47 protein-coding genes and 2 tRNA genes (2 of these 49 running past the window's edge) are annotated in these 57,671 nt (G+C 44.5%); 43 read left to right on the top strand and 6 right to left on the bottom strand.

Translation table 11 applies throughout. The annotated features are described in order from the left end of the window. From tig to BUB52_RS04505, 12 genes are all read left to right on the top strand, one after another. Positions 1-1,188, top strand: the 3' portion of a protein-coding gene (gene tig, locus BUB52_RS04560) for a trigger factor (RefSeq protein WP_009122817.1). The gene continues 168 nt to the left of window position 1, outside the view; 1,188 of the gene's 1,356 nt are visible here — the last part of the coding sequence; its start codon lies off the left edge, out of view; it ends in the stop codon at positions 1,186-1,188. A 133-nt stretch (positions 1,189-1,321) separates the two neighbouring features. Then, positions 1,322-1,984: an ATP-dependent Clp endopeptidase proteolytic subunit ClpP gene (gene clpP, locus BUB52_RS04555; RefSeq protein WP_009122816.1), complete on the top strand. Its 663-nt coding sequence runs from the start codon at positions 1,322-1,324 to the stop codon at positions 1,982-1,984. 2 nt (positions 1,985-1,986) lie between these two features. After that, complete coding sequence (gene clpX / locus BUB52_RS04550; RefSeq protein ID WP_009122815.1) at positions 1,987-3,231, top strand: ATP-dependent Clp protease ATP-binding subunit ClpX; 1,245 nt, start codon at positions 1,987-1,989, stop codon at positions 3,229-3,231. A 174-nt stretch (positions 3,232-3,405) separates the two neighbouring features. Next, a complete protein-coding gene (recQ, locus tag BUB52_RS04545; protein ID WP_009122814.1) occupies positions 3,406-5,589 on the top strand; it encodes a DNA helicase RecQ in 2,184 nt (727 codons plus the stop codon). Positions 5,590-5,695: 106 nt separating this feature from the next. Further along, entirely contained in the window at positions 5,696-7,171 is a 1,476-nt protein-coding gene (gene guaB / locus BUB52_RS04540) for an IMP dehydrogenase (RefSeq protein WP_009122813.1), read from the top strand. Between the two features lie 120 nt (positions 7,172-7,291). Further along, the gene (locus tag BUB52_RS04535; RefSeq protein ID WP_039950984.1) at positions 7,292-8,848 is read left to right on the top strand and encodes a peptidylprolyl isomerase; all 1,557 of its coding nucleotides are present in this window, start codon (positions 7,292-7,294) and stop codon (positions 8,846-8,848) included. 57 nt (positions 8,849-8,905) lie between these two features. Beyond that, positions 8,906-9,748 carry a peptidylprolyl isomerase gene (locus tag BUB52_RS04530; protein WP_039950983.1) on the top strand — a complete coding sequence of 281 codons (843 nt, stop codon included), beginning with the start codon at positions 8,906-8,908 and terminating at the stop codon, positions 9,746-9,748. Positions 9,749-9,763: 15 nt separating this feature from the next. Beyond that, the gene (locus BUB52_RS04525) at positions 9,764-11,131 is read left to right on the top strand and encodes a peptidylprolyl isomerase (protein ID WP_009122809.1); all 1,368 of its coding nucleotides are present in this window, start codon (positions 9,764-9,766) and stop codon (positions 11,129-11,131) included. After that, positions 11,116-12,741 (top strand): OstA-like protein, encoded by a 1,626-nt coding sequence (locus BUB52_RS04520; protein ID WP_009122808.1) that lies wholly within the window; start codon positions 11,116-11,118, stop codon positions 12,739-12,741. The genes BUB52_RS04525 and BUB52_RS04520 overlap by 16 nt, the downstream gene beginning before the upstream one ends. Positions 12,742-12,745: 4 nt before the next feature. Then, entirely contained in the window at positions 12,746-13,036 is a 291-nt protein-coding gene (locus BUB52_RS04515; RefSeq protein WP_009122807.1) for a hypothetical protein, read from the top strand. Between the two features lie 46 nt (positions 13,037-13,082). After that, positions 13,083-14,978 (top strand): DNA mismatch repair endonuclease MutL, encoded by a 1,896-nt coding sequence (gene mutL / locus BUB52_RS04510; protein WP_009122806.1) that lies wholly within the window; start codon positions 13,083-13,085, stop codon positions 14,976-14,978. A gap of 250 nt (positions 14,979-15,228) precedes the next feature. Beyond that, entirely contained in the window at positions 15,229-16,419 is a 1,191-nt protein-coding gene (locus tag BUB52_RS04505; RefSeq protein ID WP_039950982.1) for an OmpA family protein, read from the top strand. A gap of 67 nt (positions 16,420-16,486) precedes the next feature. Here the strand turns inward: BUB52_RS04505 and trpS are convergent, their stop codons facing one another. Together trpS and BUB52_RS04495 are read right to left on the bottom strand one after the other, a co-directional pair. Further along, positions 16,487-17,581 (bottom strand): tryptophan--tRNA ligase, encoded by a 1,095-nt coding sequence (trpS, locus tag BUB52_RS04500; protein ID WP_009122804.1) that lies wholly within the window; start codon positions 17,579-17,581, stop codon positions 16,487-16,489. Between the two features lie 203 nt (positions 17,582-17,784). After that, positions 17,785-18,411 carry an HU family DNA-binding protein gene (locus tag BUB52_RS04495; protein ID WP_009122803.1) on the bottom strand — a complete coding sequence of 209 codons (627 nt, stop codon included), beginning with the start codon at positions 18,409-18,411 and terminating at the stop codon, positions 17,785-17,787. A 427-nt stretch (positions 18,412-18,838) separates the two neighbouring features. Between BUB52_RS04495 and carB the strand changes: the two genes are divergently transcribed. The 13 genes from carB (at position 18,839) to tsf (ending at position 32,268) form a co-directional block, all read left to right on the top strand. Continuing rightward, positions 18,839-22,066, top strand: a complete 3,228-nt coding sequence (gene carB, locus BUB52_RS04490; RefSeq protein WP_039951031.1) for a carbamoyl-phosphate synthase (glutamine-hydrolyzing) large subunit — start codon at positions 18,839-18,841, stop codon at positions 22,064-22,066. A gap of 144 nt (positions 22,067-22,210) precedes the next feature. Beyond that, a complete protein-coding gene (locus BUB52_RS04485) occupies positions 22,211-22,843 on the top strand; it encodes an HAD family hydrolase (protein ID WP_009122801.1) in 633 nt (210 codons plus the stop codon). Positions 22,844-22,877: 34 nt separating this feature from the next. Next, positions 22,878-23,438 carry a sugar O-acetyltransferase gene (locus BUB52_RS04480; RefSeq protein WP_009122800.1) on the top strand — a complete coding sequence of 187 codons (561 nt, stop codon included), beginning with the start codon at positions 22,878-22,880 and terminating at the stop codon, positions 23,436-23,438. A 130-nt stretch (positions 23,439-23,568) separates the two neighbouring features. Beyond that, a tRNA-Val gene (locus BUB52_RS04475) sits at positions 23,569-23,643 on the top strand. A gap of 32 nt (positions 23,644-23,675) precedes the next feature. Then, positions 23,676-23,750, top strand: a tRNA-Val gene (locus BUB52_RS04470). A 155-nt stretch (positions 23,751-23,905) separates the two neighbouring features. Beyond that, positions 23,906-25,252: an adenylosuccinate lyase gene (gene purB, locus BUB52_RS04465; protein ID WP_009122799.1), complete on the top strand. Its 1,347-nt coding sequence runs from the start codon at positions 23,906-23,908 to the stop codon at positions 25,250-25,252. A gap of 141 nt (positions 25,253-25,393) precedes the next feature. After that, positions 25,394-26,860, top strand: a complete 1,467-nt coding sequence (locus BUB52_RS04460; protein ID WP_039950981.1) for a pseudouridine synthase — start codon at positions 25,394-25,396, stop codon at positions 26,858-26,860. 29 nt (positions 26,861-26,889) lie between these two features. Further along, on the top strand, positions 26,890-28,293 hold the full coding sequence (asnS, locus tag BUB52_RS04455; RefSeq protein WP_009122796.1) for an asparagine--tRNA ligase: 1,404 nt from the start codon (positions 26,890-26,892) through the stop codon (positions 28,291-28,293). Positions 28,294-28,449: 156 nt separating this feature from the next. Next, the gene (locus tag BUB52_RS04450) at positions 28,450-28,941 is read left to right on the top strand and encodes a DUF4488 domain-containing protein (protein WP_009122795.1); all 492 of its coding nucleotides are present in this window, start codon (positions 28,450-28,452) and stop codon (positions 28,939-28,941) included. Positions 28,942-29,278: 337 nt separating this feature from the next. Then, a complete protein-coding gene (gene rplM, locus BUB52_RS04440; RefSeq protein WP_004288303.1) occupies positions 29,279-29,740 on the top strand; it encodes a 50S ribosomal protein L13 in 462 nt (153 codons plus the stop codon). A gap of 6 nt (positions 29,741-29,746) precedes the next feature. After that, positions 29,747-30,133, top strand: a complete 387-nt coding sequence (gene rpsI / locus BUB52_RS04435; protein WP_004288304.1) for a 30S ribosomal protein S9 — start codon at positions 29,747-29,749, stop codon at positions 30,131-30,133. Between the two features lie 177 nt (positions 30,134-30,310). Then, positions 30,311-31,147 (top strand): 30S ribosomal protein S2, encoded by an 837-nt coding sequence (gene rpsB, locus BUB52_RS04430; RefSeq protein ID WP_005658322.1) that lies wholly within the window; start codon positions 30,311-30,313, stop codon positions 31,145-31,147. A gap of 128 nt (positions 31,148-31,275) precedes the next feature. Then, a complete protein-coding gene (gene tsf, locus BUB52_RS04425; RefSeq protein ID WP_009122792.1) occupies positions 31,276-32,268 on the top strand; it encodes a translation elongation factor Ts in 993 nt (330 codons plus the stop codon). 90 nt (positions 32,269-32,358) lie between these two features. On the opposite strand, the gene BUB52_RS04420 is transcribed toward tsf, so the two are convergent. Next, positions 32,359-32,718 (bottom strand): translation initiation factor, encoded by a 360-nt coding sequence (locus BUB52_RS04420; protein WP_009122791.1) that lies wholly within the window; start codon positions 32,716-32,718, stop codon positions 32,359-32,361. 169 nt (positions 32,719-32,887) lie between these two features. Here BUB52_RS04420 and BUB52_RS04415 point away from each other — a divergent pair, with 169 nt between their 5' ends. From BUB52_RS04415 to ispF, 3 genes are read left to right on the top strand one after another with little or no spacing between them, the layout of a single operon-like run. Then, positions 32,888-33,544, top strand: coding sequence for a redox-sensing transcriptional repressor Rex (locus BUB52_RS04415; protein WP_009122790.1), 657 nt, complete (start codon positions 32,888-32,890; stop codon positions 33,542-33,544). Next, on the top strand, positions 33,544-34,161 hold the full coding sequence (locus BUB52_RS04410) for a fumarylacetoacetate hydrolase family protein (RefSeq protein WP_009122789.1): 618 nt from the start codon (positions 33,544-33,546) through the stop codon (positions 34,159-34,161). The genes BUB52_RS04415 and BUB52_RS04410 overlap by 1 nt, the downstream gene beginning before the upstream one ends. 42 nt (positions 34,162-34,203) lie before the next feature. After that, positions 34,204-34,683, top strand: a complete 480-nt coding sequence (gene ispF / locus BUB52_RS04405) for a 2-C-methyl-D-erythritol 2,4-cyclodiphosphate synthase (protein WP_039950980.1) — start codon at positions 34,204-34,206, stop codon at positions 34,681-34,683. 10 nt (positions 34,684-34,693) lie between these two features. On the opposite strand, the gene BUB52_RS04400 is transcribed toward ispF, so the two are convergent. The 3 genes from BUB52_RS04400 to BUB52_RS04390 form a co-directional block, all read right to left on the bottom strand. Further along, entirely contained in the window at positions 34,694-36,052 is a 1,359-nt protein-coding gene (locus tag BUB52_RS04400) for a glycoside hydrolase family 28 protein (RefSeq protein WP_009122787.1), read from the bottom strand. A 103-nt stretch (positions 36,053-36,155) separates the two neighbouring features. Further along, complete coding sequence (locus tag BUB52_RS04395) at positions 36,156-37,007, bottom strand: exodeoxyribonuclease X C-terminal domain-containing protein (protein WP_009122786.1); 852 nt, start codon at positions 37,005-37,007, stop codon at positions 36,156-36,158. 37 nt (positions 37,008-37,044) lie between these two features. Beyond that, complete coding sequence (locus BUB52_RS04390; protein WP_009122785.1) at positions 37,045-38,100, bottom strand: porin; 1,056 nt, start codon at positions 38,098-38,100, stop codon at positions 37,045-37,047. Between the two features lie 191 nt (positions 38,101-38,291). Between BUB52_RS04390 and mnmA the strand changes: the two genes are divergently transcribed. The 15 genes from mnmA to BUB52_RS04315 form a co-directional block, all read left to right on the top strand. Further along, positions 38,292-39,374 (top strand): tRNA 2-thiouridine(34) synthase MnmA, encoded by a 1,083-nt coding sequence (mnmA, locus tag BUB52_RS04385; RefSeq protein ID WP_174263181.1) that lies wholly within the window; start codon positions 38,292-38,294, stop codon positions 39,372-39,374. A 38-nt stretch (positions 39,375-39,412) separates the two neighbouring features. Beyond that, positions 39,413-40,783, top strand: coding sequence for a S8 family peptidase (locus tag BUB52_RS04380; protein WP_009122783.1), 1,371 nt, complete (start codon positions 39,413-39,415; stop codon positions 40,781-40,783). A 41-nt stretch (positions 40,784-40,824) separates the two neighbouring features. Next, a complete protein-coding gene (gene xseA, locus BUB52_RS04375) occupies positions 40,825-42,075 on the top strand; it encodes an exodeoxyribonuclease VII large subunit (protein WP_009122782.1) in 1,251 nt (416 codons plus the stop codon). 4 nt (positions 42,076-42,079) lie between these two features. Beyond that, complete coding sequence (gene xseB, locus BUB52_RS04370; RefSeq protein ID WP_009122781.1) at positions 42,080-42,289, top strand: exodeoxyribonuclease VII small subunit; 210 nt, start codon at positions 42,080-42,082, stop codon at positions 42,287-42,289. Between the two features lie 156 nt (positions 42,290-42,445). After that, entirely contained in the window at positions 42,446-42,934 is a 489-nt protein-coding gene (locus BUB52_RS04365; protein WP_009122780.1) for an RNA polymerase sigma-70 factor, read from the top strand. Positions 42,935-43,013: 79 nt separating this feature from the next. Beyond that, on the top strand, positions 43,014-44,159 hold the full coding sequence (locus tag BUB52_RS04360; protein ID WP_009122779.1) for a FecR family protein: 1,146 nt from the start codon (positions 43,014-43,016) through the stop codon (positions 44,157-44,159). 161 nt (positions 44,160-44,320) lie between these two features. Continuing rightward, positions 44,321-47,908, top strand: coding sequence for a SusC/RagA family TonB-linked outer membrane protein (locus BUB52_RS04355; protein WP_039950977.1), 3,588 nt, complete (start codon positions 44,321-44,323; stop codon positions 47,906-47,908). Positions 47,909-47,929: 21 nt separating this feature from the next. Further along, on the top strand, positions 47,930-49,507 hold the full coding sequence (locus BUB52_RS04350) for a RagB/SusD family nutrient uptake outer membrane protein (RefSeq protein ID WP_009122777.1): 1,578 nt from the start codon (positions 47,930-47,932) through the stop codon (positions 49,505-49,507). Between the two features lie 16 nt (positions 49,508-49,523). After that, positions 49,524-50,456: a zinc-binding metallopeptidase gene (locus tag BUB52_RS04345; protein ID WP_022219265.1), complete on the top strand. Its 933-nt coding sequence runs from the start codon at positions 49,524-49,526 to the stop codon at positions 50,454-50,456. A 12-nt stretch (positions 50,457-50,468) separates the two neighbouring features. After that, positions 50,469-51,845 carry a DUF4302 domain-containing protein gene (locus BUB52_RS04340; protein WP_009122775.1) on the top strand — a complete coding sequence of 459 codons (1,377 nt, stop codon included), beginning with the start codon at positions 50,469-50,471 and terminating at the stop codon, positions 51,843-51,845. 19 nt (positions 51,846-51,864) lie between these two features. Beyond that, entirely contained in the window at positions 51,865-52,914 is a 1,050-nt protein-coding gene (locus BUB52_RS04335) for a BACON domain-containing protein (protein ID WP_009122774.1), read from the top strand. 28 nt (positions 52,915-52,942) lie between these two features. After that, complete coding sequence (locus BUB52_RS04330) at positions 52,943-54,559, top strand: FISUMP domain-containing protein (RefSeq protein ID WP_039950976.1); 1,617 nt, start codon at positions 52,943-52,945, stop codon at positions 54,557-54,559. A gap of 60 nt (positions 54,560-54,619) precedes the next feature. Next, positions 54,620-55,714, top strand: coding sequence for a fibrobacter succinogenes major paralogous domain-containing protein (locus BUB52_RS04325; protein ID WP_009122772.1), 1,095 nt, complete (start codon positions 54,620-54,622; stop codon positions 55,712-55,714). A 37-nt stretch (positions 55,715-55,751) separates the two neighbouring features. After that, complete coding sequence (locus tag BUB52_RS04320; RefSeq protein WP_009122771.1) at positions 55,752-57,245, top strand: FISUMP domain-containing protein; 1,494 nt, start codon at positions 55,752-55,754, stop codon at positions 57,243-57,245. A gap of 419 nt (positions 57,246-57,664) precedes the next feature. Beyond that, positions 57,665-57,671: the start of a branched-chain amino acid aminotransferase gene (locus tag BUB52_RS04315; protein WP_009122770.1), read on the top strand. Its footprint extends 1,013 nt past the window's final position; 7 of the gene's 1,020 nt are visible here — the first part of the coding sequence; the start codon lies at positions 57,665-57,667; its stop codon lies beyond the right edge, outside the window.

Raw genomic sequence — 57,671 nt, 5'->3', positions numbered from 1 at the left:
ATGTATGGTAAGTCGGTATTGGCTGAAGAGGTTAATAAGCTTCTTTCTGATTCCGTATATAAGTATATTCAAGATAATAAGGTGAATATGTTGGGCGAGCCTCTGCCTAATGAAGACAAGCAGAAAGCTATCGACTTCGACACAATGGAAGAATTTGAATTCCTGTTCGACATAGCTTTGTCTCCGGAATTCAAAGCTGAGGTTGCTGCCGCCGATAAAGTGGATTACTATACGATTGATGTAACCGAAGAAATGGTTGACAACCAGGTAAAGGCTTATACGCAGCGTAATGGTAAATACGAAAAGATGGACGCTTATGCCGATAACGATATGTTGAAAGGTTTGCTTGCCGAACTGGACGCAGAAGGCAATACCAAAGAAGGCGGTATTCAGGTGGAAGGTGCCGTGATGATGCCGGCTTATATGAAGAACGACGACCAGAAAGCTATCTTTGCCAACGCAAAGGTGAACGACGTACTCGTGTTCAATCCTTATGCCGCATGGGACGGTAATGCAGCCGAACTTTCTTCTCTGTTGAAGATTGACAAAGAAGCTGTCGCCGAAATGAAATCCGATTTCAGTTTCCAGGTAGAAGAAATTACTCGCTTCGTGGCAGGTGAGCTGAACCAGGAGATTTTCGACCAGGTATTTGGCGAAGGTGTTGTCAAGACCGAAGAAGAATTCCGTGCCAAGGTAAAAGAAGTTATTGCTAACCAGTTTGCTGCTGACAGCGATTATAAGTTCTTGTTGGATGTTCGTAAAATGTTGATGGAAAAAGTCGGTAAACTGGAATTCCCGGATGCGTTGCTGAAACGTATCATGCGTCTGAATAACCAGGACAAAGACGAAAAGTTCGTAGAAGACAATTACGACAAGAGTATCGAAGAACTGACTTGGCATCTGATTAAAGAACAGCTAGTGAAAGCCAACGATATTAAAGTTGAACAGGATGACATCCTTAATATGGCAAAAGAAGCTACCCGTGCACAGTTTGCACAGTACGGTATGCTGAGCGTGCCCGAAGAAATCCTCGACAACTATGCAAAAGAAATGTTGAAGAAGAAAGAAAGCATCGAGGGCTTGGTGAACCGTGTCGTTGAAACGAAACTGGCTTCGGCCCTGAAGACTCAGGTAACGCTGGAAAACAAGAACATTTCAGCCGAAGAGTTCAATAAAATGCTTGCATAATACTTTGGCGGGAAACCGCTGGTTTTTATAAAGAAACACAGAGTTTGACAAACTATAACTCTGTGTTTTTTTGTGTCTCTGTGTTCTTTTTCGTTTCTTTGCATTCACATTAAAAATTAAAAACAGAAAGACAATGGATGATTTTAGAAAATACGCTACCAAGCATTTGGGAATGAGCAGCTTGGTGTTGGATGATGTGATTAAGTCACAAGCCGGGTATTTAAATCCCTATATTCTGGAAGAGCGTCAGCTGAATGTAACCCAGTTGGACGTGTTCTCCCGCCTGATGATGGACCGCATTATTTTCCTCGGTACGCAGATAGACGACTATACAGCCAATACCTTGCAGGCTCAGTTGTTGTACCTGGATTCCGTAGACCCGGGTAAAGATATCTCTATCTATATCAACTCTCCGGGCGGTTCGGTATATGCCGGACTGGGCATTTATGATACCATGCAGTTTATCAGCAGCGATGTGGCTACCATCTGTACCGGTATGGCGGCCAGTATGGCGGCGGTGTTGCTGGTTGCCGGAGCGGAAGGCAAGCGTTCTGCGCTGACGCACTCGCGTGTGATGATTCACCAGCCGATGGGCGGTGCGCAAGGACAAGCTTCGGACATTGAAATCACGGCGCGTGAAATCCAAAAATTGAAGAAAGAACTTTATACTATCATAGCCGACCACTCGCATACGTCTTTCGACAAGGTATGGGCCGATTCCGACCGTGACTATTGGATGACGGCGCAAGAGGCTAAAGAGTATGGTATGATAGACCAAGTTTATACGAAGAAATAAATATGGCAGACTCTAAACGAAACAAAAACAGATGCAGCTTCTGCGGGCGTTCGGAAGATGAGGTCGGCTTCCTCATAACGGGAATGAACGGTTACATCTGTGACAGTTGCGCTACCCAGGCCTACGAGATTACTCAAGAGGCTTTGGGTGCCAAGAAAGGCGATGGCGCTACGAAACTGAATCTGAAAGAACTTCCTAAACCGGTAGAGATTAAGAATTTTCTCGATCAGTATGTTATCGGACAGGATGATGCGAAACGTTTCCTGTCGGTATCTGTGTACAATCATTATAAGCGTCTGTTGCAGAAGGCGGGAGATGATGATGTGGAGATTGAAAAGTCCAATATCATCATGGTGGGCAGTACCGGAACCGGTAAGACTTTACTTGCCCGTACCATTGCCAAACTGCTGCATGTGCCTTTCACTATCGTGGATGCAACCGTACTGACGGAAGCCGGTTATGTAGGCGAGGATATCGAAAGCATCCTTACCCGTCTGTTACAGGTGGCGGACTATAATGTGGCGCAAGCGGAGCAAGGTATCGTGTTCATAGATGAAATAGACAAGATTGCCCGTAAAAGCGACAATCCTTCCATTACCCGTGATGTAAGCGGCGAAGGTGTACAGCAGGGATTGCTGAAGCTGTTGGAAGGTTCTGTCGTGAACGTTCCCCCTCAGGGCGGACGCAAGCATCCCGACCAGAAGATGATTCCGGTGAACACCAAGAATATATTGTTTATTTGCGGCGGCGCGTTCGACGGCATCGAGAAGAAAATAGCGCAACGCCTCAATACCAATGTAGTAGGTTATGGTGCGGTGCGTAATACGGCGTCCATTGACAAGAATAACATGATGCAGTATATTGCTCCGCAGGATTTGAAGTCGTTCGGCCTGATTCCCGAAATCATCGGTCGTCTGCCGGTATTAACCTATTTGAATCCCTTGGACCGTACGGCGTTGCGTTCCATTCTGACGGAGCCGAAGAATTCCATTATCAAGCAATACGTCAAGCTGTTTGAAATGGACGGTGTAAAGCTGACTTTTGAAGATGCGGTGTTTGAGTACATTGTAGACAAAGCTGTTGAATACAAGTTGGGAGCCCGCGGTTTACGTTCCATAGTAGAAACTATTATGATGGATGTGATGTTTGAAATCCCTTCCGAACACAAAGATAGTTTTGTCGTAACCTTGGACTATGCCCGCCGCCAGTTGGAAAAAGCGAATATAGCGAGACTTCAAAGTGCTTAAAATCAAAAGGTAATACAAATAAGGCTGACTTTTTTGTGTTTTATTGAAAAATATTCGGCGGATTATGCTTGAAATTTAAGAAGTTGTTTATAACTTTGTTAGAGTTCTTGAAAATAAGAAACGTCATGTAGCGGCGTTATTAATTGCTTAACTCAATAAACAACCTAATGAATCATGGCAGGGAAGAAGATTAATTTGACAGACCAGCTGAAGAACTACTTTGGGTTCGACACTTTTAAAGGAAATCAGGAAGCAATCATACAGAATCTGCTGGCAGGTAACGATACTTTCGTGTTGATGCCTACCGGTGGCGGAAAGTCTTTGTGCTATCAGTTACCTTCTTTGTTGATGGACGGCACGGCTATTGTGATTTCCCCCTTGATTGCCCTGATGAAGAACCAGGTCGACGCGATGCGTAACTTCAGCGAGGAAGACGGGATAGCCCATTTCATTAATTCTTCCCTGAACAAGAGCGCGATAGACCAAGTGAAGTCCGATATCCTTGCAGGACGGACAAAGCTGCTGTATGTAGCTCCGGAATCTTTGACAAAAGAAGAAAACGTGGAGTTCCTGAAAACAGTGAAGATTTCTTTCTATGCCGTAGATGAGGCTCACTGTATTTCGGAATGGGGACATGACTTCCGGCCGGAATATCGCCGTATTCGTCCTATTATCAATGAAATCGGAAAAGCTCCGCTCATTGCGTTGACTGCGACGGCTACACCGAAAGTGCAGCACGATATCCAAAAGAATCTGGGTATGGTGGAAGCGCAAGTGTTTAAGTCATCGTTCAATCGCCCGAACCTTTATTATGAGGTACGTCCCAAGACTGCAAACGTAGATAAGGATATTATCAAGTTCATCAAGAATAATCCGGAAAAGTCGGGCATCATCTATTGCCTGAGCCGGAAGAAAGTAGAGGAACTTGCTGAAATACTTCAGGCGAACGGGATTAATGCCCGTGCCTATCATGCCGGAATGGATTCGGCCACACGAACACAGAACCAAGACGATTTCCTTATGGAAAAAATCGATGTGATTGTGGCTACTATTGCTTTCGGCATGGGTATTGACAAACCTGATGTGCGTTATGTGATTCATTATGATATTCCGAAAAGTCTGGAGGGATATTACCAGGAAACCGGACGTGCCGGAAGAGACGGAGGCGAAGGACAGTGTATTACTTTTTATACGAATAAAGACCTGCAGAAACTGGAAAAGTTTATGCAAGGCAAGCCTGTTGCAGAGCAGGAAATTGGCAAGCAGCTTCTGCTGGAAACCGCTGCGTATGCCGAATCATCCGTTTGCCGCCGAAAGACGTTGCTACACTATTTCGGTGAGGAGTATACGGAAGAAAATTGTGGAAATTGTGACAACTGTTTAAATCCGAAAAAACAAGTGGAAGCTCAAGAATTATTGTGCACCGTGATAGAAGCTATTCTTGCGGTAAAAGAAAATTTTAAAGCAGACTATATTATAGACATTATACAAGGAAAAGAAACTTCGGAAGTGCAGGCGCATCTGCACGAGGACTTGGAAGTTTTCGGTTCCGGTATGGGAGAAGAAGACAAAACTTGGAATGCTGTTATCCGCCAGGCATTGATTGCCGGTTATTTGACTAAGGAAGTAGAAAACTATGGCTTGTTGAAGGTGACAGAAGAAGGAAAGAAATTCTTGAAGCATCCTAAGTCCTTTAAGATTACGGAAGATAATGATTTCGAGGAAGTGGAAGAAGAAGCGCCGGCACGCGGTGGAGGCGCTTGTGCGGTAGACCCTGCACTCTACTCCATGTTGAAAGACTTGCGTAAGAAGCTCTCCAAGAAGCTGGAAGTGCCGCCTTATGTTATATTCCAAGACCCTTCTTTGGAAGCGATGGCTACTATTTATCCGGTAACCTTGGATGAATTGCAGAATATTCCGGGTGTGGGAGCCGGTAAGGCGAAACGCTATGGCGAGGAGTTTTGCAAACTGATTAAACGCCATTGCGAGGAAAACGAAATAGAACGTCCTGAAGATTTGCGTGTACGCACCGTAGCCAATAAATCCAAGATGAAGGTGGCTATTATTCAGGCTATTGACCGTAAGGTGGCGTTGGATGATATCGCTATGTCGAAAGGAATCGAGTTTGAGGAGCTGCTGGATGAAATAGAAGCTATTGTTTATTCCGGCACGAAGCTGAACATCGACTACTTCCTGGAAGATATCATGGACGAAGACCATCTGTTGGATATATACGATTACTTTAAAGAATCTACTACGGACGATATCGATGACGCCTTGGATGAACTGGGAGATGATTTCACAGAAGAAGAGGTGCGCTTGGTACGTATTAAATTCATCTCCGAAATGGCGAATTGACCTTCGGGCTGTGATTTAAAAAAAAGAAAAAAATATTGCGTGTAAATATACGAAATGGAATAAAAACCGTATATTTGCACGCAATAAATTTTAAACGCATAGCCCTATGTCATTTATTGCTGATAAGATTGTAATGGACGGATTGACTTACGACGACGTTTTGTTAATCCCTGCTTACTCTGAGGTACTTCCTAAAACAGTCGAACTCTCGACTAAGTTTTCACGCAACATTGAGTTAAAAATCCCGTTTGTAACAGCCGCTATGGATACTGTTACCGAAGCGAAAATGGCTATTGCCATTGCTCGTGAAGGCGGTATTGGTGTGATTCATAAGAATATGTCTATTGAAGAGCAGGCTCGTCAGGTCGCTATCGTAAAACGTGCCGAAAACGGTATGATTTATGATCCGGTGACTATCAAGAGAGGCTCTTCGGTTGCGGATGCTCTGGATTTGATGTCCGAGTATAAAATCGGTGGTATTCCGGTAGTGGATGATGAAGGATATTTGGTAGGAATTGTTACCAATCGCGACCTTCGTTTCGAGAAAGACCGTAGCAAGCGTATCGATGAGGTAATGACGAAAAAGAATATCGTTACCACCAATCAGACGACAGACTTGGAAGCTGCCGCTCAAATTTTGCAGGAATATAAGATAGAAAAACTGCCGGTAGTCGATAAAGACAATAAACTGGTAGGCTTGATTACTTATAAAGACATCACCAAGGCTAAAGATAAACCGATGGCTTGCAAGGATAGCAAGGGTCGCCTTCGCGTAGCTGCGGGTGTAGGTGTGACAGCCGATACCTTGGAACGTATGCAGGCATTGGTTGATGCCGGAGCGGACGCTATCGTAATCGATACGGCTCATGGACATTCCAAAGGGGTTATTGAAAAATTGAAAGAAGCTAAGGCGCATTTTCCTCATATCGATATTGTTGTCGGTAATATTGCTACCGGTGAAGCTGCCAAGGCATTGGTTGAGGCCGGTGCTGACGGAGTGAAAGTAGGTATAGGTCCGGGCTCCATTTGTACCACTCGTGTCGTTGCAGGTGTGGGTGTTCCCCAGTTGTCTGCCGTTTATGATGTGGCAAAGGCACTGAAGGGCACAGGTGTTCCTCTGATTGCCGATGGCGGTTTGCGCTATTCGGGTGATGTGGTGAAGGCTTTGGCGGCCGGCGGTTACTCTGTGATGATCGGTTCACTGGTTGCCGGAACGGAAGAATCTCCGGGCGATACGATTATTTTCAACGGTCGTAAATTTAAATCCTATCGGGGTATGGGCTCTTTGGAAGCTATGGAAAATGGTTCTAAAGACCGTTATTTCCAGAGCGGGACGAACGATGTGAAGAAACTCGTACCGGAAGGTATCGCAGCCCGTGTTCCTTATAAGGGAACTTTGTATGAGGTGATTTATCAGCTGACCGGCGGTTTGCGTGCAGGTATGGGATATTGCGGCGCTGCCAATATCGAAAAGCTGCATGATGCTAAATTCACTCGCATTACTAATGCCGGTGTGTTGGAAAGCCATCCGCATGATGTCGCGATTACCAGCGAGGCTCCGAATTATAGCCGTCCTGAATAAAGAATATTCATCCATGAAGATATATGCCCGGAGAGTAATTTATACTTTTCGGGCATTATTTGTTTATGAAATTGTATCTTTGTGATATTACCTGTTGTTTGGTTTTGCTTATTTAGATAGATGATTATGATAAGAAGTTGTTTGATGATGGTTTTTCTCGGGTTGAGTTGGAGTGTTTTCTCTCAACAAGACCCGGTGTTGATGCGCATCGGCGGGAAAGATGTATTGCGTTCTGAATTCGAGTATAACTATAACAGGGATAAAGCGTCACTTGCTCCTAAGGATGCCGCACCGGAGAAGTATGCAGAGCGGTTTGTGAACTTTAAGCTGAAAGTCGCTGCCGCCGAGGCGGCCGGGTTGGATACGGCTCTTGCTTTCCGTGAAAGAGTGGAAGGTTACCGCAGCCGGTTGATAAAATCGTACCTGACCGATACGGTTGTAACCGAAAAAGCTGCCCGCAGGTTGTACGACAAAATGAAATCCGGTCATCGTGCAGGGCAAGTACGTGTAAGCCATATTTTTAAATACCTTCCTCAGAACGTATCCGGTGCCGCATTGCGTGATGCGGTTGCCCGGATGGACTCCATTTATGAGTATCTTCAAAGAAATCCGGATAGCGAGGCTTTTGATTCCTGTGTAGAGCGTTTCTCCGATGAGAAACAGGCATTCCGGGTGAGTTGGCTGCAGATGCCGGTAGAGTTTGAAGATGTGGTCTTCGGCCTGTCGGCGGGAGAAATGTCTCAGCCCTTTTTTACTCCGCAAGGTATTCATATTGTAAAAGTTCTTGAACGATTGGAGATGCCTTCTTTTGAGAGTGTGAAAGAGGAGCTGATGGCTCGCCGGGCACATCGTCACGGAGTGGATTCGGGTGCAGAGGCGCAGGTGGAGAAATTAAAGAAAGAATATCGGTATACCCCCGACAAAACAGGTGTGGACGAGCTGATAAATACAGGGAGAACAAACCGTACTTTGTTTACACTGGCGGGAAAAAACTATACGGGACACGATTTTGCCCGTTTTGCGGCGGCGTATCCGGCCGGTGTGCACAGGCAGTTGGATGCTTTCATAATGAAAACCGTGCTCGATTATGAAAATACGCGTTTAGAGCAGAAACATCCGGATTTACGTTGTTTAGTACGGGACTACGGGAATCGGTTGCTGGCGGATAAGATTACGGAACAAGAAATCCGTAAACGGGCTGCGACGGATGAAGCCGGACTGCAAGCTTACTTCGAAAAGCACCGTTCCGATTATCAGTGGAAAGAGCCGCGATACAAAGGCATTGTACTGCATGGAGTGAGCAAACGTATTGCCAAACAGGCCCGTAAGTTTTTGAAGAGCCTGCCGGAGGCGGAATGGAAGGATGCGATTCGTCTGACGTTTAATGCCGGTGCGCAGCCTCAGATTTTTGCGGAACAGGGATTGTTCGCTCCCGGTGACAATGCGTATGTCGATGATTTAGTGTTCAAAGGTAAGGATGCCGCTTCGATGGTGTCATTCCCTTTTACTGCTGTGTTAGGTGAAAAGGTAAAAGGCCCGGACGACTATCGGGAGGTAAGAGACCGGTTGGTCGCGGATTATCAGAACTATTTGGATAATCAGTGGACAGCCCGTTTACGAGCCTCGGCTAAGGTTGAAATTAACCAAGAGGTTTTAAAAACCGTTAATAATCACTGATGCAACCGATTAAAGCCGTATCTTCGTACCTTAAAATATAGTAAATATCAGTTGATAATGCGAACAACCTGTCTGGGGCTTTTAATTCTTCTTTTCTGCGGATCATGCAAGGAGCGGCACGATCACGGAGGACGAACGCCGCTGGTGGAATTAGATGGCAACTTCCTTTACCATGAGGACTTGCAATCGGTGCTTCCCGCGGATTTGTCGAAGGATGACAGTCTGTTGTTTGCCGAACATTATATCCGTAACTGGGCGGAAGATGTATTGTTGTACGAGAAAGCTCAAAGCAATATTCCCAACAGCGATGAAATAGACAAGTTGGTGGAGAATTATCGGAAAGCGCTGATTATGCACACTTATCAGCAGGAATTGATAAATCAAACTCTTTCCGAAGAAATCTCGGAAGCGGAACTGACCAGTTACTATGAGAAACATCAGGAACTTTTTAAGGTGGATCGTCCTTTGATGAAAGGATTGTTCATAAAAGTCCCTCTTACGGCTCCTCAGTTGGGCAGTGTCCGCCGTTGGTACAAGACGGAAACCCGCGAAGCTGTGGAACATCTGGAAAAATACAGTTTGCAGAATGCGGTGAAGTACGAGTATTTTTACGACAAGTGGGTGCCGATAACCGAGGTGATGGATTTGATGCCGCTGAAAGTGCCCGATGCCGGAGAATATCTGAATAAGAACCGTCACGTGGAATTGAAAGACACGGCCTTTCATTATTTCCTGAATGTGAGTGATTATCGTGCCGTGGGAGAACAGGAACCGTATGAGTTCGCCCGTACCCAAGTAAAAGATATGATGCTCAATATGAAGCAGGTGGAGTTTATGAAGCAAGTGAAAGAAGACTTGTATCGACGTGCGGAGAAAAGAGACAAAATTAAATATTATTAGTATAAGACACCAAGAATGAAGAAGTGTATGAACTTTAAGTTTGTAGTTTTATTTGCCTTGACGCTGTTAGCCGGTTCTACCGTTTATGGACAAGACAATGTGATTGACGAGGTTGTGTGGGTAGTAGGCGACGAGGCTATATTAAAGTCCGAAGTGGAAGAGGCGCGTATGAGCGCTTTGTACGAAGGGCGTAAGTTCGACCGAGACCCTTACTGTGTGATACCGGAAGAAATTGCCGTACAAAAGTTGTTTCTGCATCAGGCCGCACTCGACAGTATTGAAGTTTCCGAAGCTGAAGTTATCCAGCGTGTGGACTATATGACGAATATGTATATCACCAACATCGGTTCCCGCGAAAAAATGGAGGAGTATTTCAATAAGACCTCTAGCCAGATTCGTGAAACCTTGCGTGACAATGCGCGTGAGGGTTTGAAAGTACAGAAAATGCAGCAGAAACTGGTCGGTGAAATCAAGATAACGCCTGCCGAGGTGCGCCGTTACTTCAAAGACCTTCCGCAAGACAGTATTCCTTATATTCCGACCCAGGTAGAGGTACAGATAATCACTCAGCAGCCGAAAGTTCCTTTGGAAGAAATAGAGAACGTAAAGAAACGTTTGCGCGACTTTACCGATCGTATTACGAAGGGCGAAACCAGCTTTTCCACGTTGGCGCGTATGTATTCGGAAGACCGCGGAACGGCTATCAACGGCGGCGAAATGCCGTTTACGGGACGCGGATATCTGGACCCTGCTTTCGCAAACGTGGCGTTCAATCTGCAAGACCCCAATAAAGTATCTAAGATTGTAGAGTCTGAGTTCGGTTTCCATATTATCCAGTTGATGGAGAAGCGGGGCGACCGTATTAAAGTGCGTCATATTTTGCTGAAGCCGCATATACCCGAAGAAGCGTTAGTTTCAGGTATGGCGCGTCTGGATTCCATCGCCGATGATATCCGTAATGGAAAATTCTCTTTTGAGGAAGCGGCATCGGTACTTTCGCAAGACAAGGATACGCGCAACAATCATGGTTTGCTGCCTAATCCCAATACCAACACTTCCAAATTCGAGATGCAGGAGTTGCCGCCCGAAATCGCCAAAGTGGTAGACAAAATGAAAGTAGGGGAAATCTCTGAAGCCTTCACCATGATTCCGCAGAAAACAGGTAAGGAGGAATGTGTTATCGTGAAACTGAAAAGCCGTACAAACGGTCATAAGGCAACCGTTGCCGACGATTATCAGAACTTGAAGGAAATCGTATTGGAGAAACGTCGTGATGAAATGCTGGACAAGTGGATTCGTGAAAAACAGAAACACACTTACGTTCGCATCAACGAAAATTGGAGAAACTGTACATTCAAGTATCCGGGATGGATAAAAGACTGATAATTGGTTTGATATGCCTGTTCGGCGTTTGTTTGCTGAGCGCCCAGGACAGGAAAAGTGAGCCTGACAAGAAAAAGAAACGTGTGGATTTGCTTTATGCCGATGAGGCGCAGGCGGATAAACAGTTGCGCCCCGATGTGCAGGTGTTGATTGGTTCTGTCCGGATGAAGCATGACAGTATGTACATGTTTTGCGACAGCGCTCTGATTTACGAAAAAATCAATTCCGTAGAAGCGTTCGGCAATGTCCGCATGGAGCAGGGAGACACCTTATTTATATACGGTGACTACCTGTATTATGACGGGATGTCGCAGCTTGCCATGTTGCGTGAGAATGTCCGCATGATTAATCGTAATACGGAACTGACGACGGATAGCCTGAATTACGACCGTCTTTACAATTTAGGATATTACTTTGACGGCGGTACGCTGACCGATGAGGAAAATGTCCTTACTTCCGAATGGGGAGAGTACAGTCCGGCAACCAAACTGGCGGTGTTCAACCATGAGGTGAAACTGGTAAATCCCAAATTTGTCCTTACTTCCGACACGTTGAAATACAGTACGGAGTCCAAAATAGCCACTATTCTGGGGCCTTCCGATATTGTCAGCGATAAGAATCATATCTATTCGGAGCGCGGAGAGTATAACACCGTTTCCGAGCAAGCGGAATTATTAGACCGTTCCGTATTGACTAATGAAGGCAAGAAACTTACCGGCGACAGTCTTTTTTACGATCGCAAATTGGGATATGGCGAAGCCTTCGATAATGTACAGATGAATGATACGGTAAACAAGAATATGCTTACCGGTAATTACTGTTTCTACAATGAACTGACCGGCAATGCCATTGCCACCCGGCGTGCGGTTGCCATAGACTATTCCCAGGGCGACAGCCTTTTCATGCATGGCGACACCTTGCGATTGGTAACTTACCATATGAATACCGATTCCGCTTATCGTGAAATGCGTGTTTATCATAAAGTACGTGCCTATCGGACGGATGTGCAGGCGGTGTGCGACTCTTTGGTCTACAACTCCAAAGATTCCTGCATGACAATGTACACAGACCCCATCCTGTGGCATGGTGCGCAGCAATTGCTCGGTGAGGAGATAAAGGTCTACATGAATGACAGCACCATCGATTGGGCGCATATCATCAACCAGGCATTGGCTGTCGAACAAAAAGATTCTGTCCATTATAACCAGGTGACGGGTAAGGAGATGAAAGCCTTTTTCCAAAATGGAGATATGCGCCGTGTGGATGTGAACGGTAATGTTCTGATTATCTTCTATCCGGAGGAGAAAGACAGTACGATGATCGGAATGAATTATGCCGAAGGCAGTTTCCTTCGTATTTATCTCAAAGACCGCAAAATGGAAGAAGCCGCTTTAATAGGCAAGTCCAATGGTATATTGTATCCCATGGACCAGATACCGGCGGACAAGATGAAACTGCCGTCCTTCGTGTGGTTTGATTACATCCGTCCGTTGGATAAGTATGACATCTTTGAGTGGCGAGGTAAAAAAGCGGGTGAAACATTGCAAAAAAGTGACCGGAAACCTTTAACTTCGCCAAGAGATATGCATATAAAACGAACTAAAAAATAACGCTATGGGAATGTTTACAATGCGTAAGCCGCGAGGTTTTCACCATTCATATATCTATGTGGATGAACGGAAAGAGAAGCTGGCTAAAATGGAAGAAGATGCCAAGCGCGAATTAGGCATGTTGCCGGAAAAAGAGTTTTCACCCGAAGATATCCGGGGAAAGTTCATTGAGGGTACCACCCATCTGAAGCGTCGCAAGGAAAGCGGGCGTAAACCCGTTCATCTGGGAGTACTGCTGCTTATCATAGCTTTGCTGATATACCTGTGGTACGCTATAACCAACGGTATTATCTGAATTTTTCCGTACCTTTATATTTCATACTTTATACTTACTACTTATCATGAGCGATATCATTCATTTGCTGCCCGATTCGGTTGCGAACCAGATTGCTGCCGGAGAGGTGATTCAGCGTCCGGCATCTGTCATCAAAGAATTGGTAGAAAATGCGATTGATGCGGAAGCCGGAGAAATACATGTTTTGATAACGGATGCCGGAAAAACCTGCATTCAGGTTATCGACGATGGAAAGGGAATGTCCGAAACGGATGCCCGTCTGTCCTTTGAACGCCATGCCACCTCTAAGATACGTGAAGCGTCCGATTTGTTCGCTTTGCGTACGATGGGTTTCCGCGGCGAGGCATTGGCTTCTATTGCCGCGGTGGCAGAGGTGGAACTGAAAACCCGTCCGGCTGATGAAGAGCTCGGTACGCGGCTTGTGATTGCCGGTTCCAAGGTCGAAAGCCAGGAAGCCGTATCTTGTCCTAAGGGCAGTAACTTTTCCGTAAAAAACCTGTTCTTCAATATTCCCGCCCGCCGTAAATTCCTGAAAGCGAATTCAACGGAGCTGAGTAATATCCTGACCGAGTTTGAGCGTATCGCTTTGGTGCATCCCGATGTCGCTTTCTATCTGTACAGCAATGATACAGAGCTGTTCAATCTGCCCGTCATGCCGTTGCGCCAACGTATTCTTGCCGTATTCGGTAAGAAACTGAACCAGCAACTGCTCTCGGTGGATGTAGATACAACGATGATAAAGGTTTCCGGTTTTGTGGCGAAGCCGGAGACGTCCCGCAAGAAAGGCGCGCATCAGTACTTTTTCGTGAACGGACGCTACATGCGCCATCCGTATTTCCATAAAGCGGTTATGGATGCTTATGAGCAACTGATTCCCGCTGGGGAGCAAATATCCTATTTCATCTATTTCGAAGTCGACCCTGCCAACATAGATGTGAATATACATCCTACGAAGACGGAAATCAAGTTCGAGAATGAACAGGCTATTTGGCAGATACTTTCGGCCGCCGTTAAAGAATCGCTTGGCAAGTTCAACGCCGTACCGTCCATCGACTTTGACACCGAGGGTATGCCCGATATTCCGGCATTTGAGCAAAGCCGCCCTATTGAACCGCCTAAAGTGCATTATAATGCGGACTTCAATCCTTTCAAAACTTCATCTGCCTCTTCCTACGGTGGCGGAGGTAATTATTCCCGTCAGAGCGTGGAATGGGAGGGTTTGTACTCCGGCTTGGAGAAAGCGAGCAAGATGAACGAGCCTGTTATGGCGGAAGAGCCTTTTGATTTCGGGGAAACGGCTTCTGCCGTGGCAGAACCGGTTGCGGCATCTTCCCAATCGTCTTTGTTGTACTCCGGTGAGCCTTCTTCGATGGAGAAGGGAGCGCAGCATTTGCAATTCAAGGGACGCTTTATTCTTACCTCCGTAAAGTCCGGTTTGATGCTGATAGACCAGCATCGTGCGCATATACGTGTGTTGTTCGACCGGTATATGAATCAGATTCGCCAGAAACAAGGGGTATCTCAGGGAGTACTGTTTCCGGAAATGATTCAGTTGCCGGCTTCCGAGGCGGCGGTACTGGAAAGCCTGTCGGATGATTTGGCGGCAGTGGGCTTCGACCTCAGTCCTTTGGGCGGAGGCAGTTACGCCATCAACGGTATTCCTTCCGGTATCGAAGGATTGAATCCCGTGGAGCTGGTGCGCAATATGGTACATACCGCTATGGAGAAAGGTAATGACGTTAAGGAAGAAGTCCGGACTATCCTTGCGCTGACACTGGCGCGTGCGGCAGCCATTGTCTACGGACAAGTGCTGAGCAATGATGAGATGTCCAATCTGGTGGACAGCCTGTTTGCTTGTTCCACTCCCAACTATACGCCTGACGGGCGTACGGTTCTTGCCACTATCAAGGAAGAGGACATTGAAAAGCTGTTCCTGAAATGACGATTTGCGTACTTTTCCCTTTATAAAGCATAGAGGGCCGGTATAAATTCCGGGCACGGATTATATGGAACTTCACAGGTGACGATAAATAAATCCCTGATTTTCCGTATAATCCGTGCCTGCTTTTTATATTATTTGTCCACAACTATTAAAAAAAATCTTTTTTTCAGAACCTTTTAGTCTTGCCGGCGTTAATTAATCAGTTTGAATGATAAAGAATTTAATTAACCAACTTAACTATTTAAGGTATATGAAAAAGATTCTAATGTTGCTGGCTTTGGCCGGCGTATCTTCTGCCGCTATGGCGCAGCAAAAACCTGTTGTTGTAGAACAGGTAGACATTATTCAGGTACAGGATAAGTACCAAGTAATCACAAATCCGTTCTGGAGCAACTGGTTCTTCTCTATCGGTGGTGGTGCATCGGTAATGTATGGAGACAACGATCAGGAGTTGGGCGACTTCGGTAAGCGTATCAGCCCTACGATGAATATCTCTGTCGGTAAATGGTTTACTCCGGGGCTCGGATTGCGTTTGCAGTATAGCGGCCTTCAGGCAAAAGGTTTCACGGCAGACCCGTTAGCCGATTATGTAAAGGGTACCCAACGTGAAAACGGTTCGTACAAGCAACGCTTTGACTATATGAACTTCCACGGTGACGTAATGTTCAACCTGAATGCCCTGTTTGGCGGATACAACCAGGACCGTGTATACGAAATCATCCCTTACCTGGGAGCCGGTATTACTCATAACTATACAAAGCCTCACCGTCAGGCGCTGTCGGTAAACGCAGGTATTATCAACCGCTTCCGTATCTCGAATGCGATAGACATTAATCTGGAGCTCAGTGCGATGGGTGTTGAGGATAAGTTCGACGGAACAGTTGCCGGCAAAGGTTATGACGGCGTATTCAGTGCTACGCTCGGCTTGACTTACCACTTCCCGAAACGTGGTTTCAACCGTCCGATGCCACAGTTGATTTCCGCTCTCGAATTGTCTGCCATGCAGCAACAGATGGCTGAAATGGCTGCCGCCAACCAACAGTTGGAGTCAGCTCTGACCGCAGCGCAGAACAGACCGGTAGAAGTTACCGAAACCGAAGTTGTCGTTACCGATCCGAACATCGCGCCGCGTACCGTATTCTTCAAGATAGGTTCTGCCGAATTGTCTCCGCGTGAGGTTATGAACATCTCTTACCTGGCAAAACAGATGCAAGAGTTCCCGAATGCAACTTATACGGTAAACGGTTACGCCGACTCTGCAACAGGTACTCCTGAGTTCAACAAAGAGTTGAGTTTGAAACGTGCGCAGGCCGTGGTAGATGTTTTGGTAAAGGATTACGGTATTCCTGCCAACCGCTTGAAAGTTTCCGCCGACGGTGGCGTCGACAAGTTCGGACAACCGATTCTGAACCGTGTGGTATTAGTAAAATCTGCCAACTAACAGATAAATGGAAAAGAACAAGGGCTGTATCCGGTGACGGGTACAGCCCTTTCTTGTATGCTTTTCTTTATTCCGCGCTGAATTTCTTTACCTGTTCCGCGATAAGTTCCGCATCATCGAAGTAGTTAATCTTCATGGCTCGACGCACGTCGTCCAATGTCGCTGCGGCTGTTTCGCGTGCCGCTTCACAGCCTTTCTTCAGCATATCGTAGATGGCCGGAATATCTTTCTCGAATTCCTTGCGGCGATTACGAATCGGTTCCAACGTTTCCTGCATGATATTGTTGAGGAAACCTTTCACTTTCATATCACCCAAACCGCCACGTTGATAGTGCGCTTTCAGCTCTTCCAAGGAAGGATAGTCGGGCAGGTAACGCTCGAAGTGTTCGGGACGGCAGAAGGCATCCAGGTAAGTAAATACGGTATTGCCCTCAATCTTACCCGGGTCTTGTACGCGCAGATGGTCGGGGTCGGTGTACATGCTCTTCACTTTTTTCTGAACCTCGTCGGCGGTATCGGAAAGGTAGATACAGTTGCCCAAAGACTTGCTCATCTTGGCTTTTCCGTCCGTACCCGGCAGGCGCAGACAGGCTGCATTGTCCGGCAGAAGGATTTCCGGCTCCACCAGCGTGTCGCCGTAGATGAAGTTGAAGCGGCGTACGATTTCACGGGCCTGTTCAATCATCGGTTCCTGGTCTTCGCCGACGGGAACGGTGGTGGCGCGGAACGCTGTAATGTCCGCGGCCTGGCTGATGGGGTAGGTGAAGAACCCTACCGGAATACTCGTTTCAAAGTTGCGCATCTGGATTTCCGTCTTTACCGTCGGGTTGCGTTGCAGGCGCGATACGGTGACAAGGTCCATATAATAGAAAGTCAGTTCGCACAGTTCCGGTATCTGCGACTGGATGAAGATGGTACTCTTCGCCGGGTCCAGTCCGCAAGCCAGATAGTCGAGGGCTACCTCGATAACGTTCTGACGTACTTTTTCAGGATTCTCCATGTTGTCTGTCAATGCTTGCGCATCGGCGATGAACACGAATGTCTTGTCATACAGTCCGGAGTTCTGCAACTCCACTCTGCGTCTCAACGAGCCTACATAATGTCCGATGTGCAGGCGTCCTGTGGGGCGGTCGCCCGTGAGGATGATTTTTTCTTTTGCCATATCTGTATTTATTATTTTTTTCTTATAAGTAAATACGTATGATTTCGTTTATACCGTCTGAATGACAGATACTCTTGGTATAAACCGAATTTCAACATATACTTAACATCTTGTCTGTTATAACGGAATGCAAAGATACCATTATTTTCGTCGAATACAGTGCATCGCTTTAAAAATTAAACGGTGAAAGCTCCGCCCTGTCCTTATTCCTTTATATATATGCGGTGGCTGCCATAGCCGCTGATGCCGATTCCGCTTTCGGGCGTATGCGCCCATTTACGCAATTCCGTGGTAGCGGAACTTTTCAGTAATCCGGTCAGCCGGCAATAGATGCGTACGGTGAGGTACGGATTCTCTTCCAGGTATTTCCGGGCTATGTCCAAACGTTGTTCCGGAACGTATTTTTGCGAAGAACGGCGCGGACGCCAATGAGCACGCTCCAAACGACATTTCCGGCGGGTTTCTCCGACCAGTCTTTTATCGGCCCGGAAGTTGATGTTGCCCACAACGATGCTTTGGGCGTTGCGGTGTACCGCATTTTCATCGGTCTTTTCGCGTTCTTTGTCCTCACGCAGGGCAAGTGCGGGTGAGAATACGCCTATCCCTTCTATCTTAACCGAGCGTCCCATGGCCATTTCATGCGCCAATGCTTCTCCAAGCTCCAGTATCACCCCTTCGGTGACCCCTTTGGCAAAAGCGCACTTCGCGGATATGTATTCCGCCAGTTCACGAGTTCCCGTTTGCCCCGTCATAACCATTTGCGGATAGGTGATTTCCTCGCCCGTTCCATGAATATCGGGCATTTTCTTCATTATATACTGTGCAGACATGATTTCCTTGTATTATAAAGTGGGTATTGTTGCAACGCAATCTCAGAATTAAACTTCTGTTCTTAAGAATTAAATCTTAGTTTTTATAAACGATACTTTAGTTCCTATAAATCAAAGTTTAATTCTAAGATTGCGTTGCAACAAAAGTAACTATTCTTTTCGGATAAGAAATTTATTCTTTTGATTAATTTGCTCAAATCGTAAATAAGTCGTTACTTTGCAAAAATTTTAGAGATAACTATGCAACCGCAGGAAAAGAGAAGTACATACAACCTACGTTCGAATGAATTTCATTCGCTGGCTGTCGGTTTCTCTTTTTTCGAAAACGATATTTTTAGTTCTTTGGTAATGCGTTAATCCTTATTCGGGTAACGCATTTTTTTTGTGCCGGAACGTGAAGAATGAACTTAATAGACAACAAGAGAATATGGAAAAGAATTTGAAGAAAGTGCTTGTCTTGGGCTCAGGTGCGCTCAAGATCGGTCAGGCCGGGGAGTTTGACTATTCCGGCTCGCAGGCTTTGAAGGCTTTGCGCGAAGAAGGTGTGGGTTCGGTATTGGTTAACCCGAATATTGCTACAATCCAGACGTCGGAAGGTATTGCCGATAAAGTTTACTTCTTGCCGGTAACTCCTTATTTCGTAGAAGAAATCATTAAGAAAGAGCAGCCGGACGGTATCCTGTTGGCTTTCGGCGGACAGACTGCGCTGAACTGCGGTACGGAACTTTACCTGAACGGTACTTTGCAAAAATACGGCGTACGTGTATTGGGTACTTCGGTAGAGGCTATCATGTATACGGAAGACCGCGACCTCTTTGTGAAGAAGCTGGATGAGATTCCTATGAAAACTCCGAAGAGCCACGCCGTGGAAAGCATGGAAGACGCCCTGAAGGCTGCCCGCGAAATCGGCTATCCGGTAATGGTGCGTTCGGCATACGCTTTGGGCGGCTTGGGCAGTGGTATCTGTCCGGACGAGGAAGCGTTTGTCAAGCTGGCTGAAAGTTCTTTCACGTTCTCCAAGCAAATTCTGGTGGAAGAATCCCTGAAAGGCTGGAAGGAAATCGAATTCGAGGTAATCCGCGACGCCAACGACCACTGCTTCACCGTGGCAAGCATGGAAAACTTCGACCCGCTGGGCATTCATACCGGTGAGTCTATCGTGGTTGCTCCAACCTGCTCTCTTACCGACGAACAGGTGAAGATGTTGCAGGAACTTTCTACCAAATGTATCCGTCACCTCGGCATCGTGGGCGAATGTAACATCCAGTATGCGTTCAACGCCGAGACCAACGACTATCGCGTAATCGAGGTGAACGCCCGTCTGTCCCGTTCCTCCGCATTGGCGTCCAAAGCCACCGGTTATCCGCTCGCTTTCGTTGCCGCCAAGATTGCATTGGGCTATACGCTCGACCAAATCGGCGAAATGGGTACTCCTAATTCCGCTTACGAGGCTCCGCAGTTGGATTACCTGATTTGTAAAATTCCCCGTTGGGACTTGACTAAGTTTGCGGGTGTGTCTCGCGAAATCGGTTCGAGCATGAAGTCGGTGGGCGAAATCATGTCTATCGGCCGCTCTTTCGAGGAAATTATCCAGAAAGGTCTGCGTATGATAGGCCAGGGCATGCATGGCTTTGTAGGCAATGACGATGTGGAATTCGATGATTTGGATCACGAATTGTCTCATCCCACCGACCTGCGTGTGTTCGCTATCGCCCAGGCTTTGGAAAAAGGCTATACAATCGACCGTATCTTCGAACTGACGAAAATTGATCCCTGGTTCCTCGGCAAGCTGAAGAACATTGTGGACTATAAGAATAAACTCTCGCAATATGATAAAGTGGAAGACATTCCGGCCGACGTGCTGCGCGAAGCGAAAGTGCTCGGTTTCTCCGACTTCCAGATTGCACGCTTCGTGCTGAGTCCGGAAGGCAATATGGAGAAGGAAAACCTCATGGTGCGCGCCCGTCGTAAGGAGCTGGGTATTCTTCCGGCTGTGAAACGCATCAATACCATCGCTTCCGAACATCCTGAGCTGACGAACTACCTCTATATGACGTATGCCGTACAGGGGTATGATGTGAACTATTATAAGAATGAGAAATCGGTGGTTGTATTGGGTTCGGGCGCTTACCGCATCGGTTCTTCCGTAGAGTTCGACTGGTGTTCGGTGAACGCCATCCAGACTGCGCGCAAGCTGGGTTACAAATCCATCATGATTAACTATAACCCCGAAACAGTGTCTACCGACTATGATATGTGCGACCGCCTGTACTTCGATGAGCTGTCTTTCGAACGTGTGCTCGATGTTATCGACCTCGAACAACCGCGCGGCGTAATCGTGTCCGTGGGCGGACAGATTCCCAACAATCTGGCTATGAAGCTTCATCGCCAGTCTGTTCCTGTGCTGGGTACTTCTCCTATCTCTATCGACCGTGCGGAGAACCGTAACAAGTTCTCAGCCATGCTCGACCAGCTCGGTATCGACCAGCCGGCTTGGCAGGAACTTACCAGTCTGGAAGACGTGAAGGGCTTCGTTGAGAAAGTGGGTTATCCGGTATTGGTGCGTCCGTCGTATGTGCTTTCCGGCGCTGCGATGAACGTATGCTACGATGAAGAAGAATTGGAGAACTTCCTGAAAATGGCTGCCGAGGTTTCCAAGGAATATCCGGTAGTGGTTTCCCAGTTCCTGCAGAATACGAAAGAAATTGAGTTTGACGCTGTTGCTCAAAACGGCGAGGTGGTGGAATATGCCATCTCCGAGCATGTTGAGTTTGCCGGTGTACACTCCGGTGACGCTACACTGGTATTCCCGGCGCAGAAGATTTACTTCGCTACGGCGCGCCGTATCAAGAAAATCAGCCGCCAGATTGCAAAAGAGCTCAATATTTCCGGTCCTTTCAACATCCAGTTCCTGGCACGCAACAACGAGGTGAAAGTTATCGAATGTAACCTGCGCGCTTCACGTAGTTTCCCGTTTGTGTCTAAAGTGCTGAAACGCAACTTTATCGAAACCGCCACGAAGATTATGCTGGATGCTCCTTATTCCCGTCCGGACAAGTCGGCGTTCGACATCGACTGGATCGGCGTGAAGGCTTCCCAGTTCTCATTCTCCCGCCTGCACAACGCAGACCCTGTATTGGGTGTGGATATGTCCTCTACGGGTGAGGTGGGCTGTATCGGTGACGACTTCTCTGAAGCGTTGCTGAACTCCATGATTGCTACCGGCTTCAAGATTCCGCGTCCTGAAAAGGGTGTGATGTTCTCTTCCGGCGCGATGAAATCGAAAGTGGATTTGCTGGATGCCAGCCGCATGCTTTTTGCGAAGGGATATAAGATTTACGCTACGGCAGGTACCGCCGCATTCCTCAATGCGCATGGCGTAAGCACCGAAGCCGTGTTCTGGCCGGATGAACGTGCCGATGCGGAAAATAATGTAATGACAATGATTGCCGAGCATAAGTTCGACCTGATTGTAAATATTCCGAAGAATCATTCCAAACGCGAGCTGACTAACGGTTACAAGATTCGCCGCGGCGCTATCGACCACAATATTCCGTTGATTACGAATGCCCGTCTGGCAGGCGCTTTCATTGAAGCTTTCTGTGAGATGAAAATGGAAGATATCCAAATCAAGAGCTGGCAGGAATATAAATAAGCCGGTTGGTATGTTATTGTAATAAAGAGGTTGTACCAAACTCGAATCCCACTATCATTCTGTCGTGCAGAGCGTAGCTGATGACAGAATGATATGTTTATCAGAGTTTTGTACAGCCTCTTTTCCTTAAATAGGCATTGGCGTATGATAAAGAATCTATTATTTGATATGGGCGGTGTGATATTCCGCCAGAATTCGGAAGAGGCTTATCGCCGTTTTCGGGCGATGGGAGTGAATACGGATGATTACATGGGTGAATATGGCCAGAAAGGTTTTTTCCTGGATGTGGAAACGGGAAAAATCGACGCCGGCGAGTTTTGCCGGAGAATGGCTGAGGCTGCCGGACGTGAGTCTGTCAGTTGGGATGAAGCGCAGCATTGCTGGTTGGGCTTTATACGTGATGTTCCGGTGGACAGGCTTCATAATTTGTTGAAGCTGAGGGGTGAATACCATGTCTGCCTGCTTAGTAATACCAACCCGTTTATTATGGCTTTTACCCGTAGCGATAAGTTCAGTGACGAACACAGACCGATAAGCGATTACTTCGATACACTGTTTTGCAGTTATGAAATGCGGGCTTACAAGCCTGAACCTGATATTTTTCTTAAAGCGTTGGCCGCTGACGGTATGAAAGCCGAAGAAACGATATTCGTAGATGACAGCTTAAAGAATATCAAGGCTGCGGAAGCGCTTGGCATACGCGGGTTGCATGTAGCTCCCGATGAAGATTGGATGGAAAAGCTGACAGCGTTGTTGCATACATGTAATGGTTTGTAGTATATTTGCAATGAAAAGCAATTAGGATAAGAGTATGAGTGAAGTAGATAAAATGAGAAGCTCGCAATTGGCGAATACTGCTTCTCCGGAAATTCAGGAGCGTTTTAAACGTGCGAAGAAACTGTTGCTGAGACTGAATGCCACGAGCGGTTATGATGAAGAATGCCGGAGCGTATTGGAAGAATTGATACCCGGTATTCCCGCTTCCGCCACTATTTGGCCGCCTTTCTGTTGCGACCATGGTGACGGTATCCGTCTTGGGGAACATGTCTTTATCAATTCCAATTGTACTTTCCTGGACGGTGGTTACATCACTGTCGGAGCGTATACGCTGATAGGACCTTGTGTGCAGATTTACACCCCTCAGCATCCGTTTGATTATCTGGAACGGCGTGTGGAGCAGGAACACGCCTATCCGGTGACGATAGGTGAAGATTGCTGGATTGGCGGCGGCACTGTTATTTGTCCCGGGGTAACCATTGGCGACCGTTGTATTATAGGTGCGGGGAGTGTAGTGACAAAAGATATTCCGTCCGATTGTGTAGCCGTTGGGAATCCGGCAAGGGTAATCCGAAAAAATGAAGTAAAAAAGTGATGAGGCTAATTGCTTGAATTTCAATAACAGTCGGTATTGTGTGAAAAAAAACTTGCAAAATAGATGGCGAAAGTTTTGGTAGTTTCAAAATAAGCTGTACCTTTGCATCGCTTTTGAAACGGAAGTGTACGGGCGTTTAGCTCAGCTGGTTCAGAGCATCTGCCTTACAAGCAGAGGGTCGGCGGTTCGAATCCGTCAACGCCCACACAAAAATCCAAACACTTCCGTTCGTCAAAAGGGCGTTTAGCTCAGCTGGTTCAGAGCATCTGCCTTACAAGCAGAGGGTCGGCGGTTCGAATCCGTCAACGCCCACAGTGTAGTTTTTATTGAAAATAGCTTTGCATATATCATGCAAGGCTATTTTTTTGTCCTGCGACTTCATTTTTGTAATTTATTTCTTCTTTATACCTTATTACTCGGAAAAAAGCCGTAATTTTGCAGCCCGATAATTATCATAAATACGACGTATGGAACTTGATTTACTTACCGCAATCTCTCCGATTGACGGTCGATACAGGGGCAAGACGGATGCTTTGGCCGCCTATTTCTCAGAATTCGCACTGATAAAATACCGTGTACAGGTTGAAGTGGAATATTTTATAACCTTGTGTGAACTGCCTTTACCCCAGTTGAAAGGGGTGGATAAGGGTGTGTTCGAAACATTGAGAAACATTTACCGCAATTTTTCAGAAGCCGATGCCGGACGTATCAAGGATATTGAAAGCGTGACTAACCATGACGTGAAGGCTGTTGAATATTTTTTGAAAGAAGAATTTGATAAGCTGGGCGGAATGGACGACTATAAAGAGTTTATCCACTTCGGACTGACTTCACAGGATATCAACAATACTTCTATTCCTTTGTCTGTCAAAGAGGCATTGGAGCAGGTGTATTACCCTCAGATAGAGGAACTGATAGCGCAACTCCGTGCTTATGCGGAAGAGTGGGCGAACATTCCTATGCTTGCCAAGACACACGGACAGCCGGCTTCTCCTACTCGTTTGGGAAAAGAGGTAATGGTGTTTGTATACCGTTTGGAACGCCAGCTGGCTGCACTGAAGGCTTGCCCGGTTACCGCCAAGTTTGGCGGTGCTACGGGAAATTACAATGCGCATCATGTGGCTTATCCGGAATATGACTGGAAGGCTTTCGGTAATAAGTTTGTTGCGGAGAAGCTGGGACTGGAGCGTGAGGAGTATACGACCCAGATTTCCAATTATGATAATCTGTCCGCTGTCTTCGATGCGATGAAGCGCATTAATACGGTGATGATTGATATGAACCGTGACTTCTGGCAGTATATCTCCATGGAATACTTCAAGCAGAAGATTAAGGCGGGTGAGGTCGGTTCGAGCGCAATGCCGCATAAGGTAAATCCGATTGACTTTGAGAATGCCGAAGGTAATCTGGGGATAGCGAACGCTATTCTGGAGCATCTGGCCGTGAAGTTGCCGGTGTCACGTCTGCAGCGCGACCTGACGGACTCTACCGTATTGCGTAACGTGGGTGTTCCGTTCGGGCATATCGTAATTGCCATTCAGAGTTCATTGAAAGGATTGCGGAAGCTGCTGTTGAACGAAACGGCTATTTACCGCGATTTGGATAACTGCTGGAGTGTCGTGGCCGAGGCCATCCAGACAATCCTGCGCCGTGAGGCCTATCCGCATCCTTACGAGGCGCTGAAAGCGTTGACGCGTACCAATCAGGCTATCACTGAGAATTCTATTAAAGAATTCATCGAAGAATTGAATGTAAGCGAAGAGATAAAGAAAGAATTACGTGCAATTACTCCCCATACATATACGGGGCTTTAAGAAGCGACAAGAGAGTCCGGAACATTCAACTTTTTAATCCGGATTTTGTTTATAAGCTAAAATAAAAGAAAAGGTAATCAGAGATAAAGAAAGAATGGCCGTGAGGCCAGTAGGTTTAATTTTATTCGAATAAAAAAAACAATGAGTACAGAAAATGAAACTTGGCGTGATGCTTCTTCCTCAGAGGAGAACTCAGGCGCCGGCCGTGATGGTAACCAATTTAACAGAGAGGGAAGCTATAGCCGCCCGTCTTATAACCGTGAAAATGGGGACCGCCCTTATCGTCCGAAATTTAATGGTGAAAACGGCGATCGTCCGCAACGCTCTTACGGCAGTGACCGCCCTTACCGTCCGCGTTTTAATCCGAATGCGGAGAATGGCGACCGCCCTCAGCGTTCTTATAATACCGACCGTCCTTACCGTCCCCGCTATAACAGTGAAGGCGGCGACCGCCCCCAACGCTCTTACGGTAATAATGCCGGCGGTGACCGTCCTTACCGTCCCCGCTATAACAGTGAAGGCGGCGACCGTCCCCAACGTCCTTACGGCAATAATGCCGGTGGTGACCGTCCTTACCGTCCCCGCTATAACAGCGAAGGTAGTGACCGTCCTCAGCGTCCTTACGGCAACAATGCCGGTGGTGACCGTCCTTACCGTCCCCGTTATAACAGCGAAGGCGGCGACCGTCCTCAGCGTCCTTACGGTAACAATGCCGGTGGCGACCGTCCTTTCCGTCCGCGCTATAACTCGAATGGCGACCGTCCTCAACGCCCTTATGGCAACAGGGATAGTTACAGCCGTCCGATTCGCCGTACGGGGGATTACGATCCCAATGCCAAGTACAGCAAGAAGAAACAGATAGAGTATAAGGAACAGTTTGTCGACCCGAACGAACCGATTCGTCTGAATAAGTTCCTGGCTAATGCCGGTGTGTGCTCGCGTCGTGAAGCGGATGAGTTTATTACAGCCGGTGTAGTGTCTGTAAACGGAGAGGTGGTTACGGAATTGGGTACTAAGATTAAGCGTGGCGATGAAGTGAAGTTCCACGATCAGACGGTCAGCATCGAACGTAAGATATATGTTCTGTTGAACAAACCGAAAGATACGGTGACAACTTCCGATGATCCGCAGGCGCGTCGTACTGTAATGGATTTGGTGAAAGGCGCTTGCGACGAACGTATCTATCCGGTAGGTCGTCTGGACCGTAATACTACGGGAGTATTGTTGCTGACGAACGACGGTGACCTGGCTTCCAAGCTGACTCATCCCAAGTATCTGAAAAAGAAAATATATCATGTGCACTTGGATAAGAATCTGACTAAAGCCGATATGGAGCAGATTGCGGCCGGTATTCAGTTGGATGACGGTGAAATCCAGGCGGATGCTATCAGTTACACTGATGAATTCAAAAAAGATGAGGTGGGCATAGAAATCCACTCCGGTAAGAACCGTATCGTGCGTCGTATTTTCGAATCGCTGGGATATAAGGTTGTGAAACTGGACCGTGTATTCTTTGCCGGCTTAACCAAGAAAGGCTTGCGTCGCGGCGAGTGGCGTTACCTCACTGAACCGGAGGTAAACTTCCTGCGTATGGGCTCTTTCGAATAATATATATAATAAGGTATAATAACTGTTTTATGGAAAAAATTAGTAGAACAAAGATTGTTGACCTGTTGAAGCGCGAGGATTTTGGCGCTATGGTCAACGTGAAAGGCTGGGTTCGTACCCGCAGAGGTAGTAAGCAAGTTAATTTTATCGCGCTGAACGACGGTTCTACAATAAATAATGTGCAGATTGTGGTGGATTTGGCGAACTTCGATGAGGAGATGCTGAAAGATATTACCACAGGCGCTTGTTTGAGCGTGAACGGTGTGCTGACGGAATCGGTAGGCTCCGGTCAGAAAGCCGAAATCCAGGCTCGTGAAATCGAAGTGTTGGGAACTTGCGACAATACATATCCTTTGCAGAAAAAGGGACATTCTATGGAGTTCCTTCGTGAGATAGCCCATCTGCGTCCGCGTACGAATACGTTCGGCGCTGTGTTCCGCATTCGTCACAATATGGCTATCGCCATTCATGAGTTCTTCCATAAGAAAGGGTTCTTCTATTTCCATACGCCTATCATTACGGGTTCTGACTGTGAAGGCGCCGGACAGATGTTCCAGGTTACTACGATGAACCTGTATGATTTGAAGAAAGATGAAAACGGTTCCATTATCTACGATGACGATTTCTTCGGCAAACAGGCCAGCCTGACGGTTTCCGGCCAGTTGGAAGGTGAGCTCGCCGCTACGGCATTGGGCGCTATCTATACGTTCGGACCTACGTTCCGCGCCGAAAACTCCAATACTCCCCGTCACTTGGCGGAGTTCTGGATGGTTGAGCCGGAAGTCGCGTTCAACGACATTGCCGATAACATGGACTTGGCGGAAGAATTCATCAAGTTCTGCGTACAGTGGGCTTTGGATAACTGCGCCGATGACGTGAAGTTCTTGAACGATATGTTTGACAAGGGCTTGGTAGAACGTCTGCAGGGTGTTCTGAAAGAAAGCTTCGTTCGTCTGCCTTATACGGAAGGTATCAAGATTCTGGAAGAAGCCGTAGCGAAGGGACATAAGTTCGAGTTCCCCGTATACTGGGGCGTCGACCTGGCTTCCGAACACGAGCGTTATTTGGTGGAAGAGCACTTCAAGCGTCCGGTTATCCTGACGGATTATCCGAAAGAAATCAAGGCGTTCTATATGAAACAGAACGACGACGGTAAAACGGTACGTGCCATGGATGTACTCTTCCCGAAGATTGGCGAGATTATCGGAGGTTCCGAGCGTGAGTCCGACTACGCTAAACTGATGAACCGTATCGAGGAGCTTCATATCCCGATGAAAGATATGTGGTGGTATCTTGATACCCGTAAGTTCGGTACGTGTCCGCACTCAGGTTTCGGATTAGGCTTTGAGCGTCTGTTGCTGTTCGTAACCGGTATGACTAATATTCGTGACGTGATACCGTTCCCGCGTACTCCGCGCAATGCGGAGTTCTAATCGATGGAGAACGGAATAGAATATCTTTAACGGATAAGCCCGCATAAACTTTGGTTTATGCGGGCTTTTTTATGCGATAAACTGTTATTTTCTCAAAATAAATCTTTATATTTGTGTCAACAGGAATGACATAGCGTTAACCAATATCATACGAATATGAAAAAGAGTTATTTCTTTACCATGCTGGCGGCGGTGCTGCTTGCGGTAACAGGAGTCCGGGCGCAGGATAAGGCTGTTTTCGAGCCGGCGCATCTGGAAGGTATTTGGCAGTTGTGTCATTATGTGTCCGAAAATCCGGATATTCCCGGAATATTGAAGCCGAGCAATACATTTAAGGTGCTGAGCGATGACGGCCGTATTGTTAACTTCACGATACGACCCGGTGCGGACGCCATTATTACGGGGTATGGCACCTATCGGCAAATATCGGGTACGGCCTATAAGGAAAGCATCGAGAAGAACATCCATCTGCCTATGTTGGATAATAAGGATAATATCCTTGAATTTGAAATGGGCGAGGGCGGTGTGATGTATCTGAAATATTTTATCGCAAAAGATTTAAACGGAAATGAACTGAATACATGGTTTCATGAAACCTGGAAACGGGTAAATATGCCATCCGCATTTCCGGAGGATATTGTCCGGTAACAGAAAACAAATGCCATTTCATACCCCTTGCGCAAATCCGGGAATGTCCTGTTTACAGGTGTTTGCATGCGCGGGCGGGAACTTTTGAAATTATCTTCCGGGGATATTTTTATTTCTTCGGAAGATAATTTCTTTTTGTTGTATATCAGCCAAGTGCAATTTAAAAAAAAGAAGAAAACGTTTGCCAGTTATAAGAAAATCCGTACCTTTGCAAGCCGATTATTATCTCATAAGGATAAGCATTTAATTCATAGCGAGTTAATCTCCCTTTGTCCGAGGCGGTTAATTCGTGGTGAAGCAAAACATTTAGTAGTAACATTTAAAAAAACAATTAAGAGTGGATACTTTAAGTTACAAGACCATTTCTGCAAACAAAGCTACAGTGACTAAAGAATGGGTCATTGTTGACGCTACGGATCAAGTATTGGGTCGTCTGGGCGCGAAAGTTGCGAAACTGTTGAGAGGAAAGTATAAACCAAACTTTACTCCTCACGTAGATTGTGGCGATAATGTAATCATTATCAACGCCGACAAAGTAAAATTAACCGGTAACAAATGGAATGACAAGGTATATCTGTCATATACAGGCTATCCCGGCGGTCAGAGAGAAATCACTCCTGCTCGTTTGCAGGCAAAACCGAACGGTGATGACAAGTTGCTGAGAAAAGTAGTAAAGGGTATGTTGCCTAAGAATAAACTGGGTGCTCAATTGCTGGGCAATATGTACGTTTATGCAGGCAGCGAGCACAAACATGAAGCTCAGAGCCCGAAAATGATTGATATTAACGCACTTAAATAAGAGATAATGGAAGTAGTAAATGCATTAGGCAGACGTAAAAGTGCAATTGCACGTATTTTCGTAAGCGAAGGTACTGGAAAGATTACTATTAACAAGAGAGACCTCGCAGAGTACTTTCCATCAAGCATTCTTCAGTATGTAGTGAAACAACCGTTGAACAAACTGGGTGTTGCTGAAAAGTACGACATCAAAGTAAACCTCTGCGGTGGCGGTTTTACCGGTCAGTCTCAGGCATTGCGTCTTGCAATCGCTCGCGCGCTGGTGAAAATCAATGCTGAAGACAAGGCTGCTCTCCGCGCTGAAGGCTTCATGACCCGCGATCCCCGTTCTGTTGAACGTAAGAAACCGGGACAGCCGAAAGCTCGTCGTAGATTCCAGTTCAGTAAACGTTAAGAGTTGGAGAACGGTTGGGGCGGACAAGTTGCTTAATTCTCGACTTTCACCTCTCAACTCTCAACTGAAAAAGCGTTTAGTATCTAAACTACCGGGACTCTTCATCTGGATAGGCTACCCGGCGGTTGGTTTAGAAAAAACAAAAAAGAAAGTAAACGATTTAAAGATTAAAACAAAATGTCAAGAACAAATTTTGATACATTATTGGAAGCCGGTTGTCACTTCGGTCACTTGAAAAGAAAGTGGAACCCTGCAATGGCTCCTTATATCTTCATGGAGCGCAATGGTATTCATATCATTGACCTCAACAAGACGGTTGCTAAAATTGACGAAGCTGCTGAAGCTTTGAAGCAAATCGCTAAATCAGGAAAGAAAGTCCTGTTTGTTGCTACTAAAAAACAAGCTAAGCAGGTGGTTGCCGACAAGGCTGCATCTGTAAATATGCCTTATGTAATCGAGCGCTGGCCGGGTGGTATGTTGACTAACTTCCCGACAATCCGTAAGGCTGTGAAGAAGATGGCTACTATCGATAAGTTGACTAACGATGGTACTTATTCTAACCTCTCTAAGAGAGAAATTCTGCAAATCTCCCGTCAACGCGCTAAGTTGGACAAGACTTTGGGCTCTATCGCCGACCTGACTCGTCTGCCGTCCGCTTTGTTCGTTATCGACGTAATGAAAGAGAATATTGCAGTTCGCGAAGCTAACCGTTTGGGTATTCCGGTATTCGGTATCGTTGATACCAACTCCGATCCTACAAACATCGACTTCGTTATTCCGGCAAATGATGACGCTACCAAGTCGGTAGAAGTTATCTTGGATGCTTGCTGCGCCGCTATGCAGGAAGGTTTGGAAGAACGTAAGGCTGAAAAGGTGGATATGGAAGCCGCCGGCGAAGCTCCTGCCAACAAAGGCAAGAAGAAAGCTACAAAAGCAAGACTCGACAAGTCTGACGAGGAAGCAATCAACGCAGCCAAAGCTGCCGCTTTTATCAAGGAAGACGAAGAGGCTTAAATCATAGAACCGAGAGTTGAGAATTGAAAGTTGAGAGTTACTTTACGGCAATTCTCAATTCTCTATTCTCAGCTCTTTTTCGCTTTTTAGAACGATATTTATTAACTAAAATATAAAGGAAAGATATTATGGCTGTAAGTATGGCTGATATAACCAAGCTCCGTAAAATGACCGGTGCTGGTATGATGGATTGCAAGAATGCATTGAATGATGCTGAAGGCGATTTCGACAAGGCAATGGAAATTATCCGTAAGAAGGGACAGGCTGTTGCCGCTAAGCGTTCAGACCGTGAAGCTTCTGAAGGTTGCGTTTTGGCTAAGACTACCGGTGACTTTGCGGTTATCATCGCTTTGAAGTGCGAAACCGACTTCGTTGCTCAGAATGCAGACTTCGTGAAACTGACTCAGGATATCCTTGATCTCGCTGTCGCCAACAAGTGCAAGACTTTGGATGAAGTGAAAGCGTTGCCGATGGGTAACGGTACCGTACAGGATGCTGTAACAGACCGTAGCGGTATTACAGGCGAGAAAATGGAACTCGACGGTTATCTGACCGTAGAGGGTACAACCACTGTTGTGTACAACCACATGAACAGAAACGGTCTTTGTACAATCGTTGCTTTCAACAAGGAAGTAAACGAGCAGTTGGCTAAGCAAGTAGCTATGCAGATTGCCGCTATGAATCCGTTGGCTATCGATGAAGACGGCGTATCTGAGGAAGTTAAGCAGAAAGAAATCGATGTTGCCATCGAGAAGACAAAAGCTGAACAAGTACAGAAGGCTGTTGAGGCTGCTTTGAAGAAAGCGAATATCAACCCGGCTCACGTAGACAGCGAAGACCATATGGAAAGCAACATGGCTAAGGGCTGGATTACAGCTGAAGACGTGGCAAAAGCTAAAGAAATCATCGCTACCGTTTCCGCTGAAAAGGCTGCTAACTTGCCCGAACAGATGATTCAGAACATCGCTAAGGGTCGTTTGGGTAAATTCTTGAAAGAAGTTTGCTTGCTGAACCAGGAAGACATCATGGATGCTAAGAAGACAGTAAGAGAAGTGCTGAAAGAAGCTGATCCCGAACTGAAGATCGTCGACTTCAAGCGTTTCACTCTGCGTGCTGAATAATTCTGTACGAATAGAAATAAATAGAAACGGTCGCATGGAAATATCCATAGCGACCGTTTTTATTTATTATGTTTTTAAAGCGGAATCAGGTTACTCCACCGGTTTGGTTTGTGTATATCCCTCTTTCTTCAGTAATTCCAGCACTTTTTGTTTAAAGTCTCCTTGTACAATGACTTCTCCGTCTTTGGCGCTTCCGCCCACGCCGCATTTACTTTTAAGGAACTTGCCCAATTCTTTCAAATCATCTTCCGTACCGACAAATCCGGTAATGAGAGTTACGACTTTACCACCTCGGTTCTTGCGGTCCAATTGTACGCGCAGACGCTGTTGGGAAGGTTGGAGAGTGGCTTGCTCTTCTTCATCGTCCATTTCGTAATTGAAGTCGGGGTTGGTGGAGTACACCACGTTCAGTCTGTCTTTCCAGTCGTTGTCTTTTGGATTCTTAGCCATATATATCTATTTTAATTGTCTGTGAAAAGGAGTTCAAAAATACGGTTTTATAGGGAAGTTTGCAATCATAGGTAGAAATAATGTTAACCTTTTGTCATAGATATGTTATAGATTAGAAAAAAAGCACTACTTTTGTCAGTCATAATATTGAGAACTTAAAGGGAAGACTATGAACAATCAGTTACAAAAGAAAGACTCCATGAAGGTGCCGGAACCTACCTTGCGCCGGCTTCCGTGGTACCTTTCCAATGTAAAGTTGCTTAGAAAGAAAGGTGAACGCTTTGTTTCCTCTACTCAAATCTCCAAAGAAATCAATATTGATGCTTCCCAGATAGCAAAGGATTTGTCGTATGTCAATATCTCCGGCCGTACTCGTGTGGGGTATGAGATAGATACGTTGATTGCTGTATTGGAAGATTTTCTGGGATTTACCAATATACATAAAGCTTTTCTTTTCGGCGTAGGAAGCCTGGGAGGCGCGTTGTTGCGCGACTCCGGTTTGAATCATTTCGGGTTGGAGATTGTAGCGGCGTTCGATGTAAACCCGGATTTGGTGGGTACGACCTTGAATGGCATTCCTATTTATCACTCCAATGACTTTGAGAAGAAAATGCGCGAATATGATGTCAATATCGGTGTGTTGACAGTACCTATCGAGATTGCGCAGACCATTACGGATACTATGGTGGCCGGCGGCATTAAGGCCGTATGGAACTTTACTCCGTTCCGTATCCGCGTGCCGGAAGATATAGTAGTTCAGAACACCTCGTTGTATGCACATCTGGCTGTTATGTTTAACCGTTTGAACTTTAATGAAATAAAGTAATGAAGATTATTGCGGTAGGGATGAACTATGCACGGCATAATGAGGAGCTGGGGCATACTCAAATAAATCAGGAACCTGTTATCTTCATGAAACCCGATTCGGCCATCTTGAAAGACGGTAAGCCGTTTTTTGTTCCCGACTTTTCCAATGAGGTGCATTATGAGACGGAAGTTGTAGTGCGTATTTGCAGGCTGGGCAAGAATATCGCTCCGCGCTTTGCTCATCGTTACTATGATGCGGTGACGGTAGGTATTGATTTTACTGCCCGTGACTTGCAGAGGAAATTCCGTGAGGCCGGTAATCCGTGGGAGTTGTGTAAAGGGTTTGATAACTCGGCGGCTATCGGTACGTTCATTTCTCCGGAACAAGCCGGCGGTGACTTACAGAAGCTGGATTTTCATCTTGATATAGACGGTAAGGAAGTGCAGCGCGGTAATACGGCAGATATGCTTTTCAAGATAGATGATATAATAGCCTACGTCAGTCGCTTCATGACTTTGAAGATTGGCGACTTATTGTTTACGGGTACGCCGGCCGGTGTAGGACCTGTCGGTATCGGGCAGCATTTGCAAGGTTATCTGGGAGAAGAAAAACTGCTCGATTTCTATATTCGCTGATTTCGGTTGCTTATTGTATCAAAACAAAAGAATCAAAAAGATATGAAGATACGTGTTGGCTTTGGCTTTGATGTTCACCAATTGGTGGCAGGCAGAGAACTTTGGTTGGGTGGCGTGCGTTTGGAACATGAGAAAGGTCTGTTGGGACATTCGGATGCCGACGTATTGATACACGCCATTTGTGATGCATTGCTGGGGGCGGCGAATATGCGTGATATAGGTTATCACTTTCCAGATACGGCAGGTGAGTTCAAAAACATAGATAGCAAGATTCTGTTGAAGAAAACGGTAGAGCTGATAGGTGACAAAGGTTATTCTGTCGGTAATATCGATGCGACAATTTGTGCCGAACGTCCTAAACTGAAAGCGAATATACCTGCCATGCAGCAAACTCTTTCCGCTGTAATGGGGATTGATGAAGATGATATTTCCATAAAGGCCACTACCACGGAAAAACTGGGCTTTACCGGACGGGAGGAAGGTATATCCGCTTATGCAACCGTGTTGATAATGAAAGAATAGTCTGATTTAATCAGGGAGCGGTTACCGCCTTTCCGTTAACCGTCACGTTATCCAATGTCAGATTTACCACATTTTCCATTTGGATGGCTTTCGGGGCTTTCTTTACGGTTATATTTCTCAAGGTGATGTCGTACAGCTTGGCTTCGGGCAGTCCGTTAGCCATGAGAGCCACGCTGTCCACACGGTTGCAGGTTACATCTTCAATGCAGATGTTACGGAACAATGTAGGATGATTGCCGCCCCGGTATCCGTGATAGTTTGTACGGAAATTGATGACACCCCATAGACAGACATCCGCTTCAATGCGGCGCATATTCAGATTCTCAAAATAACCCCCTCTGTCTAAGTTGGACTTGAAGTATATGCCATTGCGGCAACTGTCTATCTTGCAGTCTTCGATATAGATATTTCGTACTCCGCCGGACATCTCGCTTCCGATAGTGATAGCCCAACGTGCGAAGTGGCAGTTGCGGATGATGACATTTTCCGTAGCCTGTCCGATGCGCCAGCCGTCCTGGTCGCGTCCGGATTTGATGGCGATGCCGTCGTCGCCTACATTGAAGTCCATTCCCTCTATCAGTACGTTGGTACTGGATTCCGGGTCGCAGCCGTCATTGTTGTAGTTATTACTGTCGATATATACGTTTCGTACGGTTACGTTGTCACAGAATACGGGGTGGATAATCCAGAAAGGAGAATCGTATATCTTCAAGTCTTCCACCAATACGTTTTTGCAACCGTAAAATTGTATCATACAAGGACGTAGATAATGTCCTTCGCCGAATACGCGTTCGTAGACCGGAACGGAATCGATGCCCATTTGGCGCAGACGGTCTACGGCAGGGCCTTGTATGGCATGCCAGTCGTTGAAGGTCACCGAACCGTTTCCGTCGATAGTACCTTTGCCGGTTACTGCGACATTTGTGCACTGGTATGCGTAGATAAAGGGAGAGTAGTTGAAGCATTCCGTTCCTTCCCATTTAGTCAGTACCATAGGAAGGTAGTCGGCGGCTTCGGTAGAGAATTCCAGACGTGCACCCTCGGCGATGTGCAGGTTGATGTTACTTTTCAGCGTAATGGCTCCTTTGATGAAATAGTTTCCCGCGGGAATCAGTACGGTACCGCCTCCATCGGTGTTACATTGATTGATGGCTTTCAGGATGGCGGGACGGCTGTCGAAAGCTGTATCGTCTTTTGCTCCGTATTCGGTCACATCATAAATCGTATCGGCAAATGCAGGCGGTACGATATTTTTTAGTATTCCGGGTACTTTTGCCCATTCTCCGGTTTCTTTCCGGGGGGATGTGGCAGTGCATGCTACTATCGTCAATAAGAGAAGTAAGCACCAGAGTGCAGATTGTTTTTTCATGGTATTACAGTATCTAAATATGTACAAGGCAAAAATACGGGTTTCTTTCCGGGGAAAGGTGGATGAATTGATGTTTGAAATGGAATTTTTGACTGGATTTGTGCTATTGCCGGATTTTTACATAATTAAGTCGTGTCCATTTGTTTTTTCCAATGGTATAGGTGTTGGCAATATGTGCCGAGGCTATATGGACTGTTTCGTCTATCCGGTAAGCATGCTCCATGGCCGGCAGTTGGCATGAATGCCTGCTTGCCGTACGAGAGCTGATGCGGAAAGTTACAAGATTTCCGGAGGCGTCTTTCAGTTTCAGTATTTGTCGGACATAGAAGTAAGGGGTCGTACCTTTGACCTGCGTCTTATAGGGATCGTCTTCCAGACGGACACTGAAAATGGTTAGAACCAGATTCTCTACTTTTTCTCCCTCTTTGCCGAGATAGCGTCCGATAGACGGTTGTTGGGCTTTTCGTTGCAGGATGTCGATATATACGGAATGATATATCCGGGCGATTTGAGCGAAACGTTCTTGCTTGGGTATTCGGGGGGTGAACTTAAAAGCTATCCAAGTGAGATAGCCGGGATCCACTTGCAGAATCTCGTGCAGGTAATGTCCGTGGTATTTACCGAAAGAGATAATGTCGTCGCCTCTGTTCTGCATTCGTTTGGCGTTATATTCCACTAAAAACAGAGGGCGTGAAGAGTAATAACATAAAGTACTGGATATACGTAAGGTTTCGTGTACGTCTTCGTCCAGGTCGAATATGTAAAATATGGATTGCCTTTCGGGTAAGGGGGAGTAAATCCAAAGTGAATAGCGGGGATGGTCCGCTCTCGGCAGTACCACAAGATAAGCGCCAACTTCTTTGAAGGAGGTCTTTTGCCGGTTGTATGCATTGAGCTTTTGATACAACAAGTCTTGTTCTGTGGCGGTGATGCCTGGAATAAGCGGATTTGCCATACATCAATTTGCTTATTCCAAATATACGGAATTTTATTTAGAATCGTATCATCAGTTCCAGTACGATTTTGTCTTGTTCAGATTCTTTTGCAATACTGTTGCGGGCATAGAAATACTTTTCGTAATTCAGACGCAGGTCTGTGCGGAACGCTTTACTGAGACTGAAAGTGATACCGCCTGTCAGTCGCTGGCGTTTGTAGTCGGTGGTGATTAATGAACCGGTTTCCTCGTCGGTTGTTTTGGCGTCACTTTGGTCTGTCATCATGTCGTAGCGTAGCAGGAAAGACATTTTATTGAATACTTTCCGCAGGGGAAGGTCGTAATTGATAAATGTGTTTACGGCCTGTACATCTCCGAAGGCGTTGTCGGAGTATTGCTTGTATAGATATTCACCTTCGATATGGAAGCGGTGGAACTCATAGTAAGCGCCGACATCGTATGATTGTACGCGTATCTCTTCCGGCTGTATGCTTTGTACGCTCAGTGTCAGGTTCAGCCCTTTGGTGAAAAGGAATTGGGCTTTGGCGGAATAATTTATTTCTTTATGCCATTCCTTTTGATTGGTCAGTCCCGAACCGTTGTACAGTCCGCCTTCTATCGTGATGGGTAGTTCGGTAGGCAGGGTATATCCCAGTGTGACACCCACATCACGCACGTTACCTACTTGTTTGGCGATGAATGAACGGTTGGCAAAATATTGTTGGTGTGGTGAGCGGTGTGCGTCGATGGTAAAGGGCACACGCATCTGTCCGGCGGTTACTGTCAGCCCTTTTGCCGGAAACAGGCGTGCATAGGCATCGAGCATTTTGATGCTTCCTTCGTCCGACAGGTCGATTTCGGCTTTATAGGCCACAATCGGCAAGACATTACCGGTGACACTGACACGTGCGTTTCGCACTTCAAAGCGTCCGGCGCCCATAGTGGTCTGGTATTCGTATTTGGAGCGGATGGTTCCATGAATTTCGGGCAGATAGTCTTTTGTTTCCAGTTTTTCCTTGTTTATCTTCTTTCCGTCCTCGTTGTTGTAGGCACTTTGGGCTTTCGCCGTAAAGGGCAGCAGGATGATGAGCAGCATCAATGCGCTTTTTTTCATAATTTGTTGTTGTCGATTTGTTTACGGCGGCAAAGATACGGTCATATATGTTGTGTTTTTATGTCATATACGTTTCGTTTTTGTTACAAAATCAGAGAGAAAACTATATGTATCTATGTGAAGTCTTGCTAAAAAGGCGGGGCTTTTCTCTGTCTTCTACTCGAAAACCCGTATTTTTGCAGGCTAAAACGATGAATATCCGAGAAATGAACAAGATAGAAAAGCGAGTGCTGGTTGGTATGAGCGGTGGTATTGACAGTACCGCTACATGTTTGATGCTGCAAGAACAGGGCTACGAGATAATCGGCCTTACGATGTGGGTGTGGGGAGACGAACCGTTAGAGGCCCGTCAACTGGCTCGGAGTATGGGCATTGAACATCATGTGGCTGACGAACGTGAGGCCTTTCGCAATGTGATTGTTCGGAATTTTATAGATGAATACCGACAGGGGCGGACACCCAATCCTTGTGTGATGTGCAACCCTCTGTTTAAGTTCCGTATTTTTACGGAGTGGGCGGATAAATTGAATTGCCGGTATATTGCTACGGGGCACTATACCCGTTTGGAAGAACTGAATGGGAAAATATACATAGTCGCCGGGGACGATGAGAAGAAAGATCAGTCTTATTTTCTTTGGAAACTGGGGCAGGATGTTTTGAGACGCTGCCTTTTTCCATTAGGAGCATATACAAAATTGCAAGTGCGTGATTACCTACGGGATAAAGGTTATACGCTGAAGGCCGAAGAAGGGGAAAGCATGGAAGTCTGTTTCATAAAGGGAGATTATCGGGATTTTCTGCGCGAACATTCTCCGGAGATAGACGATGAAGTAGGACCGGGCTGGTTTGTCAATTCGGAAGGGGTGAAGTTGGGAGAGCATAAGGGCTTTCCTTACTATACCATCGGACAACGGAAAGGACTTGAAATCGCATTGGGAAAACCTGCTTATGTGTTGAAAATCAATCCGCAGAAGAATACCGTAATGCTGGGAGATGCAGAGCAACTCAAAGCGGAATATATGCTTGCGGAACAGGATAATCTGATTGATGAGGGAGAGGTTCTCGGAAGCAGTGGACTGACGGTTCGCATCCGCTATCGCAGTAAGCCGGTTCCTTGTTCGGTAAAACGCCTGGAAGACGGACGGTTACTGGTACATTTTGAGGCGGAAGCATCTGCCATTGCACCGGGACAATCTGCTGTATTCTACATCGGAAAACGGGTGGCAGGCGGTTCGTTTATCGCTTCGCAACGGGGTATCGGTATGTATATTTAGAGAATTAAGAATGGAAATTTGAAAATAAAAAGAGATTGATGAGGAAGAGATTAATTATTCTTTCAGTTTTAGCGTTGTTTGTGGCAGGTGCATCGGCACAGCAAGATACGTTGAAATATCGTATTAGTTTAAGAGACAAGGCAGCTACCGTTTATTCATTGGAACGTCCGGAACAGTTTCTTTCGGAGAAAGCCATTGCAAGACGCCAAAAACAGAATCTGGCGATTGACTCCACCGATCTGCCGGTTTGCCGTAAGTATATCGATGAGATACGCAGACAAGGAGTGAATATCGTGGTTGCGGGAAAATGGGAAAACTTTGTTACGGTTTCCTGCAATGATTCTACTTTGATTGACCGTATTGCCGCATTGCCGTTTGTACGTACTGCGGAAAAGGTATGGACTGCTCCGAAAATGAATGAAGGGACGAGGGTCGCAACACGTGATTCTGTAATTAATGAGCCGAAGATATACACTGACAGTATTTACGGACCTGCTATCACCCAAATTCAGTTGAGCAATGGAGATAAATTGCATGATGCCGGATTTAAGGGGCAGGGAATGACGATTGCTGTCATTGATGCCGGATTTCATAATTTGGATAAGATAACGGCAATGCGGAATATCCGTGTCTTAGGTGTTAAAGATTTTGTCAATCCTCAGGCGGATTTATTTGCTGAGAGCAGTCATGGACTGAGTGTGCTTTCTTGTATCGGAATGAACCGGCCGGGTATTATGACGGGTACCGCACCTGAGGCTTCTTTTTGGCTGCTTCGCAGTGAGGATGAATATTCCGAGCATTTGGTAGAGCAGGACTATTGGGCTGCCGCCGTAGAATTTGCCGATAGTGTGGGTGTGGACGTGCTTAATACCTCTTTGGGATATTATGCTTTCGATGATAAATCGAAAAATTATAAATACCGTGATTTGGATGGACGCCATGCTTTGATGTCTCGTCAGGCCTCACATATAGCTGATAAGGGTATGGTGTTGGTGTGCAGTGCCGGTAATTCGGGAATGGGGGCTTGGAAAAAGATAACTCCTCCGGGAGATGCTGAGAATGTATTGACGGTAGGCGCTATAAACAAACAAGCGGTACTGGCTCCGTTCTCTTCTATCGGCAATACGGCCGATAACCGGATTAAACCGGATGTTGTAGCTGTGGGTGAAGGAGCGGATGTGATTCGTACGGACGGGAATCAAGGCAAAGCAAACGGGACTTCTTTTTCTTCGCCCATCATGTGTGGAATGGTGGCTTGTTTATGGCAGGCATGTCCCCGGCTGACCGCGAAGGAACTGATTGAATTGGTTCGTACTTCCGGTGACCGTGCCGACTATCCGGATAATATCTATGGTTATGGTGTGCCGGATATGTGGAAAGCTTATAATAGTTATAAGCAAAAGAAGTAAAAAAACAGAAACCTTCAAACCTATACTTTATATTTAAAAACGTGGATGCATTATCACTATACGACTTGAATGCTCTGGTACGCCGAAGCTTGGAACAATGTCTGCCTGATACCTATTGGATACAGGCGGAATTAAGTGATGTACGTACCAACAGCACCGGACATTGTTATCTGGAGTTCGTACAGAAGGATGCCCGTAGTAATAGTTTGATAGCCAAGGCAAGGGGGACAATCTGGTCGAATGTATTTCGTCTGTTGAAACCTTATTTTGAGGAAGCCACAGGACAGGCATTTGTTTCGGGTATCAAAGTGTTGGTGCAAGTTACCGTCAGCTTCCATGAGCTGTATGGATACAGTCTTACGGTACAGGATATAGACCCCACCTATACTTTGGGTGATATGGCTCGTCGCCGTAAGGAAATTCTGAAACAATTGGAAGAAGAAGGGGTACTCACTTTAAATAAAGAATTGAAAATACCTCGCTTGCCGCAGCGTATCGCGGTTATTTCTTCCCCAACCGCTGCCGGATACGGTGACTTTTGCCACCAGTTACAAAATAATCCGGGAGGTTTTTACTTCCATACGGAGCTTTTTCCGGCATTGATGCAAGGTGAGCGTGTTGAAGAATCTGTTTTGGCTGCTTTGGACAAGATAAACTCCCGCTTGGATAATTTCGATGTAGTGGTCATTATTCGTGGAGGTGGAGCAACCTCCGACCTTTCCGGGTTTGATACTTATTTGCTCGCGGCGGCCTGTGCGCAGTTTCCTTTACCTATTATTACAGGTATCGGGCATGAGCGTGACGATACGGTGATTGATTCTGTAGCCCACACCCGTGTCAAGACTCCTACTGCTGCTGCGGAATTCCTGATAGACTGTATGAATGACGCTGCCGATGAGTTGGATTTGTTGGCTGCCCGTTTATACGATGGTGCCCGGAATTTGCTGATGCAAGAACATCAGAGGTTAGTATCCTGTAAGAATCGTATTCCTTCCGCTGCTTATAGTTGTATCTCGGATGTGAAATTAACTTTACTTACCGTTCGAAAAGATATTGTACAAGCTGTAACGTCTTCTTTGTTTCGTCAACATCATCGGTTGGAACTACTTCAACAGCGGTTGATGGATGCTTCCCCGGAAAAACAATTGGCCCGTGGTTACAGTATTACATTAAAAAACGGTAAAGCTGTAAAGAACACTTCTCTCCTAAACGAGGGTGATGAAATCATCACTCGATTGTATCACGGAGAAGTGATTTCAGTAGTAACGAATAAATCGTCAAAAAATAAATAATCCTATGCCTACACCCAAGAAAAAAGAGACGTATTCCCAAGCAATGGAACGGCTGGAGAAAATTGTCAGTCAGATAGACAACAATGAGTTGGAAATAGATGCACTTGCCGAAAAGATAAAAGAAGCGAATGAAATCATTGCATTTTGTAGTGATAAATTAACCAAGGCAGATTGTGAGGTCAAAAAACTTTTATCGGATAAACAGCAAGATTAAACAACCTGGAACGGCTTTTTGTTAGCTCGATTTTTAATGTATTAATATTATATAACTCTTTTAGAGGCTGAAAGAGAAGATTCTGCTTTTTCTTTATTATTATAATAATTAATTTCGCTGGCGAATTTGTTTAAGATAAATAATAAATTGTAAAAGGTGGAGGACTTTGCTGACTTTGATTTCTTTTTTAAAGAATATTATGTCCCTCTTTATTCCTATGCACATTCTCTCATTAACAATTGGGAAGTAAGCCGTGATATAGCGAGCGATGCTTTTGAATATATATGGAAGAATTTTGATAGGATAGAGAAGGCCACGGCTAAGTCGTATCTCTTTATATATGTACGCAATCGTTCTATCGACTATCTGAGACACCAAGACATACATTACGCTTATGCTGAATTCTCTCAGAAATTGTATGAAAATTATACTGAAGTGGAATTTAAGGAACAAGACGAACGTATGGTGAAGATTCAGAAAGTATTGGATGGAATGACACCGCATACGAGACACATCCTGGAAGAGTGCTATCTACATGAGAAGAAGTATAAAGAAGTAGCCGCAGAATTGAATATAAGCATAAGTGCGGTTAGAAAACATATTGTTAAAGCCTTGAAAGCAATTCGGGAAGAATTTGCTAAATAAACCTAAAAAATAGGCTAAACGGTTCAAAATAAGTTTTATAAACGCAATTATAATAGAGTATTAACTAATTAGCGGATTTATGAGTAATCAAGATAGTACATCTGAATTTGAGAAAGCATTGGATTTAATGGAGAGCTCATCCGATATTTCTGATAAGAAATGGGAAGATTTGGAAGATGCGGAGACATTAGATGCCTGTAAGGATTTGATGGGTGTCAGATATCTTTTACATAAGCACCAAGCTTCCGGTATGGTCGACGTTGAGGCTGAGCTAGCCCGTTTGAAAGGCAGACGCAATAGGAAAAAATATCTTAAGATGTTTTGGATATGGAGCGGTTCGGTGGCAGCTATCTTGGTAGGAGCTTTTTTTTCATTGAATTATCTATTTAATGTACCGGTTACTTCGCCTAAATCAGTCACGGTGTTTGCTGCAGATCCGAATGAGCAACGTATTGTTCTGGAATTAAATGACGGTAAGCAGTTCTTTTTGGACGATGAGCCTAAAAAAGAAAACAAACAGGTGGAAAAACGGCGAACTCTTGATTATACCAATCTGGCAAAGACTTCCGTTCCGGTAGTAAAAAAAATGTTGCAGACTCATTCTATTGTAATTCCCAGAGGCGAGACATTCAAATTGATTCTTTGTGATGGTACGGAGGTTTGGCTGAATGCCAATAGTAAATTGGTTTATCCTACCGCTTTTATAGAAAAGGAACGTACGGTTTTTCTTGAAGGAGAAGCGTACTTTAAAGTTACAAAAGACGCAAAGCCTTTTATCGTAAAGACAGATTATTTGCAGACTAAGGTTCTAGGAACAGAATTTAATGTGAAAAGTTATACGGCTGAAGACAGTCATGTAACACTGATTAGCGGTAAAGTACAGGTTCGCAGTCATGAAAATGCACGTTTTGTGGATTTGGAACCGGGTAAAGACGCCATGCTTCTTTCCGATGGATTGTTTGAGGTGAAAGAAGTAAACAGTGAAGCCTATACTTATTGGAAAGACGGATATTTCTATTTTGACGAACTGCCGTTGGCAGATATCATGAAGTCTATCGGACGTTGGTATAATGTGAACGTTACATTTAGAAATAAAGAAGCCATGGCATATCGCATACATTTTATGTCCAATCGCCAAAGCGGCATCGAAGAAACTATTCGTTTAATGAATCGTTTAAAAAAGGTAACGTTAACACTTTGTGAGAATACAGTCTATGTTGACTAAATGAATGCATATTTTGTGTAAATTCTTCCATATTGTAGATGCTTTTTAGAGAAAAAGTTTCATGAATCGAAAAAAATAAGGAAAAGAGGTGTCTTGTTATTCAAGTCGTACGCACTATTAATAAATGAAGCTTCGCTAATATTATTAAAAATAAACGTATGATGAGAAGAAAGAGGTACTTATTATTTCCGCTTTTCTTTTTCCTATTTTGGCTTCCGTTCTGTGCGGAAGCTCAAGTGAGTGAGAAGAAACTTACGGTAGAGTTTAAAAATGAAGAGCTATCTTCCGTATTTAAACAGTTAAGCAAAATTTCGGGTTATAAAATCCTTTTTACGTATGATGATGTGAAGCCATATACGTATAGCGGTGTCATCAAGGATAAAAATATCCGGGAGGCTTTGGATATTGTCCTGTCGGGTAAGAAACTTGAGTACAATATCGATAAGGAATTTATTACCATTACAACGAAAGGCCCGTCCAAACAGGCTAAAGTATATACGGTAAACGGTGTTGTGTTGTCGGCTGATGATGGTGAACCGCTTATCGGAGCTACCGTTATGGTGAAAGGTACTTCTACCGGTGTGCTGACGGATATGGACGGTAAATTTACATTACCTAATGTGTCCAGTCGTTCCAAGTTGGAATTTTCCTATGTAGGTATGCTGCCGCAGTCGCTTTCTCCCTCACCGACAATGAAAGTGTCTCTGCAATCGGATGTACAGACACTGTCGGAGGTTGTTGTGACGGGTATGCAGCGTATGGATAAACGTATGTTTACCGGCGCTACCGACCAGTTAAAGGCAGAAAATATAAAAATGGATGGTATGGCGGATATCAGCCGCGGTCTGGAAGGACGTTCGGCCGGTGTCTCCGTACAAAACGTATCCGGAACTTTCGGTACGGCGCCCAAAATTCGCGTACGTGGCGCAACTTCCATTTATGGTAGTTCCAAGCCTTTGTGGGTTGTTGATGGAGTTATCATGGAAGATGCTATCGAGGTGGGAGCAGACGATCTTTCTTCCGGTGATGCCGAAACATTGATCAGTTCCGCTATCGCAGGTTTAAATCCGGATGATATCGAAAGTTTTCAAATCCTGAAAGACGGTTCGGCGACGTCTATTTATGGTGCACGTGCTATGGCGGGTGTAATTGTCGTGACTACTAAAAAAGGTTCGGCCGGAGTACATAAAATCAGTTATACAGGCGAGTTTACTACCCGTATGATTCCCAGTTATAAAGAGTTCAATATTATGAATTCTCAGGAACAAATGGGTATTTATAAGGAACTGGAGCAGAAAGGCTGGTTGAATAATAGCGATACTTACCGTGCCAAGAACAGCGGTGTATATGGTAAAATGTACCAGCTGATAAATCAGTATAATGAGACTACCGGACAATTTGGTCTTGCGAACACGACAGCAGCGCGTAACTCTTATTTGCGTCAGGCGGAGATGAGAAATACGGATTGGTTTGACGCTTTATTTTCTAATAACATTATTCAGAATCATTCGGTCAGTATTACTTCCGGTTCGGAAAAAGCATCTTATTATGCTTCATTGAGTGCCATGTCCGATCCGGGTTGGTACAAGCAGAGTGAAGTCAGACGCTACACCGCTAATCTGAATACTACTTACAATATGTATAAGAATCTGTCTGTGAACATGATTGCCAATGCTTCTTATCGTAAACAGAAAGCACCGGGCACATTGAGTTCGGAGATTAACGCGGCGAGCGGTGAGGTCAGTCGTCAGTTTGATATCAATCCATATTCTTACGCGTTGAATACCTCGCGTGCGTTGGACCCTTCGGTTGACTATACAACAAACTATGCTCCATTCAATATATTGCATGAATTGGATAATAACTACATTGATTTAAACGTTGTTGATGTAAAGTTCCAGGGTGAAATGCGTTGGAAAGTAATTCCGGGATTGGAAATCAGCGCTTTGGGTTCGGTAAAATATCAGGCTTCCTCGCAGGAGCATAATATCAAGGATGATTCCAATCAGGCAACGGCCTATCGTACCGGTATGGATGATGCGACGATACGTGATGCGAATAATCTGCTTTATACCAATCCGGATAATCCGTATGCATTGCCTATCACTGTTTTGCCGGAAGGCGGTATCTATCAACGGAAAGATTATCGTATGCTTGGAATTGACTTTCGTGGTACTTTGTCATGGAACCACATGTTTAAAGAAAAGCACATGACTAACTTGTTTGCCGGTCTTGAAGTGAATAATCTGGAGCGTTCGCAGAATTATTTTCAGGGTTGGGGTATGCAATATACTATGGGAGAGATACCTTATTACGTATATGAGTACTTCAAGAAAGGTATTGAAGCAGGAGAACCTTACTATGGTTTAAGCCATTCAACTACCCGTAGCGTGGCCGGATTTACTAATTTGGCTTATTCTTATGACGGTCGTTATACATTAAACGGAACTTTCCGTTATGAAGGAACAAACCGTATGGGACGGAGCCGTTCTGCCCGTTGGTTGCCTACTTGGAATATTTCAGGTGCGTGGAATGTGCATGAAGAGGATTTCTTTGATAAAGCTTTTGCGCCTGCCTTGTCACACTTGACGTTGAAAGCGTCTTATTCATTGACAGCCGACCGTGGTCCGGAGTATGTAACCAATTCACAGGCAATTATCATGAGTTATTCTCCTTATCGTCCTTTTACGGACGGACAGGAAACCGGACTTTATGTTTCTGACCCGGAGAACAGTGAACTGACTTATGAGAAAAAGCACGAGTTGAACATCGGCGCGGATATGGGTTTCTTAAACAACCGCATCAATTTTGCAGTGGACTGGTACAAGCGTAATAACTACGATTTGATAGGTATCATCGCTACGCAAGGTGTAGGCGGTACTATCTATAAATATGCCAATATCGCTTCCATGAAGTCGCATGGTGTTGAGTTCACGCTTTCTACCAAAAATGTAAAGTCGCAGTCGTTCTCATGGAATACGGACTTCATCTTCTCTTACGCGAAAAATGAAGTAACCGATTTGAAGTCACGTGCCAGCATGATGGAACTTGTATCAGGAAACGGTTTTGCCATGCAAGGATATCCTGTACGCGGCTTATTCTCCATTCCATTTGAAGGATTGGATAAGAACGGTATTCCTCAATATTTGATTAATGGAGAAGTTACCAGTACGAATATTGACTTCCAGACACGCGAAAATTTGGATTATTTGAAGTACGAAGGTCCTACCGATCCGACTATAACGGGTAGTTTAGGTAATATCTTTACCTATAAAGGGTTTAAGCTGAATGTCTTTATGACATATTCATTCGGTAATGTAGTCCGCATGAATCCTTGTTTCAGCTACCAGTATTCGGATTTGTCTTCTATGCCTCGTGAGTTTAAGAACCGCTGGACAGTACCGGGTGATGAGGCTCGTACAAATATTCCGGCTATCATCTCCAAACGGCAGTATTATGAAAACCAGAATTTGGTGTATGCTTACAATGCTTACAATTATTCAACAGAGCGTATCGCCAAAGGTGATTTCATTCGTATGAAGGAGATTTCTCTTGCCTATGAATTCCCAAAAGCCTGGATAGAACCGGCCAAGATATCCAACCTGTCACTGAAGTTGCAGGCTACCAACCTCTTCCTCATTTATGCGGATAAGAAGTTGAACGGACAGGACCCGGAATTCTTTAATACCGGTGGTGTTGCCGCTCCGGTACCTCGCCAATTTACATTGACGCTTAGAGTAGGTTTTTAATTCATAATAAAAACAGAAAAGATGAAACATAAACATTTATATATAACAGCATTCTTTGCAACAGCTCTATTTGCTTCCTGCTCCGATTATCTGGATGAATTGCCGGATAATCGGACAGAACTGACTACCGAGGAAAGCGTAACCAGAATACTGGTTTCTGCCTATCCTACAACTACAAGTTGCGAAATTGGTGAGTTGCATAGTGATAATATCGATGAAAACAGTAATTTATACACCTACCTTTTCCGCCTGAACGAACACATGTATCATTGGCGGCAAACCACTGAAGAGGATCAGGATTCACCGCATGCTTTGTGGATTGACTGCTATAATTCTATAGCATCGGCGAACCAGGCGTTAAAGGCTATTGAGCGTATGGATAATCCGGAAAGTCTGCAACCGCAAAAAGGGGAAGCGTTGCTTTGCCGCGCATACAATCATTTTCTGCTCGCGACGATTTTCTGTAAGGCATATACCTCTACTCATGCAGAACAGGATTTAGGTATTCCGTATATGGATGAGTTAGAAACTACGGTAAATCCGAGTTACGATAGAGGCACACTTGCCACAACCTATCAACGGATTGCCGCAGATATTGAAGAAGGATTGCCACTGATAGACGATAATATTTACAGCAAGGCGAAATACCATTTCAACAAGAAGGCGGCGTACGCTTTTGCAGCTCGTTTTTATCTTTATTATATGCAATCGGACTTTTCTAATTGCCGGAAAGTGATAGAATATGCCGACCGTGTATTAGGTAGTAATGCGGCTGAAAGCTTGCGTGATTGGAAAGCGCTTGGAATGCTTTCTTCCAATCGTTCAGTACAGCCTAATGAGTATGTAAATGCTGATAATCAAGCTAATTTATTGTTGATTTCCGCTGATTCATATTGGCCGCTGGTTGCTGATCCGGGATATGCTCCATGCGAAAAATATTGCAGTAATGATATTACGGCTGCCGAGACCTGTAAGTCTACCGGACCATGGGGCTCACAAACTAATTACTGGCAAGAACCTTTTGCACCGGGTGGCTCTATTAAGAATGGTTTCCGCCGATTGGCTTTGTATCAGGAATATTCAACGTCGGGTGATAGTTATACGGGGCATATGGTATTGCCGGCATTTACAACTGACGAAACTTTACTTTGCCGGGCGGAAGCATACACTTTACTGAAACAGTATGACAAAGCGGCTGCAGATATTGATGCATGGCAGAAAGCTTTTACAAAAAATACGACCACCCTTACAAAAGAATCGATTAATAGCTTCTATGCGGCATTAAGTTATTATACCCCGGAGAATACGGCTAATCCTTCTGTCAAGAAAGAACTCCATCCGGCTTTTACGTTGGAACAAGGAATGCAAGAGAATTTAATTCATTGTATTCTGCATGCGCGCCGTATTCTGACATTGGAGGAAGGATTGCGTTGGCAGGATATAAAACGTTATGGCATTGTTATTTATCGTCGTTATTTTGAAGGAAGTACATTGGTACGTATCACTGATACAATGGGAGTAGACGATCCTCGTCGGGCTGTTCAATTGCCTTCCAATGTCATAACGGCAGGAATGGAACCTAATCCAAGAAATGATTAAAAACAAAAAGAGAGATATGAAAAGATATATTGTATATAGTTTATTGGTACTGACTGTATCCCTGCTGTTTGCTTCCTGTAATCAAGATACGGATATTGATTATAATAATAGCATCTTTACGGAAGAAAACGAACCGGAAGAAAGTGCTTTTGACAAATGGGTGATAAGTAATTACACGAATCCGTATAACATTTTGCTGAAGTATCGCATGGAGGATAAAGAGAGCGATATGACTCACGTATTGGTTCCGGCTACTTATGAAAAATCAGTGGTGTTAGCCAAGATTGTTAAACATGTTTGGTTGGAGGCCTATGATGAAACCACCGGTAATCCGAACTTTCTACGGCATTATGTCCCTAAAATCTTACATTTTATTGGTTCTCCGGCTTATGAAGATAATGGAACAATGGTAGTTGGTACGGCAGAAGGCGGTATGAAGATTACCTTATATAATGTAAACGATATCGATCCGGAAAATATCGATGTTAATATGCTGAATGAATACTATTTCCAAACTATGCATCATGAGTTTGCGCATATTTTGCATCAAACCAAGAACTTCGATCCTTCCTTTGAACGAATTACGGAGAATAGCTATGTTGGCTCCGACTGGTATATCAAGACAGACCCGGTAACAGGGGTTAGCACTTCACGTAGTGATTCGGATGCTTGGAAAGAAGGGTTTGTTACAGCTTACGCGATGAGCGAACCTCGCGAAGATTTTGTAGAAAATATTGCAATGTATGTAGTCAATACGGAGGCATATTGGAATAATATGCTTGCTAATGCAGGTGATACGGGAAGGGCGCTGATTGAACGTAAGTTCGACATTGTCTACGATTATATGCTGCAGACTTGGGGTATTGATTTGGATCGTTTACGTCAGGTTGTGCTTCGCCGTCAGGGTGAAATTGCTAATGGTGAACTTGATTTAAGTGTAATCAAATAAAAAGAATGAGATATGAAGAATAAGATTACTAAATATATATTGTTAGCTTTTACCTGCTTGGGCTTGCAAGCATGCCTTTTCCAAGAAGACGATATCTTTGAGAAGTCTTCTGCCAACCGGGCTTCTGAAAATGTAGCCGAATTGCAAGAGCTGCTGGTAAATGTTCCTAATGGTTGGAAAATGGAGTATTATCCGGGTACGGACTATTCTATGGGTGGAATTACTTTACTATGCCGTTTTGATGGCAATAATGTAACGGTAATGTCCGAAATCGGTTCTGCCAAAACAGCATCAGGGAAGGAGGCCTCTTCACTTTATAAAATCACCTCTGAAGAAAGTACAGTCTTGACTTTCGATAGTTTCAATGAATTCGTTCATTGTTTCTCGGAGCCGGTAATGGGCATGAATACTAATTTGGAAGGTGATTATGAATTTGTCTATATGGGGCAAGAAGACAATAAAGTCTTTTTGCAAGGCCGTCGATATCATAATACTATGGTAATGACCCCGCTTACTCAAGGAATCAGTTGGAAAGATTATATTAATCAGTTGAATCTGATAGAGAGAGAGGCATTCTTAAAAACTTATTCCCTTATGGTTGGGGGGCAGAAAATAGGAAATGCGGTTCGTACATCCCATCTTTTTTCTTTAACCGTCGATGGGCAGACCGGTAATGTTGCTCCTTTCATCTATACTCCGGAAGGAATTCGTTTTAAAGATGCGATAAGTCTTCAAGGGAAAAATGCGCAGAACTTTGTATGGAACAAAGCGGATATGACATTTACTTGTTCGGACGAAGGAGCTACAGATGTTGTTTTGAAGGCATCTTATCCTCAGAATTATACATCTTATGAAGACTATTTGGGTTTCTATTATATGTTTTATAAAGAATATGACCAATATAACGAAGCAGAAGATAAAGTTGATTTTAAGCCGGGATATACGGTTGTTGAGCTGCGGCAAAAAGTGGAAGGCGAGAGCTTTATGCTGGTAAGCAGTAAGTTGGAAGCAGAAGCGGCCGATATTGTTGTAACTTATGACAAGGCTACAGGCCGACTGATAATAAAACCTCAGGATGTAACGGTTATGGGTTATCCGGGGGCTTTGGTCATAGGGTTTGAACAAGGTTTTCTACCTGCTCATTACGGACTTGATCTTGGAAATTTAGCGCCTCTTACAGAAATGGAGATGGGGTTGGTAGGTATTCCTGAAGGCTCTGGGGATGACTTGACACTTTCTTTTGTGGAGTATGGTAATGTATTCTCTTCAATGACTGGTGAAACTGCTACTTCTTTGATATTCACAGCTTACGACAATGAGAATTTCTCTACCAATAGTTATTTGGGCTTAATTGAATGGTACGATTCGATACAATTGCAAAAGTATTAATGTGAAGAATAGTCTGATTATGAAAAAAGTAATAAACATAATTTTGATAGTATGCTGTGTCTTGATAACAGGATGTAGCGATGATGATAATGCGTCATCTACTTTAAAGATAGTAAAAGCGGATGTTAATATAAAAGCTGCCGGTGGAGATGCGACTATTGAATTGCAATCGGTGCTTCCGGTAGAGGTTACTGTTGATGCAGAATGGTGTAAAATAGCTGAACAGACGACAAGCCTGGTGAAATTTTCGGTAGAAGCTAATACTGATTTTCCGGGACGTTCTGCTCTAATTACGATTTCTGATGGTATGGAAAAGCAGACATTGACACTTGTGCAAGAAGGTGCCGTATTTATTTATAATGAGTCGGAGCAAGTACAACGTGTCGATAATGAAGGGGCTTCATTACCTGTTGAAGTGTATGGCTCTTTCCCTTGTGAAGTAACTATATCGGAGGCTGACAGGAGCTGGCTGTCCTATGTACCGGCAGAAGATGGCAAGGGGGGCTCTTTTGTTGTTGCAAAAAATACAACGGGAGCTATGCGTGGTAGTATTGTTGAAGTGACTTGTGGAGAACGTACTTATAGTTATGCTATTATGCAATATGATGTAGTCGATTTGTTGGGAACTTATCAGGGACAATACATCTCTTTATTAGACCAACAGACTTATGGCCTGTCCAATGTTGTGATTTCAGGACCGGATGCTTCCGGTGTTTATACTATCGATGGATTGCTTGAAGGTGAAACCGGTTGTGCAATAAAAGCGACTTATGAAAATAATATGTTTTCTATCAGTGCGGGGCAAAAACTGAAAGCATACGATGAGGTTCCCACATTTGATATTCATTTCGGTTTAATGAATCTGAGCGCCCGTTCTTATTGGACTTCTGAATATACGGTAGGACTGGTTCCTGTATTTGTAGAGGGTGCCGGTATCGGGCTTTCATTTGAAGATAACGGTGGTATGCCGAATACATTTGCAGGTTTGTCTTTCTCTTTATTTAGGGGTGAAACGTATTACGATGATTATGAGATACTGCTAAGATGTTTACTGTATAGACCGAATTAGTAATAACCACAATAAAATTGTTATGAGTATGAAAAAGAGTTTATTCTTATGCGGTGCACTATTTGCGCTGACAGCATTTGTCGGTTGTAGTGATGACGATGACCCTAAAGTAGAGGTACCGACTTTAAAATTGTCGACTAATGTGGTAACTGTTTCTGCGGATGGAACAGGAGCTGTAGTTGAGGTAACGACTAATCAGACATCTTGGAAAGCTTCACGTCCGGAAGCGGATGTATGGTGTGTCTTGAAGCAAGAAGATAATAAATTGTCAGTCAGTGCTACTGCCAATGAAACACTTACGGCGCGTACTACCAAAGTAACAGTAATTGCAGGTACGGGTTCTGATGCTAAGACTGAAGAAATAACAGTTACCCAGTCTGCTGCTAATGCCTATTTGACTGTCGAAGGTTTGGAAGCCGATGTCCCTGTCAGATTGGATGCTGCAGGTACGGCAATTGAATTTACTATTAACACAAATGCTGCGACATGGAGCGCTACTCGTCCTGAAACAGATATATGGTGTACTTTGACTCAGGACGGTAATAAACTTAAAATTCAAGCTGAGGCTTATACGGAAGATGCGGAACGCACTACGAAAATTACAATTAGTGGAGGAGCGGAGCCGGTATCCTTTGATGTAGTTCAGAAAGGTGAAGTTCCTGCTGCACCGATATACGCTATAACTATACCTACTGACTTTAGTAAGAGTTATGTTCAGAAAGTGATGGTGAATGGGGTGAAGGTAGCGGAAATCTGTAAAGAGTATTTGCGGAGTACAGCAGAAGGCGCTGAGGTTGATGCACAGATGATAGTTATTTATCCAATGGCTAATGGCCAAACTGATTTAACTAAAGGTTTGGTTATAGATAACGGAGGAACTGTTGTTTGGGATGTTGAAAACAATAAATGTACTTATACAATGGGTACTTTAACCGATGTTTTAACAACTGTATATATGTGCGAGAGTACTTTATTAACTGATACAGAGTCTACTAATGTGATTGCTGCAACCGTAGAACCAGATTTATTGGTTGATGTTCGTCCTGGTGATACTAAATGGAGTTATAAAATAGTAAAGATTGGAACCCAATACTGGATGGCTGAGAATTTGAAAGCTAGATATTATATAAATGGGGCTTCAATACCTATGCTCAAAACAGCTACGGAATGGAAGAATGCAACATCAGGTGCATATCGAAATCCAGATTTTCAAACAGAAAATTTCTTAGACTATGGAGCCTCATATAATGGATATGCAGTAATTGAAGAGAATGGATTAGCTCCTAGTGGATGGGGTATACCAGAACGTAATGATTTAAATCGGTTGAAGACATATATAGGGACTTCCGCTGGAACAAAATTGAAATCTGTATCAGGTTGGGCTAATAATCCTGGGACTAATATCTCTGGATTTAATGTTTTGCCGGCTGGGCAGTATAATCCAACAGCGGAAACTGATGGAATAACTACTTCTGCTTTTTTTTGGAGTAAAACGGTGAATAAAGACCCACTCTTTAGAACAGAAGGCTTAGCATATGTTTCTTTGTCTGATACAGATTCGGGAAAGAATAATTTTACAATATCTTCAGAGAATGCTCCCCACTCTTATAATTATGGTCATACGATTCGTTGTTTGAAAAAATAGTTATTTGCTAACAATTGATTAAGGAAAAACAACTCATAACAACAAACATATTAAATACCTATGAAGAGATTACTATGGATTTTTATAATGGCTGTTTCTATAATTGTTTCAGGATGCTCTGATGAAGAAACACAACAAATCAGTTGTGCTATTCAAGTACCATCCGATGGAGAAACAATCCAGGTAAGAGCCGGTGAAAAGTTATTTATTAGGGGATATGGAAAGGCCGATCATGGTCAAATTGTATCTGCAGAACTGAAAGTAGCGGGTTCAGTGATACCGGATGTTACTACAGTACCTTTCTATTATGGTTATTCGTTGCCGGAAGACCAAGCTGCAGGTGAATTGAAAGTAGAATTGACTGTACAAGGAGAGACTGGAGTAACGGCCTCTACTTCGTCTACTGTTATATTAGCTATTGACCTCGGACCTCAACCACCTAAAGTTGGTACAATGACGGATAGTCGTGATGGTATCGTTTATAAGACGGTACAATTAAGAAATCAGCTTTGGATGGCTGAAAATCTTCGGTATCTGCCGCAACAAGATTATGATGTATCATCCACCGATCCTAAATATTATGTAATGTTGGATTATGATGCAACAACAGAATTAGGACAAGGATTTTTGGATGCTTACGGTGCTTATTATAATGTACCTGCTGCTTTACAAGGTCATACTTTACAAAGCATGGAGTCTACACAGAAGATACAAGGTGTGTGTCCGGAGGGATGGCATATACCTTCAATAACAGAATGGCGTAATTTAGCTCAATATGTCGTAGATGCAAAAATGGCGGCTTCAATTAATGGTGTTGTCGATGAGACAGCTGTGGGTAAAGCTTTAGCTTCTACAACAATGTGGAAACTGCCTTTTGATACGGAAGATGCACCTTTGCCTACTTGGATTGGAGAAGCTATGGAAGAAAATAATGCAACACAGTTCAATGGAATACCTACAGGCTTTAGAGCGTGTGCAGGAGAAGAAGCATGGATGGATTTGACATATAGTGCAGGCTGGTGGAGTTCAACGGCAGGAGTTGCTATGTCTGATTTTGCTATGCCAGTTCGAATGTGGGCTACCGATGGTGTATTGGGTACATCTTCTGAATTTAATCCGGGAGTGGGGCTTCCTGTCCGTTGTTTGAAAGATTGATAGTAGATTATTTATTATTCATAAAAAAGTTAGCAACATGAAAAAGTATGCATTTTTATTAGTAGCCCTTTTTACTTTATGGGCTTGTAGCGACGACGACACTACACCGCAACAAGAAGTAACTTGTTCGATTACAGCTCCGGCTGAAGGTACTATTATTGATTTAGCAACAGCCACCTCAATGACTATTAAGGGCGAAGGCGCTGTTAATGTAGGGGAAATAGAGAGCGTAACTCTGAAAGTAAACGGTAAATCGGTTTCTGAGGTGACAAAAGTGCCGTTTTCTTATGATTATACTTTTGCAGCTGATCAAGCCATCGGTGATATGAAGATTGAACTGACCGTTAAAGGAGATGCGGGTAAAGAAAAGACGGCGACAGCAAATGTTACATTGAAGAAAACAGAATCTGGTACTGATCCTGAACCGGAGCCGGAACCAGAACCTGAACAAGAAGTTACTTGTGAAATTACTACTCCAACCTCAGGTGAGACATTTGATTTAGCTACTGTTACGGAATTAAATATAACAGGAAAAGCTGCTGTAAATGTAGGCAGTGTGGAAACCTTTATTCTAAAAGTAGGCGGGGTGGAAATTGCTCCTGCTCCTGCTCTGGCTGAGGATGGTACATTTTCTCATACTTATGCACTGACAGACCAGCTTACCGGTGAACTGTCAATCGAATTGGTGGTTAAAGGTAATAAAACTGCAACTGTAAAAATAGCATCAGTAGCCGTTACATTAACGAGAACAGTAGCTCCACCGACAGCAGAAACATTTACAGATGAACGTGATGGACATGTTTATAAATATGTTACAATTGGAACACAAAGTTGGATGGCAGAGAATCTTGCTTATTTGCCTGTAATCAATGTTCCTAAAACAGCAGTGCCTACTTGTGATGAAGATCCATTATATTTTGTATTGAATTATGAAGATACTGATCTAGCTGCTGCCAAACAAACAGAAGAATATAATAAATATGGTGTTTTATATAATTGGTATGCTGCAATGGGGCAGAAATCTGCTACAGGTGCAAGTGCAGATGCTATCCCAAGTGGTGTACGAGGCGCATGTCCGGCGGGATGGCATTTACCTAGTAAAGCAGAATGGAAAGTTTTGGAAGAATTTGTTGCTGCAGAATTACCAGGAGTTGATGGAAATGGTTGGTATGATGAGTTTGATACTTTTTCATGGATTTATGAATCTGGCTTGAAAAATGTTTGGGGAGCATTGGCTGGTAAAGAAGGCTGGGGTGTAACATCTATGGGAGATGAAAATCCGGATTTAAAGAAAGGGCCGCAAGATACTTATGGACTGAATCTTATACCTTCTGGTTCTTCTTCTAGAATGGAAGATCTCTATGGAAATTGGTGGAATATTACTACTTCAAGTACTAGTTTTTGGACAACAGATGTACAAAGCTCTGGAAATGGGTATGTACAATATGATAATATGAGTTATAGACCTACATACTCTAAATTTGGTACTAATCCTGTAATAGGTTACTCAGTTCGTTGTGTAAAAGATTAAAATAAAAAAGTATATATCATCTGTAAGTTTGTGAAAACGAATATTTGATATTTTAATTCTCTCTAACAAGTATAAGACCGTTACTAAGTATTTTCTAGTAGCGGTCTTTTTATGTTATCCCATAATCATAAGGGATAGTATTCCTCTCTGTTTATTCATCTATCTGAAACAAGCTTAATGTGTTAGTTCTCAGTGTGGAACTTTTTGTTTCAGCGGTAAAAACTTTTAGTTTCAACCTGTGAATAACCTTATCGTTTATTCCTTTATCTTAGCAAGTATGTACAGAAAAGCCCGTATCAGCACGCTTGTGTCGGAAAAAATAACACTTCTTTAGGAAATATGAAGAATAACCATTACTTTTGTTGCAAATAGTTAGTCTTGAATAATTAATAAGAGCGAATAATTAATACGAGCGAGATATGAAAG

Origin of the sequence: Bacteroides clarus YIT 12056, assembly GCF_900129655.1 — a bacterium.
Taxonomy (GTDB): Bacteria; Bacteroidota; Bacteroidia; order Bacteroidales; family Bacteroidaceae; genus Bacteroides; species Bacteroides clarus.
Note: the sequence above shows the minus strand (reverse complement) of the source record. Positions and strands in the feature narration are given on the sequence as shown.

Coding starts and splice junctions, on each gene's coding strand:
- BUB52_RS04450 (WP_009122795.1), top strand. CDS start 28,450: ATGAAAAAGAGTTATTTCTTTACCATGCTGGCGGCGGTGCTGCTTGCG.
- BUB52_RS04350 (WP_009122777.1), top strand. CDS start 47,930: ATGAAACATAAACATTTATATATAACAGCATTCTTTGCAACAGCTCTA.
- ispF (WP_039950980.1), top strand. CDS start 34,204: ATGAAGATACGTGTTGGCTTTGGCTTTGATGTTCACCAATTGGTGGCA.
- BUB52_RS04520 (WP_009122808.1), top strand. CDS start 11,116: ATGGATAAAAGACTGATAATTGGTTTGATATGCCTGTTCGGCGTTTGT.
- xseB (WP_009122781.1), top strand. CDS start 42,080: ATGCCTACACCCAAGAAAAAAGAGACGTATTCCCAAGCAATGGAACGG.
- BUB52_RS04505 (WP_039950982.1), top strand. CDS start 15,229: ATGAAAAAGATTCTAATGTTGCTGGCTTTGGCCGGCGTATCTTCTGCC.
- BUB52_RS04530 (WP_039950983.1), top strand. CDS start 8,906: ATGCGAACAACCTGTCTGGGGCTTTTAATTCTTCTTTTCTGCGGATCA.
- BUB52_RS04390 (WP_009122785.1), bottom strand. CDS start 38,100: ATGAAAAAAAGCGCATTGATGCTGCTCATCATCCTGCTGCCCTTTACG.
- BUB52_RS04480 (WP_009122800.1), top strand. CDS start 22,878: ATGAGTGAAGTAGATAAAATGAGAAGCTCGCAATTGGCGAATACTGCT.
- BUB52_RS04335 (WP_009122774.1), top strand. CDS start 51,865: ATGAAAAAAGTAATAAACATAATTTTGATAGTATGCTGTGTCTTGATA.
- recQ (WP_009122814.1), top strand. CDS start 3,406: ATGGCAGGGAAGAAGATTAATTTGACAGACCAGCTGAAGAACTACTTT.
- clpX (WP_009122815.1), top strand. CDS start 1,987: ATGGCAGACTCTAAACGAAACAAAAACAGATGCAGCTTCTGCGGGCGT.
- BUB52_RS04495 (WP_009122803.1), bottom strand. CDS start 18,411: ATGTCTGCACAGTATATAATGAAGAAAATGCCCGATATTCATGGAACG.
- BUB52_RS04340 (WP_009122775.1), top strand. CDS start 50,469: ATGAAGAATAAGATTACTAAATATATATTGTTAGCTTTTACCTGCTTG.
- rpsI (WP_004288304.1), top strand. CDS start 29,747: ATGGAAGTAGTAAATGCATTAGGCAGACGTAAAAGTGCAATTGCACGT.
- BUB52_RS04535 (WP_039950984.1), top strand. CDS start 7,292: ATGATTATGATAAGAAGTTGTTTGATGATGGTTTTTCTCGGGTTGAGT.
- BUB52_RS04380 (WP_009122783.1), top strand. CDS start 39,413: ATGAGGAAGAGATTAATTATTCTTTCAGTTTTAGCGTTGTTTGTGGCA.
- asnS (WP_009122796.1), top strand. CDS start 26,890: ATGGAAAAAATTAGTAGAACAAAGATTGTTGACCTGTTGAAGCGCGAG.
- BUB52_RS04355 (WP_039950977.1), top strand. CDS start 44,321: ATGAGAAGAAAGAGGTACTTATTATTTCCGCTTTTCTTTTTCCTATTT.
- BUB52_RS04345 (WP_022219265.1), top strand. CDS start 49,524: ATGAAAAGATATATTGTATATAGTTTATTGGTACTGACTGTATCCCTG.
- BUB52_RS04515 (WP_009122807.1), top strand. CDS start 12,746: ATGGGAATGTTTACAATGCGTAAGCCGCGAGGTTTTCACCATTCATAT.
- BUB52_RS04485 (WP_009122801.1), top strand. CDS start 22,211: ATGATAAAGAATCTATTATTTGATATGGGCGGTGTGATATTCCGCCAG.
- trpS (WP_009122804.1), bottom strand. CDS start 17,581: ATGGCAAAAGAAAAAATCATCCTCACGGGCGACCGCCCCACAGGACGC.
- BUB52_RS04420 (WP_009122791.1), bottom strand. CDS start 32,718: ATGGCTAAGAATCCAAAAGACAACGACTGGAAAGACAGACTGAACGTG.
- BUB52_RS04525 (WP_009122809.1), top strand. CDS start 9,764: ATGAAGAAGTGTATGAACTTTAAGTTTGTAGTTTTATTTGCCTTGACG.
- mutL (WP_009122806.1), top strand. CDS start 13,083: ATGAGCGATATCATTCATTTGCTGCCCGATTCGGTTGCGAACCAGATT.
- clpP (WP_009122816.1), top strand. CDS start 1,322: ATGGATGATTTTAGAAAATACGCTACCAAGCATTTGGGAATGAGCAGC.
- BUB52_RS04320 (WP_009122771.1), top strand. CDS start 55,752: ATGAAAAAGTATGCATTTTTATTAGTAGCCCTTTTTACTTTATGGGCT.
- tsf (WP_009122792.1), top strand. CDS start 31,276: ATGGCTGTAAGTATGGCTGATATAACCAAGCTCCGTAAAATGACCGGT.
- BUB52_RS04460 (WP_039950981.1), top strand. CDS start 25,394: ATGAGTACAGAAAATGAAACTTGGCGTGATGCTTCTTCCTCAGAGGAG.
- rpsB (WP_005658322.1), top strand. CDS start 30,311: ATGTCAAGAACAAATTTTGATACATTATTGGAAGCCGGTTGTCACTTC.
- BUB52_RS04395 (WP_009122786.1), bottom strand. CDS start 37,007: ATGGCAAATCCGCTTATTCCAGGCATCACCGCCACAGAACAAGACTTG.
- purB (WP_009122799.1), top strand. CDS start 23,906: ATGGAACTTGATTTACTTACCGCAATCTCTCCGATTGACGGTCGATAC.
- guaB (WP_009122813.1), top strand. CDS start 5,696: ATGTCATTTATTGCTGATAAGATTGTAATGGACGGATTGACTTACGAC.
- BUB52_RS04325 (WP_009122772.1), top strand. CDS start 54,620: ATGAAGAGATTACTATGGATTTTTATAATGGCTGTTTCTATAATTGTT.
- BUB52_RS04360 (WP_009122779.1), top strand. CDS start 43,014: ATGAGTAATCAAGATAGTACATCTGAATTTGAGAAAGCATTGGATTTA.
- BUB52_RS04400 (WP_009122787.1), bottom strand. CDS start 36,052: ATGAAAAAACAATCTGCACTCTGGTGCTTACTTCTCTTATTGACGATA.
- BUB52_RS04415 (WP_009122790.1), top strand. CDS start 32,888: ATGAACAATCAGTTACAAAAGAAAGACTCCATGAAGGTGCCGGAACCT.
- carB (WP_039951031.1), top strand. CDS start 18,839: ATGGAAAAGAATTTGAAGAAAGTGCTTGTCTTGGGCTCAGGTGCGCTC.
- mnmA (WP_174263181.1), top strand. CDS start 38,292: ATGAATATCCGAGAAATGAACAAGATAGAAAAGCGAGTGCTGGTTGGT.
- BUB52_RS04330 (WP_039950976.1), top strand. CDS start 52,943: ATGAAAAAGAGTTTATTCTTATGCGGTGCACTATTTGCGCTGACAGCA.
- BUB52_RS04410 (WP_009122789.1), top strand. CDS start 33,544: ATGAAGATTATTGCGGTAGGGATGAACTATGCACGGCATAATGAGGAG.